This window comes from Burkholderia sp. BCC1644, assembly GCF_902833225.1.
In the GTDB taxonomy this organism is placed as follows: Bacteria; Pseudomonadota; Gammaproteobacteria; order Burkholderiales; family Burkholderiaceae; genus Burkholderia.
Window position 1 is genome coordinate 1 of record NZ_CADFEI010000033.1, and the last position, 57,671, is coordinate 57,671.

Below are 57,671 nucleotides of genomic sequence, written 5' to 3' on the forward strand. Positions count from 1 at the left end.
ACTCGCGCAGGAAGGGATGACGATGATGGTCGTCACGCACGAGATGGGCTTCGCGAAGAAGGTCGCGCATCGCGTGATCTTCATGGACAAGGGCGCGATCGTCGAGGACGACCGCAAGGACGATTCCTTCTCGAATCCGAAATCGGACCGCGCGAAGGACTTCCTCGCGAAGATCCTGCACTGAGCGATACCGTGGCGCGCCGTCACGCGCCCGTTCCACCCCGACTCTCCCGATGAAACGACTTCCTTCCCTCAACGCGCTGCAGGTGTTCGACATCGTCGCCCGCCACGGCAGCTTCACGCGCGCCGCCGAACAGCTGTGCCTGACGCAGGGTGCCGTGAGCCGGCAGATCCTCGCGCTCGAGGGCTTCTACCAGTTCCCGCTGTTCAAGCGCACGCCGAAAGGCCTGACGCTGACGGTGGAAGGCGAACTGCTGCTGCCGACGGTACGCGAAAGTTTCGCGCGCATCGAAGAGGTGTCGATGCGCCTGTCGCGCAGGCGCACCGAGCTCGCGCTGAAAGTGCCGACCTGCATGATGCAATGGATGCTGCCGCGCATCATGCGGTTCCAGGTCGAGCACCCCGAACTCCAGGTACAGATCACGACGACCTGGGGCCATCACGTCGATTTCCGCATGGAGCCGTTCGATGCCGCGGTGATCTACGCGTCCGGCGCGGGCCCCGACATGCGTGCGATCCCGCTGTTCGACGAGCAGCTTACGCCCGTATGCGCGCCGGGCCTGCTCGAGCAGCAGCCACTGGCCAATCTCGACGACCTGACCGGTCATACGCTGCTGCATCCGACCCGCGATCATCGCGACTGGAAGCGGTGGCTCGACCACGCTGGCGCGCCTCACGTCGATTCCACGCGCGGGTTGAGCTTCGAAACGCTGGACCTCGCGACGCAAGCGTCGATCGACGGTTACGGCATCGCGATCGGCGACCGGACGCTGGTGCACGAAAACGTGGCGGCGCACCGGCTCGTGATGCCGTTCGACATCTCGCTGCCAACGGGGATGGGTTATTACTTCGTGTACCCGGGCGGGAGCGAGCAGCAACAGAAGATCCAGCTGTTCGGCGACTGGATCGCGGACGAACGCAAGGGCGCCACGCGCGTCGCACCGGCCTGAGCGGATGCCGCATCTCGCGCATGCGGCACGCCCCACGATATGAACGACCGGCTATCACACGGTCGCTCATGACTTGTCCGTGTCGGCGGATCACCTTGAAAACCCGACAAGTCACATTGCCCGACACATCGCGCCCCAGCGGGGCAAAAACTGCACCCGGCGGCAAAACGTCCCCTGAAACAGCTCGGTAAAGTGGCAAGCGGCCATTTGCAATGCGTCACGGCCGCGCCTAAAAAATCCGGTTCAGGAGACAAGCATGCAACGCTTCACGAGATCAGCCATTCACCGGTCGGCATGGGCCGCGTCGGGCACCGCGCTCAGCCTGGGGCTGTTTGCCTGCGGCGGCGTCGACTCATCTTCCACGCCTGTCACGCAGCAGGACTTCGGCTACACGACTTTGAACCTGATCACCCAAGACGGCCTGAAGTTCAAGGACATGGACAAGAGTGGCCAGCTCGAACCCTACGAAGACTGGCGGCTGAGTGCCGAGGTGCGTGCGCGGGACCTGGTCGGCCGCCTCACGCTGGCCGAGAAAGCAGGCCTGATGATGCACGGTACCGCACCGGTGCTGAACGACACGACCGGTTCAGGCACCGGCTCCGCTTACGATCTGGCGGCGCTCAAGACGCTCATCAATCAACGGAACGTCAGCACCTATATCACGCGCATGAGTGCCGACGCGCACACCATGGCCGGCCAGTACAACCAGATTCAGACGCTGGCGGAACAGTCCCGGCTCGGCATCCCGGTGTCGATCAGCTCCGATCCGCGCAACCATTTCCAGTACACGCTCGGCGCAAGCGCCGGAGGCAGCGGTTTCTCGCAGTGGCCGGAAACGCTCGGTTTCGCCGCGATCGGCGACGCGGCACTCACGCGAACATTCGGCGATATCGCGCGGCAGGAGTATCGCGCGGTCGGCATTACCGAAGCGCTTTCGCCTCAAGCCGACCTGGCGACCGAGCCGCGCTGGCCGCGCATCAACGGCACCTTCGGCGAAGACGCCGATCTCGCACGCACGCAGGTTCAGGCCTATATCGAAGGCTTCCAGGGCGGCAGCAACGGCATTCAGGCCAATAGCGTCATCGCTGTCGTCAAGCACTGGGCCGGATATGGCGCGCAGAAACTCGGGTTCGACAGCCACAACTACTACGGTCGCTATGCGACCTACCCGGGCAACAATTTTGCCTATCACCTGAAGCCGTTCGAAGGCGCCTTCGCCGCCAACGTCGGCTCGGTCATGCCGACCTATTCCGAACCGGACATGACGGTAACGGTCGACGGCATCACGCTGGAGCCCGTCGGCGGGGCTTACGACAAGGCGTTGCTGACCGACCTGCTGCGCGGGAAATACGGCTTCAAGGGCGTGATCGTGTCCGACTGGCTGATCGCCGACGACTGCGACGCGAATTGCATCAACGGCGTGTCGTCAGGATCACCGTCGTTTGCCGGACTGGGCATGCCCTGGGGGATGGAAGGCGCCACCCGCGTGCAGCGTTTCGTGCGAGCGGTGAATGCCGGCATCGACCAGTTCGGCGGAGACGACGATCCAAGCGACCTCATCGACGCCGTCAATCGCGGGCAATTGCCGGAAGACCGTCTGTCGGAATCGGCCTATCGCGTCCTGCTGCAGAAATTCCAGCAGGGCCTGTTCGACCATCCGTATGTCGATGCGGACGCAGCCGGCAAGATCGTCGGAAATGCCGATTTCCAGGCCCAGGCGCTCGATGCGCAGCGTCGCTCGATGGTTCTGCTGCAGAACAACGACAAGCTGCTGCCGATGACCCCGTCGGGCAAGAAAGTCTGGCTGTACGGCATCGATCCGGCGGTCGCACGGCAATACGGTTATCAGGTCGTCGATACGCCGCAAGCCGCGGACGTGGCGATTCTCCGCGTGAGCACGCCCTATCAAACGCTGCACCCGAACTACATGTTCGGCTCGATGCAGCATGAAGGCAGTCTCGCGTTCGTCGACGGTGGTGCGGACTACGAGGCAATCAAGCAGGCCGCGCTTGCCCCGAAGTCGATCGTCTCGGTGTACCTGGATCGCCCCGCGATCCTGACCAACGTTCAGGACAAGGCTACCGCGATCCTCGCCAATTTCGGCGTGACCGATGCCGCGCTGTTCGACGTGCTGACGGGGAAAGGCCAACCGCAAGGCAAGCTGCCGTTCGAGCTGCCGTCGTCGATGGCGGAAGTCGCGGCGCAGCGGGAAGACGTGCCGCACGATACCGCGCATCCGTTGTATCCGTTCGGATTCGGTCTCACGTATTGATGCGTTGTCGATGCCGGCTCGCTGGTCGGGGCCGGCATCGACATACTCGTCTGTTGGCCGGTAATTCGGCGCTTCGTGGACTTAACCAAAAATAAAGTAGTCACCGTGCGTGGCGTGGCGAAGACCGTGTCAACTCCCCGCCATCACGACTCCCGCTTTTCGTCGAGCCGAGCGCGTGCCGCGGCAATCGATTGGTGCAGCTTCGCCTGCAGCGTCTCACGCGGTGGCAGCACGGTTAGGTACTCTGCCACGTGGATCCCGCTTTTTCCGAGTTCGAGCAATTCGATTTGCTCTTGCTTTTTCCCTGCACACAGGATGATGCCGATCGGCGGCGCTTCATCCGGTTCCTGCTCGTGCTTTGCGAGCCAGCGCAAGTACAACTCCATCTGACTCTTGTACTCGGCCTTGAAGGAACCGAGCTTCAGTTCGATTGCGACAAGGCGTTTGAGCTTGCGGTTGTAGAACAGCAGATCAAGATAGAAGTCGTCGTCGTCGATCGGCAGCCGCTTCTGGCGCGCGACGAATGTAAAGCCGGCGCCGAGCTCCAAGAGAAACTGTTCCATCTCGCGCAGAATCGCATCTTCGAGATCGCGCTCGAGGTAGTGATCGTTGAGGCCAAGAAAGTCGAGGATGTACGGATCTTTCAGCACGAGATCGGGCGTCATCTGCTGCGCGTCACGCAGGTGCGCCACTTCGCGCCGGATCACTTCGTCGGGTTGGCGCGACAGCGCACTGCGCTCGAACAACATCGACTGCATCCGCTCCTGCAACTGCCGCGACGACCAGCGCTCCAGGCGACAGAGTTCAATGTAGAAGTCGCGCTTGAGCGGGTCGTCGACGTACATCAACATCTTCAGATGGGTCCAGCTCAATTCTCTCCGCAGTGCGGAGAGAATTGTCTCGTCCGGAAACACCTCGGCCGCGCGGATGCAGTGGCGCAATTGCTGCTCGCTCCAACCCCGGCCGTACTCGCCTCGCAGTTGTCGTGCGAGCGCGGGGAGGATTTGTTGTCCGTAGCCCGCGCGCTCCCCGCCCAGCACATCATCTCGAATGCGACGACCCACCTGCCAATAAAGCAGGGTCAGTTCCGCGTTGACGGCCGCCGCCGCCCGGGCCCGCGCCGAATCGATCATGCGGCGGATGTCGGTCAATAGGGATGCGGTGACTAATTCGCTCATGTGGTAATGAATGGAGGGAGTCGGCGGGCCGGTGCGTGCCAATAGGGGCCACATTACCGGAATCTCGGCAGCGGCGGAACCCTGCCGGACGCTCTCGCCAATTCTCTCCGCACCGCGGAGAGAATTCAGCCATCGGTCCGCCGAGGCCCTCGCCTTTCACCACGTCAAATGTAGGCGCCCGCAATGAAGCTACAGTATCGACTGAGACGAAGCCGCCTCAACAGTCACCCCACCCCGATCGAAGAATCTCCAGGGCCGCGTCTGCCGCAATACCCACTGAACCTGCCGACGGCACGTCGTTGCCAGCATCAGAAATACCAGGGCGCCGAAACGGTGACTGCACCGTTTTTTACTCGCTCAATGCCCCTCGGAAAAGGTGCCTCGCAAGCGGAGGCTTCGCTAATATCCCGAAATGAAGGGGTGACATAGCCCTTTATATGAACGCCTCCCGTTTGCGAAGGGTTTTCGTGTGCTCTGACTGCGACAGGATGGGTTGCAGCTTTATATCCGGGCTTGTTGCAGCCTGATACGCTGCGGCCCACCATGAAATCCGCTGACCCGCACCTCATTTACTTAGCGAGCTAGAAGCTCGACGGGCTATTCAGGTTTGGCGGGTCCCGGTCCGACCTGTCTTGTCATTACTTACGATTGCCAGCGCAACCTTTCGACGTATCACCCTGTAAAAGTTGACCTTCCTGCTACGCAACGCCGTTCGGTCAAACCGGTTTCACGCTCACGTAGCCCTTTTCGTACGGCCTGTCATGCGCCAGAATCGCCCAGATCGTGCGGGCTGTCCTGTTCGCCTGTGCCACGACCGCCACATTCAGCGGTCGCCGCTTCCTAATCCCTTCAGCCCACGGCCCCGGTTCCTTCGTGAGGCACAGCACAGCCCGGGCACCATGAACCAGCAGCTTGCGCAGATACGTGTCGCCGCGCTTGCTGATTCCCAGCAACTGGACTTTGCCGCCCGAGCCCGTTTGCTTGGGCACCAGTCCGATCCAGGCTGCGAATTCGCGCCCGGACCGAAACGTCTTCGCATCGCCCATCATCGCGACGGCCGCTGTCGCCGTCAGGAGACCTACGCCAGGTATCGCCGCAATCGCCTTGCATGCCTTGCCGCTATCCCTTTGCAAAGTACGCGGCGGCTTTTTTTAGAATGTCGCGCTCCTCGGTCACCCGCTTGAGTTCGGCCTTCAGCCGCCGAACCTCGGCGCTCTGATCCAGCTCCGCCTGCCGCACGACGTCGGGCCTGCCGAACTTCAGTTTCCATGCGTAAAGGCTGTGGGTCGTGATGCCCAAACGCTGGGCCACCTCTGCCACCGAATGACCCCGTTCGGTTACCTGTTTGACTGCCTCGATCTTGAACTCATCCGTGTACCGCTTGCCGCTCATCCTGACCTCCTCGGTTGCCATAAATTATGGCTCGAAGATGTCTACGAAAGGCTGGCCGGTCCAGTGGTTGCGCACGCCTGATGCCAACTACCGCCCCGTACCTGCTCCGAGAACTACTTCCTCGATCGTCGAACCTCGATTTTCCGTCGTCACCCACCGTATGGGAGCTATCGCGGTTCGCCGGCTCGGGCATGCAACTGTTTCCCTATGTCATGGCAGTCGCGGTATCCCTCGGCGCGACCCGCATCATTGGTGTCGTCACCCAGGCCATCGCACGACTGTATCGCCGCTTTGGCCTCTCTCTTCAGTATGCGGGACCTCATCCGGAGACCGCCAGCTCTCAGTTCGTCGTCTGTGCCATTGATCTCACGCCCGCCGCGTTCGCCAAACTTGGATCCGATCTCAATAGTCTCCGATCTTCAATCACGTGGTATCGGCCGCTCACGCCGAATGTTCCCGGCTCGCTGGGGACGGCACCACGCGCTGCGCGTTGCGCGGCAGACGTGTAATAGATCCCGTCCCGACGGGAATCGTCGCGCTCCGCCGGAATTCGCGAGTTCGACATCCAAAACCACAGCTAGGATGTGGATCGCCGCCGGTGATGCCGGTTATCCGCATCCTTCACCCAATCCGGCCGGATGGCGGACGCGTAGGCCTGACCGGTGCGCGAACCCTCGCCGCTTGCCTGTGCGCGCAGTCCGAGACGTTCATCAATCGCATGAGCGACAGTCGAAGATTTTGGCAGACGACCGCCATCGCAGTCCGTCCAGAACATATGCATCGCGTCGAACAAAACTGAGAGGATCGTGGTCAGGTAAGGCAGGCAAACGACTACACCGCCTCCCATCGAATTGCCATCAACAGGACCGTAGTGATCGCTCGGTACGTCGGCCTGCAGATCTATCCGCAACGCGTCAAGTTCACGCTGCAATCGCTCTTCAACGCAGTAGTGCGCGGTCGCCGAGTTCGCCAGGACCTTGCTGAGCTCGCACAGCTTCTCGTCTTTCAGTTGAACGCATCTTGTGAGACGCCGAATCTGCGTTTCGGCCCTTCGCAAACGAATCTGTAAGGTCGCGCAATCGCAGGCCGGTGCCGAGCATGCGCTTGTATCACTCGATCGCCAAACATTATCGCGTTGCTCCATAACAGGCCTCGCCTCGAACGTGGCGATGTGTACTCCACACGCCGCGAGAAATCGGACCGATGATGCACCGACCTGGTCGGACTCATCGCGCTGGCGCAAATCGGTTCATCTTTTTTCGTTCCTCCTCGCAACAGAGTCAACTGTAAAGATTTGGGGGTACCGATCAGCGCGTCTGCGAAGTTGAACGAGGTCACGCACGTACGAAAAAATAACGTGGCTTGTCTGACGTTTTACGCTTTGACACGGTCTGACGAACACAAAAATAGCTCTCCTCATTGTGCCTACGACGTAATTCAATAGAGAGGGCCGCCGCCCCTGCTGGATCGGAGCGCTTGACCGTACATCGGTGGGCGACGTACGGTCGCACGACTATTTGCTGATGATCGTCAGGAATTTGCATACCCAACCGCAATAATCCAATGTACGGCTTCGATGTCCCACCAAATTCGCGGCCTCGGAGACGATAAATGATCGACTCCTGGTCAAAACGATGAGAAAATCGCGTAATCGTTCCAATTTCGCCTCCGACAATGACATGTCGCAGACCCGATGCGCCGCGCCGAATTGGACTCTTCGAAGCGACGATTTCAATACTGTTTCTTTTAACCACGTGGAGTGAAGAATGGCCACCTATCAAGAGTTGAAAGCCAAGGCTGAAGCACTGCTCGTGCAAGCGGAAGAAGCTCGGCAGGCCGAACTAGAGACTGTGCTTGAAGAAGTTCGCGCGCGGGTTCAGGAGTACGGACTCACGCCGGACCAGATCTTCGGCCGTAAGCGCGTACGTAGCGCGAATGGCAGCCAACCCGCAACGCCGAAGTATCAGGATCCGAAAACGGGCAAAACGTGGAGCGGACGTGGCCGCGAACCGTCATGGATCAAGGGTAAGAAACGTGACCGCTTCTTGATCGCCGAATGATCACCGCAGCGTAGCGATCGGGCGCCCGACGGGCGCACTCTGGGCCTGTAGCTTCATGCTGCAGGCCCCGTGAATGTGTATCAAGCCGTGCCGACCCAAGTGATTCAGATCCGCCTTGGCGGGCCCGACGTTGAAGACACCCCACGGTCCTTCAGAATCCATGCAGTTCGTTTCAGCGGCGACTCTATTTCACACTTGGCAGCGGTACCACCAGATGTCGATGAATTTGGCCCGCATTGCATCAGGATCAGGCGACATACTGACGACACAGCCTCGCACTCGCGATACTGGGCGAGTGCGAACCCGCCCGACCCGCAGCACCGTTCCCCGAACAGAAGCAGCGTCGATTTAGGCAGCGAACGTTTGCGGCATGACCGGTGCCATTGACGCTTCAAGCATGTGTCCGCTTGAACAATACGCCCCCCAGTCCTCCATCATGAGCCGCCGTCTTTCGAGTTGATCGCGACGCCGATAAGCCGCGATCGTCTGCGAAGTAATGATGTGCGCCAACGCTTCCTCTGCCAAAGAATCCGGATAGTCGGTGCATTCGGCGACCCAGTCACGAAATGTCGACCGGAAACCGTGCACGGTGATGCCGGAGTACGACATGCGTTTCAGCAGTGACAGCATCGCCATGTTCGACAGTGGGCGCCCTTCCGTGCAACCGGGAAACAGATATCCATACTTCGCCTTCGGTAGCGCACTGCGTACGATCTCGACGGCACGCTTGCAAAGTGGCACGCGCAGCGGCCGACCGCTCTTCGTGCGATCTCCCGGGATACTCCAGACACGATTATCGAGATCAAATTCCTCAACCCGCGCAAACCGCGCCTCATTCGTGCGAGTCGCCGTGAGAATAAGCAGGCGCAGCACCCGTGCCGCGCGTCGGGGACGAAGCTCCAGTTCCCGGATAAACGTCGGAAGGTCTTCCCAAGGCAACGCCGGATGATGCTTTACCTGCGAGCGTTTCTTTGACCGTGGTAACACCAGTTGGAGATGGTCTACGTAACGAGCAGGGTTACCACCGGCGCGGTGGCCCATCACGGTCTCCGCGTCCAGGATCGCCTTGATGCGCCCCCGCACACGGCGCGCCGTCCCTGCCTTTTTGGTCCAAATCGGCTGCAGAATGCGGACAATCATCGCTGTGTCGATGTCGCGCACACGCACATCGCCGATGATGGGATAGGCGTAGGTCTTCAGCGTAGTGTCCCATTGCTGACTGTGCTTCCGGTTTCGCCACTCCGATTCGTGCGCTCGAATGAACGCGTCAGCTGCCTCACGGAACGTCACGTTGGCATCGACGGAGATGTCGAGCAATCGACGACGCTGCTCTTCGCGCCGTGCCAGGATGGGATCGACCTGATCCCGGACCATCTCGCGGTACCTAGTGGCCAGCTTTCGCGCTTCACCAAGCGAGACTCGCGAAAGCGGTCCGAGGCCCATTTCGCGCACTCGCCTGTCGAGCGTGAAGCGAAACACCCATGAGCGTGCGCCACTGCCGGCGATCTGCATGAAGAGGCCACCGCCGTCGGCATAATGTCCTGGATCCACCGCCTTCGCGACCCGCAGCGCGCTAAGCCGATGCAACTGTCGTCCCGCCATGCCGCCCTCCTTTCCTACCCACAAAACCCATGTTGCTACCCATGTTTCGTGAGGAAATTGTGGAGGACGCGGCTGGACGTCGCAAGCACATCGTTACCCACAAAACTCCGCAAAATCATGGGCTTGCGGACTTTCAGAGGAAGTTCAAGGAACGCCGCGGAAGCCCGGCATGGCGGAAGGCAACCGACTACAACTACCGCTCGCACCGCCCCGCCAGGTAAGACTCCCTCAATCACAGATGGCACCCTACCCACGATCCTACCCATACTTGGCTCGACGCCAATCTAGTATCGTCCGCAATGCGTTGCTGGCAGAGGGGCGCCGAGCAAATTCCCGACAAGATCTCACCAAAGTCCCGTCATGGACTCTGTTACGTATGCGGTCCCCCTACCGTCGCCACGGTCTTGCGAATACGTCCTGCGTGTCGGGGGTGCGGCGGCAAACGCAAGATCGGAGGCAACAGCGGCTTCCACTACCCCGCAAACAACACCTATTGAGCATGTGTTTGCCAAACGAGAATGATAACTATTTCGAATAAAATCGCAATCTTGTGATGACTTTACTACCAGAGCCTGTATCTCGCAGTCTGCAAAGCTTCGCGCTAGAGGGATCACGCCCATCAGCTAGAGAAACGCGATCGCCGGTCGCAATCGAATCGTCGGGCTGTACCGACCATTTTGATCACGTCATGTCGGAAGCGGAAAAATCCGCGCGTAGGTTGGTACGCCTGCCCTAATCGCCATACTGCTCGACGTAACGCAACGACATGAACAAAAGCTGCACTGCCGTTGAGGCAGCGGTGATCGAATGGAATCCGAATACAGCACTGTCGTCCAACCGCAGCAAGGCATCGGCATCCCGCGCGAGCGGTGACAGGCGACTGTCGGTCATCAGGACCAGCTGAGCACCATTGAGCTTCGCGAGTTTGGCAATACGGCACGTCTCGTCGCTGTAAGGGGGTAATTCAAGCGCCACGAAAACGTCGCCCGCCCTCACCAAGCGCACTTGGCCGACATCCATCTCACCGACCGTCAAGAAGAGGGAGACCGTCTTCTCTGTCTGGTGCAAGGCCTGCGCCAAATGAGATGCAACCGGAAACGCCTGACGCGCTCCCATTACCCAGATCGTAGCGGCATCGCGCAGCATGACCAGCGCGCGCGTCCAGTCTTCGGATGCCAGCAATTCGCGCAGACGTGCGACCGCTGCCACGCTGGACGCCAACACCGATTCAGTCATTCCTTCTAGTCCATTGGTCGGGGCCTCATCATGTACGTCCTTAGCGTCCCACCGCATCGGCCGCGGCAACCCGATCCGATGACGAAACCGCCGCCTCAGGTCCGCGTAGCCGGACAGACCGAAGTACTGAGCAAAGCGCACAACTGCCGACGGATGCACACCGCATTGCTCGGCGACGCTACGAATATCCAGTATGCCGACCTGATCGGCATGGGTATCGATGAAGTGGGCAATCGCTTTAAGCCGTGGACTCAGCGCGTCGTACTCGGAGCGAATTTGCGACAATAGCTGGTCGGCACCGTCGAGCCGCGACTCGTCCGGATTACCCGCCAGTCCGGTGCGGGACATGCAATCGGGACGCATAGTCTCAGGCGCGGGCCGGTTCGAGTGGTTCATGGCTCAGGCAATCTTGGAACTGCAGCCACATTGGCTCCGGTCGCTCCATCCGGGTTTCAAGTGGATAGGTCACGTTGTTAGCCGCCGACTCGAGCATGCCATGCATTATCTCAAGGATATGCAGGGCCATCTCGGCGCTAGCACGGGGCGCACGCCCCTCGGCAATCGACATGGCCATGTCGACAAGTCCGATGCCACGGCTGTTTTCGCGATGGCTCGTCTCGATGAATGGCCGCTCGATCGGTACCTTTTTCCATGGGCGCCGTGCAGCTTCGCCGCGAGGCAGCTCGACCCACCGGTAGTCGTCGCGCGTGCGCAGCAGCAGATCACCGCCGAACAGATTCGGCCCGTCACAGGGATCGATGTCGTTCAGGCACAAGGTGCCGGCCGTACCATACAGTTCCATCCTCGGCAACTCGGAATCCCATACGTCATAGCTTACGATCAGGGTGACGAGTGCACCCGACACGAACACTAGGTTGGCGGCCACGTGAGTCGGCTCGTCGACCGGAATGCGCATGCCGCAAAGCGGCCCGCTTTCGACGACACGCTCCGAACATGCCCGGCCTGCGACCGCCGAGCATTGCCGCACCGGCCCCAACAGGGACACCAGCGCGCTCAGATAATATGGTCCGATATCGTGTAAGGGCCCGCCTCCGCGCCGATACAAGAAAGCGGGATTCGGGTGGAACCACTCCGGGCCTCGGCTCACCGCAAATGCCGTCGCGCCGTGCACAATCCCGATCACACCTTCGTCGATCAATTGACGGCAGGTCTGCAGGCGCCCTCCCAATACCGTGTCGGGTGCGCAACCGAGCGTCAGACCGCGCCGGCGCGCATCCTCGCACAGCGCCTTTCCTTCGGCAAACGTCGTGGCGAGCGGCTTCTCACTATAGACGTGCTTGCCGGCGCGCAGCGCAGCCAGCGTCAGTTCCGCATGCACGTCAGGCGTGGTCAGGTTCAGGACGATATCGATCCCGACATCGTCAATCAGCGAGGCAGCATCCGGATACGCTTTCGGGACGCCGTGTGCCGCCGCCTTCGCACGCGCCTTCTCGAGATCGCGACCGGCCACTGCGGCAAGCTCGACGATCGGGTATTTCGCAAGATTGTGCAGATAGACGTCGCTTATGTCGCCCACGCCCAGTACACCGACTTTAAGCGGTTTCATCGTGCCTCTCATACGGAAGGCCGCCAACGCGCGGCGGCGGCGGGATATTGCTTGGATCTCCTGCGCGCGCCGCGTCGCATGCCGTTTCGGCCGACGTGTACGGCCCGCACAAGAGGGTTCCTGCACCGGACAGTGCGTCAGAACTGCGTGGCAATTCCCGCGAACACGCCGAACTGGCTGCGTCCATAGCCTGGATTCAGGTTCGATGCGCTGCCGTTGACCGGATCGTTCACGTTGTTGGCCCCGTAGGTCCCGCCGTTCAGCCCGAGATTCGACGTCGCGCTGTTGCGCAGATAGCCGAGCTCCGTATAAAGCCGCGTCTGCTTCGACAGCGAGTAGATGCCGGACAGCGTATACAGCGTGCCGTTGCCATTACCGTGATTGGCGTTGGCGTGATACACGGCACCCATGACGGCTGTCGCCGGCGTCACGGCCCATTGCGCGCCGAACCACTCCTGGTCGACCGCGGTCGGCAAGGAAACGCCGGCGGGCTGTGCCGACGGCGTGCCCGTTCCGTAATACCCGGCATTCGATGCGTCCGGCGCGCTCAGGTGGACGTAGCCCGCATACAGCGTCACTGGTCCGATTCCGTACGACGCCCCGGCGAAGATCGAGCGCGAGGCCAGATAGACGTTGCTGAACTTGCCGTTGCCATCGCGAATCTCATCATAGATCAGCTGCGCTTCGACGTTCGACGCCTTGTACTGCAACTTCAGGCCATCCGCCCGGCCTTGCGAGCTACCCAAGCCAGTGGCCGTGCCCAGTTGCCCCGGCGCCGTGCCCGGCGTACCCGCATTCCATTTGGTCGAATTGGTGAGGTTGTACTGGCCTTTCACCGTGAAACCACCGAAATCGGGCGACGTATATTCGATGCCGTTCGAGGCCTGCGGGAACATGCGGCCGCGTACCAGCGTGCCGAACGAATATTTCTTGGTCTGCTGCGGATCGAGCTCACCGGTATCCTGCAACAGCTCGCTCGCCCCGAAATTGCCGAGACGAATCGCACCATACGCGTCGTGTCGCAAACCCACGGTCGCCTGCCCCTCGAAGAACGAACCGTTCGCCACCGAGCCGTTCAGCGTGTTCAGGCGCGCTTCCAGGCGGAACGTGGCCTGCAGGCCGCCGCCCAGGTTCTCGTTACCGAGCATGCCGAAGCGCGATTCACCCCAGCCGCCGGATTCGGCCGACAGCCGGTTGCCGCCGGGCAGACCCGTTTCGTATTGCAGGCCGTTATCCACGATTCCATACAACGTAACACTGCTCTGCGCATGCGCGAATGCCGTGGCGCCGCACAGCGCCGTACCGGCCATGAATCTGAGTAATTTCGTCTCCATCGAAAATCTCCTTTGCATACCTAATCTATTGATGTTTTTTTAGTTCCTCATACGCCGACGCATATCGGGCTATACACCGGCTCGCCTGCCCTACTTCAGGTAATTTCCTACGTTGCTGCGGGTCACGGATTCGAACGGGACGATCACTTCGGCGGGAGCCGGCTTGCCGCTCTTGAGCGTTTCGACAACCTGGTATGCGGCCTGCGCCTGTCCCTTCGCGTTCTGGAAGATGGTCTGGGACATCTCGCCGGCCTTGATCGCCCGCATCGCGTCCGCGGTCCCGTCAACGCCAGAGATCGCGACACCCTTGAGCCGCCCTGCCGTCTTCAGCGCTTCCAGCGCGCCAAGCGCCATCTGGTCGTTCGCGGCGACGATCGCATCGAATCTCGGATATCGCTGAACCCAGTCCTCGGTGACCTTCATGCCCTGTGCGCGATCGTAGTCGGCCGGCAGGTTCGACAGGATCTTGACGTCGGGACGCTTGGCCAGCGTCTGCACGAAGCCGGCCAGGCGTTCCTTGGAGTGGTAAAGGCCCGGCGTACCCTGCAGGTAGAGGATCTGCGCATTCTTCGGCAAAACCGAGTCGAAGTACTCGCCCTGCAGGCGGCCGGCATCGTAGTTCTTCGAACCGACGAACGTATACTTGCCGCTAGCGGACTGGATGCCGAGCGCGATCACCGGGATGCCGGCCTTGTTGGCCCGCTCGACACCGGGAACGATGCCGCGATAGTCGACCGGCACGATCATGATCACGTTGACCTTCTGCGCGATGAAGTTGTCGATCTGGTCGAGCTGGCGGCTCACGTCGCCGTTTGCGTCCGTATAGACCACGCTCAGGCCCGGGTCCGCCTTGACCGCGTCGGCAAAGGCAGTCTTCCGGCTCATCGTGAACACGTCGGTGTCTGCCAGATTCGTATAGCCGATCACAAACTTCTTGTCGGCCGCACTGGCCGATGTCGCCAGCGCGGCCAGCCCGAATACCGCTACCGCCGCTTGTTTCCAAACCTTCATATGCTCCTCCGTTGTTGTCTGACCTGCTGCGGGTTGAACATCGACTTGCTTTAAGTGCTGCTCTTACTGCTTCACTGCACGCCGGAGACCCGGCTCGTCCGGTTCCGATCTCAGGCCGGACGCCGTACGCGCTTGCCGCGACCGTTCTTGGTCTTGACGTCCAGAATCACTGCGACCGCGATGATCAGCCCCTTGGCGATCTGCTGCCAGTAGGAGCTGACGTTCAGAAGGTTGAGGATGTTGTTGATCACGCCGATGATCAACGATCCGATCATCGAGCCCATGATCGTGCCGGTCCCGCCCATCAGGCTGGTCCCGCCTACCACCACGGCCGTGATCGCATCGAACTCGTAGCCGACACCGCCAGCCGGCTGGCCCGAGTTGATCCGCGACATCAGCACGATGCCGGCGATCGCGGTCAGCACACCGCTGTAGACGAAGGCCATCGTCGTCACGCGTCGCGTATTGATGCCGGAGGCCAGCGCGGCGCGCGTGTTGCCGCCGGTTGCATAGACATAGCGGCCGAAGCGCGTGCGATTCAGCAGCACCCACGACACCGCGAGCACGGCGATCAGGATCAGTACCGAGATCGGCACCGGCCCGACCGAACCCTGGCCTATCACGGCGAAGTCGCCCAGGTCACTGATGGGTGCGCCGCCGGTATAGAGCAGGATGCCGCCACGCGCCACTGTCGTCATCGCGAGCGTGGTGATGAACGAGGGAATGCCGAAGGTCGTGACGATGAAGCCGTTGACGAACCCGACCACCACGCCCATCGCCAGCCCGGCCGCCACTGCCAGTGGGATGCTGCCGGTAAGCGACATTACGCTCGCCGCAATCGTGCCGGTCAGGGCCACGACCGCGCCCAGCGACACGTCGATCTGCCCAAGAATGATGATGAAGGTTACGCCGCACGCGAGCAGGCTGACGACCACCACCTGCCGCAACACGTTGGTCAGGTTCGGAACGGTCAGGAACGCATCGCTGACCAGCGAAGCGAGCACCACGATGCCGATGAAGATCAGCATCGTGCCGTATTTGCGGTAAATCTCGGCCGGGCTCGCGCCCTTCAGCCAGGCCATGATGCCAGCGCGCGGCTGCATCGAATTTTCCTGCATGCTGTTCAACATCATTGACCTCCGGTTGCCAGTTTCATGATTCGTTCCTGCGAGGCCTCACCCCGGCTCAGTTCGCCGGCCACCCTGCCCTCGCGCATCACGATCACGCGGTCGCTCATGCCGAGAATCTCCGGCAGTTCGGACGAGATCATGACGATGGCCAGCCCCTGCTGCGCGAATTGCGACATCAGGCGGTGAATTTCGGATTTCGCGCCGACGTCGATGCCGCGCGTCGGTTCATCGAGGATGAGTACCTTCAGGTCGCGCAGCAGCCATTTCGCAATCGCGATCTTCTGCTGGTTGCCGCCGCTGAGATTGCCGGTGACGGTCTGCAGGTCGGCGGTCTTGATCTTCAGCATCTCGCGCATGCGCGTCGCTTCGTTACGCTCGCGGCGCGTGTCGAGCAGGCCGCGCCGCGAGAAACCCTTCAGGTTCGCGAGCGAGATGTTTTCCATCACCGATCGACACAACACGAGCCCTTCGCCCTTGCGGTCCTCGGACACCATCGCAATGCCACAGCGGATCGCGGCATCGCTGCCCCTCATCCGCAACGGCACGCCTTCGAGCACGATCTCGCCCTCGTCGAGCGCATCGAGCCCGAAAATCGCGCGTACCACTTCCGTGCGCCCCGCGCCGATCAGTCCGGCCAGCCCGACGATCTCGCCACGTCGCACGCTGAAGCCGATATCCGAGAACACGCCGTGGCGCGTGGCGTTACGGACCTCGAGCACGGTCTCGCCGATCGTCGCGTCGAGTTTCGGGAAAATGCTCGAGATCGGCCGACCGACCATCGCCGCGATGAGCCGGCTCTCGTCGTATTCGTCGGCCGGGCCCGACTCGACATAGCGGCCGTCGCGGATGATCGTGATGTCGTCCGCGATCTGGAATATCTCGTCCATCTTGTGGCTGATGTAGATGATCGCGACCCCGCGCGCCTTCAGGTCGCGGATCTGCTCGAACAGCATGCCGACCTCGGTATCGCTGATTGCCGACGTCGGCTCGTCCATGATGACGACCGATGCGCCACGCGAGATCGCCTTGGCGATTTCGATCAGCTGCATGCCGGCCACGCTGAGCTCGCGCATCTTCTGACGGGGCGCATAGTCGAGCCCGAGCCGGTCGAGCAACGCCTGAGTATCGCGTTCCATGCTCCTGAAATCGATCATCTGCCGCGACAGCGCACCGAACGCCGCATAGGTCGGCTCACGCCCGAGAAAGATGTTCTCGGCGATCGACATGTCGAGCACCGGGCTCAATTCCTGGTGGATCATCGCGACGCCGGTTTCGAGCGCGGCCTTGGTGCCGGTGGGACGATACGGCGCACCTTTGAAGCGGACTTCGCCCGAATCGACGCGATGCTCGCCGGACAGGATCTTCATCAGCGTCGATTTGCCGGCGCCGTTTTCGCCGACCAGCACGTGAGTAGTGCCCGCGCGCACCCTGAGGCTGACCCGGTCGAGTGCGAGCACGCCCGGGAATGCCTTAGAAACGTCCTGCATCTCCAGCACGTATTGCGATTCTTCGCTATCCATGTGCTTGCTCCTCGTGGGCCGGCCTGGGCCGACCCGATGGCACGCCGGCGATACGCCCGTGCAGCGCCGCGGCAGGGGCGATCCCGCCGCGGCGCGCCGGTGGCGCCGTGCATGCCTGTCTCCGTTGTGTTTCTTGATCTCGCCGCGTGAGTCGGCCCGGCTAGGCCGGATCGCGTCGACCTAGCGGCTGATGGTCTGCTTCAATGCGTCGATCGAGGTGGCAATGCCAGCCTCGACCGACATCGTCAGGTCCTCCATCTCGAGCGACACCCAGTCGTTGTAGCCGGTCATGCGCACCACCGAGAAGAACTCCTTCCACCACTGGAGATCCTTGCCGCAACCGACGGCCACATAATTCCAGGCACGCCGGCCGACATCCTCCACCGGCTTGGTTTCGAGCAGACCGTTGACGTCCACCAGCCCGCGTTCGAGACGCGCGTCCTTGCCGTGGACGTGATGGATTGCGTCGCCGAGCGCGCGTGCCGCCGCTATCGGGTCGGCACCCATCCACATCAGGTGGCTCGGATCGAGATTGAGACCAATCATCGGGCCAACGGCGTCGCGCAACCGGAACAGCGTTTCCGGATTCCACACCAGCATTGCGCTGAAGTTTTCGAGCGCGAACCTTTCGACACCCGACTCGCGCGCCTGCGCGACCAGCGATTTCCAGTACGGAATCGCAACGTCGTTCCATTGATAGTCGAGACAACCCTTGAGCGTCGCCGGCCAGCTCACGGTATAGGTGATCCAGTTCGGTACGCGATCCTCGGGGCTGGCCGGCGGCAGGCCGCTCATCGCGACGATCTTGCGAATACCGAGTTCACCGGCAAGACGGATTGCCTTCTCCATGTCTGCCTTGTGCTTGGCGCCGAGCTCGCCCGGATCGAGCGGATTGCCCGACACGTTCAGCGCGGCGATCTCCATGCCCCGGCTTTCCAGCGCGGCAAGCAGCGCGCGGCGCTTGCTCGCGTCGGCGAGCAGTTCGTCAGTGCGGAGATGGGGCGCGGACGACCATCCGCCCGAGGTCATTTCCACGCCGAAGACGCTCATTTCACACAGCTTGTCGAGCATCGCTTCGAATGGCAGGTGGCCGAGGCTGTCCGTGCAGAACGAAAGTTTCATGGTGTTTTCCGACTGTATTGATGATGTGCTCAGGCGCGCCCGAACTTGCCGGCACGCGCGGTGTGAGAGGAACCCGCTCGACGTCAGGCCTCGCGGTAGAGGGCCGGCTTGTCGTTCAGCACCACGGCGACTTTCTCACCACTGCGCTGGGCCGCCACGCCTGCCTCGCAGCAGGCCGCTGTCGCATAGCCGTCCCACGCGGACGGGCCATCGATCGTGCCGTTGTGCGCCGCGTCGACCCAGGTCTGCACTTCGAGATCGAACGCCGCCTCGAAACGCTCGACGAAGGTCGGGGTGACCGAACCGCCCCACTGCCCGGCACTGCGCACATACGGGCCGCCGTCGTTGCCGATGTTGACGATGCCGTCCTCGAACACCGCTTGCGTCGCGACCTGATAGCCGAATCGCGCGTTGACGAAGATCTCGACGTCGGCCAGCACGCCGCTCGCCGTTTCGATCAGAACCTGCTGCGGATCGTGTTGACCCGGATGCGCGTGTCGCGTAGGCCGGCCCAGGCGAACCTGCACTGAAGCGATTTCCTCGCCGGTCAGGAAACGGATGCCGTCGAACTCGTGCACCACGGAATCGTTCACCAGCATCTGGCTCGTAAAGCTCGCCGGCGTGGCAGCGTTGCGATGCGAGAAATGCAGCATCAGCGTTTCGCCGAGCCGACGCGTGGCGATCAGCTCGCGCAACTGCCGGTACTCGGCATCGAAACGACGCATGAAGCCAACCTGAATCAACTTCCGACCGAGCTTCACTTCGGCTTCGACGACCCGCCAGGACGATTGCGCATCGGGCGTCAGCGGCTTCTCGCACAGGATCGGAAGCCCCTCGGACAGCACCTGAAGCAGCGTGGCTTCATGCAGGAAGCCGGGTGTGGCAATGACGACCGCATCGGCCAGGCGATCGGCCAGGACCTGCTCGATCCCCGGCACCGCCACGGCACCTGGCGCCTTGTCGGCGACAGTGCGGGCGCGGGCGGCATCGATATCGACCACGGCCGAGACTTCGGCACCGACTATGCGGCGCGCAATGCGCTCGACATGATCGGATCCCATCAGGCCGGCCCCGACTACAGCGATACGAAGCTTCTTGCTCATATATCGAATTCCTAAGTATTTTCAATTGACCTGTCGGTCGAATTGACTGCATGCGCTGCCAGACCGGCAGAGGTTCAAACGAACGAGGCGAGTATGGGAGAGATGTTCAGGGCCAGCGGCGCGCTTGCCTGGCAAGCGGACGGGTGGGTTGCATGTCTCCGGTGGCTCGATCGGCTCTCTCACGGCCGTTTCGGACCGTAAGCCTCAAGACCTCATTCGATAGTTCGGTATCGAAGTTTAGAGACGCGCAATGCCGCCGCAACAACATTCGTGACCATAAATGGTCAGAACGAGCGGCATCGAATCGGCAACCACGCGATGACCATAAATGGTCAATCTTTCTGTTGATGGGCACGCGCCTGACCTCTTAATTTATGGACGAACGCGACGCAGTCCATGCAACGAACCGAGCCAGTCCGCCCTTGCCTGCGTCGCGAAAACAATGCTGGAGACACGTCCCCGCCCGCTACGCATTTGCGCTCGCAGGCGAGGCGATGAGGCGAGCAAATCGCGCCGACATCGCTTCGCGTCGCCTCCTTGCATTCATCCCTTTCCACCGCACGGATCATTCATGGGTCATATCAGGCTAACGATGGCGCAGGCACTCGTACGCTTTCTCGACAATCAGTATGTCGAGATCGACGGCGAGCGCATCAAGTTCGTCAAGGGCATCTTCACGATCTTCGGACACGGCAACGTATTGGGCCTTGGCCAGGCGCTCGAACAGGATCCCGGCCGGCTCGTCGTGCATCAGGGCCGCAACGAACAGGGCATGGCGCACGCGGCGATCGGCTTCGCCAAGCAACGGCGCCGCCGGCAGATCTATGCATGTACTTCTTCGGTCGGCCCGGGCGCGGCCAACATGGTGACGGCTGCCGCGACCGCCAGCGCCAACCGCATTCCGCTGTTGTTACTGCCGGGCGATGTGCATGCTGGACGCCAACCTGACCCGGTGCTTCAGCAGATCGAGCAGACGCACGACCTGTCGATCAGCACCAACGATGCGTTCCATCCGGTCAGCAAATATTGGGATCGCATCGCACGCCCCGAGCAACTGATGAGCGCGTGTCTCAACGCGATGCGCGTGCTGACCGATCCTGCCGAAACCGGCGCGGTGGTTCTGGCGCTGCCGCAGGACGTGCAGGCCCAGGCCTACGACTACCCGGAAACCTTCCTCGCCGAGCGCGTGCACTACGTCGACCGCCGCCCCGCCGCGCCGGCATCGATCGCGCGCGCCGCCGCCCTTATCGCGCCGTCCACGCGCCCGCTGCTGATCTGCGGCGGCGGCGTACGCTACGCCGGCGCGGCCGCCGAGCTGCGCCGCTTCGCCGAGCGCTTCGACATCCCGGTCGCGCATACGCAGGCCGGCAAGGGCGCGCTGCCCTGGGACCATCCGCTCAATCTCGGTGGCATCGGCGAAACGGGCTCGCTGGCCGCCAACGAGATCGCGCGCCGCGCGGATCTCGTGATCGGCATCGGCACGCGCTACACCGATTTCACGACCGCGTCGAAATGGTTGTTCCAGGATCCCGAGGTGCGGTTCGTCAACATCAACGTCAACGGCTTCGACGCGGGCAAGCTCGACGGTCTGTCGATTCAGGCCGATGCGAAGGCCGGCCTGAGCGCGCTCGGGACCTCGCTGGACGAGGCAGGCTACCCGACCGGCCGCCGGCATGGTTATCGCGAGGAGATCGCGCAGGCGGTCGCACGCCTGCGCACCGAAGAGGAACGCCTGTTTGCCGTGACCTATGGCACCGACCACTTCGTGCCGGAAATCGACGACCACCTCGACCGCGCGGTACTCGATGAATTCGTACGCATGACCGGCTCGTCGCTGACCCAATCACGCGTGCTCGGCGTGCTCGATCGCAAGCTGACCGAACACGACGTGGTGGTCGCCGCCGCGGGCAGCCTTCCCGGCGACCTGCAGCGCATCTGGCGCGCGAAAGGCGAGGACAGCTACCACGTCGAGTACGGCTATTCCTGCATGGGCTACGAAGTCAACGCCGCACTCGGCGTCAAGCTCGCACAGCCCGACAAGGACGTGTTTGCATTCGTCGGCGACGGCTCCTACATGATGCTGCACTCGGAACTCGTCACCTCGATACAGGAAGGCCGCAAGATCAACGTCCTGCTGTTCGACAACATGACCTTCGGCTGTATCAACAACCTGCAGATGGAACACGGAATGGGCAGTTTCGGCACCGAATTCCGGCACCGCAACGCCGACACGGGCCGGCTCGACGGCGCCTTCGTGCCCGTCGATTTCGCCGCCAATGCGGCGGCCTACGGCTGCAAGACCTACACGGCACGCAGCATCGAGGAACTGGAGGCCGCGCTCGATGACGCCCGCACGCAGCGCGTTTCCACCCTTATCGACATCAAGGTCTTGCCGAAGACGATGGTGCACAAGTACGCCTCCTGGTGGCACGTAGGCGTGCCGGAAGTCTCGACCAGCGAGCGTATCGAACGCGCCGCCGAACGCATGAAGGCCGCACTCGCCACCGCCCGCCGCTACTGACCCAACCGAATCGACCCGACGCGGAGCGCGCGCCCTGCCGCCCGCATTCCGTCTCACTCACCAGGAACCGACATGCGTATCGCACTTGACCCCTACATGTACCGCCATCTGCCGCTGCCCAAGATGGTCGAGAAAGTCGCCGAGCTCGGCTACAGCCACATCGAGCTTTCGCCCCGCGAAGACTTCCTGCCGTTCTACAAATACCCGCGGGTCGACAAGGCACGCATTCGCGAATTCAAGGCTGCGCTGCTCGATACCGGCGTGCAGTTGTCGTCGCTGCTGCCGCTGTATCACTGGGCCAGTCCGGACGAATCGCTGCGCGAGGCGGCGGTGCGCAACTGGAAGCGCGCGATCCAGGTAGCGGTCGAGATGGAGTGTCCGTTGATGAACACCGAATTCAGCGGCCAGTCCAATCATGCGCTCGCCAGCGAGAACCAGTTCATGCGCTCGATGGAGGAGCTGATGCCCGTGTTCGAACGCGAGCACATCAGCCTCGACATCCAGGCGCATCCCTACGATTTCTGCGAGCGCAACAACGAATCGGTCGACATCATCCGCGGCCTCGACAAACCCTGGCTCAACTATCTGTACGCGGTCCCGCACACCTACTTCTACGACGACGGCGTGGGCGACATCGCCGCGATGCTCGAGTATGCGAAGCCTAAGCTCACGCACCTGATCATCGCCGACACCTACAACCACCGCGCATCGTCGAACCTGCGCTACATCGTCAATCCCCCCGGCGTAACAGCCACCGTGCACCAGCATCTCGACATCGGCCAAGGTGAAATCGACTGGGACACGTTCTTTTCGAAGGTTCGCGAGATCGGCTTCGACGGCATCGCGACCGTAGCCGTGTTCGCGTGGGAAGACCGGGCCGACGAATCGAGCCGGATGATGCTGGAGACCGTCAAGCGCGGCCTCGGCCTCGCCTGACATCCGGCACCGCCCAACCGCTCATCCGCTCAGACTCAAGACGACAGGAAACCATCGTGCATACACCGACGCTCATGTCCGAACGCCAGTTCGACCTGATCTGCCTGGGACGGCTCGCCGTCGATCTCTACGGCCAACAGGTCGGCGCCCGCCTCGAGGACGTCACCAGCTTCGCCCGCTACCTCGGCGGTTCGTCCGCCAACATCGCCTTCGGCACGGCCCGGCTCGGGCTGAAATCGGCGATGCTTTCGCGGGTCGGCAACGACCACATGGGCCGCTTTCTCCTCGACGCGCTCAAGCAGGAAGGCTGCGACGTCAGCCAAGTCCGCCTCGACCCCGAACGCCTGACCGCGCTGGTCCTGCTCGGTCTCAAGGATCGCGACACGTTTCCGCTGGTGTTCTATCGCGAGAATTGCGCCGACATGGCGATCGACGAGCAGGACATCGACGAGTCGTTCATCGCGTCGAGCCGGGCGCTGCTGATCACTGGTACGCATTTCTCGACCGAGCGCGTACATCGCGCCAGCATGAAGGCGCTCGAATACGCACGACGTCACGACGTGCGAACGGTGCTCGACATCGACTACCGGCCCGTGCTGTGGGGCCTCACCGGCAAGGCGGACGGCGAAACGCGCTTCATCGCGGACGGCAGCGTCAGCCACCACCTGGGCGGCATCCTGCCGATGTTCGACCTGATCGTCGGCACAGAAGAGGAGTTCCGCATCGCCGGCGGCCATGACGACCTGATGGCTGCACTGCGTGTCGTTCGCGAGGCGACGCCCGCCACCCTTGTGGTCAAGCGCGGTCCGCTCGGATGCACGATACTCGACGGCGCGATTCCGGCGAGCATCGACGACGGCCGCCTGCACGTCGGCGTGCAGGTCGAGGTGCTAAACGTGCTCGGCGCCGGCGACGCCTTCATCTCCGGCTTTCTCAAAGGCTGGCTGACCGGCGCGGACGAAACCACCTGCTGCGCGTACGCCAACGCTTGCGGCGCGCTGGTGGTCTCGCGCCATGCGTGCGCGCCGGCCATGCCGACGCCGGCCGAGCTTGACTATTTCCTCACGAATTCGGCCCGCATGAGCCGCCCCGACCGTGATCCCGCGCTGAACCGCCTGCATCGTGTCAGCCCAAACCGCAAGTCGTGGGACGAGGTGCTCGGCTTTGCGTTCGACCACCGCGACCAGCTCGCGGAACTGGCGCGGCAAGCCGGTGCTGATGAAAAGCGGATCGGCACGCTCAAGCAGCTCTTCGTCGAAGCCGTCGCCGAGACCGAGGCCCAAATCGGCGGCCAAGGCAAGATGGCCGTGCTGATCGACGATCGCTTCGGACAGGATGCACTCAATACCGCCACCGGCCGCAACTGGTGGATCGGCCGACCCGTCGAACTGCCGGGCTCGAACCCGCTGCGCTTCGAACACGGACGGTCGACAGGATCAGCGCTCATTTCCTGGCCGCGCGAGCATATCGTGAAGTGCCTCGTTCAATATCATCCCGACGATGCTCTCGAGCATCGACTCGAACAGGAAGCGCAACTGCAGGCGCTCCAGCAGGCGGTATCAGTCAGCGGCCACGAACTGCTGCTTGAAGTGATCCCGCCCAAGGATCGCCCCGCATCGCCGGACGCCGTGGTGCGCGCGCTGGAACGCCTCTACGACCTGGGCATCCAGCCCGACTGGTGGAAGCTCGAATCGATGCCGACCGAGACCTGGCGCCGCATCGACGCACTGATCGAGGCGCGTGACCCGTATTGCCGCGGCGTCGTACTGCTCGGCCTGAACGCTCCGCTTGAAACGCTTGCGCAAGGCTTAATCGATGCTGCCGCCAGCCGAACCTGCCGCGGTTTCACGGTCGGCCGCTCGATCTTTTACGAATCGAGCCGTGCGTGGTTTGACGGCGAGATCGACGACGGCGAACTGATCCGCCGCGTGCGCGCGTCGTTCGAGACCCTGATTCGCATCTGGCGCCAGGCTCGCCCGCAACAGGAGGCAGCATGAGCAAACTGCTGATCAAGGGACGCGCAAGCGGACGCGATATCGTCACCGTCACGCCGGCCAGCGCCGGCTGGCGCCACGTCGGCTTCGCCGCCAAGCGGCTCGCCGCCGGCGAGCGACTCGCGATCGACACCGTCAACGACGAACTCTGCATCGTGGTGCTGACCGGCACCGTGACGATCACGACCGGCGATCGGGTCTGGCGCGACGTCGGCGGACGACGCAGTGTGTTCGAGGACCGCTCGCCCCATGCGGCCTACGTGCCGCCGGGCCGCAGCGTGTCGATCGATGCCGTCGACGCAGCCGAAATCGCGCTCTGCACGGCGCCAGCGACCGGCCGATACGAAGCCCGCCTGATCGAGCCCGCGTCGATCGCGCGATCGGTGCGCGGCAGCGGCACCAATACTCGCTACGTCTGCGATATCCTTCCGCAAACGGAACCAGCGGAAGGGCTGCTGGTGGTCGAGGTGGTGACGCCGGCCGGGCACGCGTCCAGCTATCCACCGCATAAGCACGACGTCGACGCAATCCCGGTCGAAAGCGTGCTGGAAGAGACCTACTACCATCGGCTCGACCCCGAGCAGGGGTTCGCGTTCCAGCGCGTCTATACCGATTCGCGCGACATCGACGAAGCCTATGCGGTCGAGAACCACGACGTGGTGATGGTGCCGCGAGGCTATCATCCGGTGGTCGCGCCGCACGGCTATCGCAGCTACTACCTCAACGTGATGGCGGGACCGAAGCGCGTCTGGCACTTCCGCAACGATCCGGCGCATGAATGGATGCTGGCGAAATAGTCGCCCAGGAAGTAGCGCCGGCCCCGCAAGGGGCCGGCTGGAATGCTTCACGGACAACGGCCGGCAGTGACAGGCAAAGCGATTCGGCCGCGCGCAGATCCATGCCCACTTGCCGCCGCCATTCAATCGTCGGGGGAAAGATAGGGGCTGCGTCGAACGTTCGCTGCGCAGAAAACGCCGAACTCGACTGGCCCGATCGGTGGCGTGGTCTCAAGCACCCCGCAACCGTACAGCAGGTGCTGCAACGCGGAAATCACCTGCGCGTCGGGATTCTGGTCGATCACGATATCCATCGTGCCTTCGTCGATATAGGCGCGGTGCTCGTCCAGCATCTCGTGACCGATCCACACCACCTTGCCGGCCACGTCGAATTCCCTGAGCGCCGCGGCGATGCCCGCCGAACCATAACCGCTGTTGTAGATGCCGACCAAATCGCCCTGCTTCAGCGCCGGCAACACCGCGCGATAACACGCATCGGCGTTGTCGAGCGTCTCGATCTCGACGCCCTGATACTCGAGCTCGGTTTCGGCCCCCTCGAGCGCCGCGCGAAAACCGGCGATCCGGTCGCGGTGCGCGCCAAAACTGCGGCTTCCGCAAAGCTTGAGCACACGCCCGGCCCGCTTGGCGAGCCGCCCGATGAAGTAGCCTGCGGTGCGGCCAGCGCCCACGTTGTCGATCCCGGCGAAGTGGGCACGCGAAATCTCGCTGATATCGGTCATCAAGGTGACGACCGTTTCGCCTCGATCGATCGCCTCACTCAGCGCCGCGCGCACCGGCGCCGTGTCACGCGTCGTGATGATCATCCCGGCGCGGCGGTACCGGCAGTTGCTGATCGCGTCGACCACCGCCCGGTCCGACTCGGGAAGAATCAGCCGATGCAGGACGATGCGCTTGTCGAGGATCTGGGCCGAACGTTGCAGCGCCGCATTCAGGCGGCGGAAAAACGGCGTGTCGCCGTGCGAAAGCAGCACGTCGATATGAATCAGGCCATGCCGGCTGTCCGGCAGCACGCGGCGCACGCCCAGCCGGCGCGCCGCCGCGATTACGCGCTCGCGCGCCGACTCCGAAACACTGCCCCGTTCGTTGAGGACGCGATTGACCGTGGCCTCGCTGACGCCCGCCTCGGCCGCTATTTCGACAAACCGTGCATCGCGCTTACGCCTCGTGCCAGCCGGGGGCACGACAGGATCCTCGCTCATCGTGCCTGCTCCGCGCCGCCGTACAGGCTGCGGAAATGCGCCTCGATCTCCTCGAGGCTGCGCCCCCTCGTTTCGGGCAGGTTGCGCCAGATGAACGCAATCGACACCATGCCGATGACAAAGAATACGAAGAACGTGCTTGAAATGCCGACATAGGCGACCAGCGACGGGAAGCTCAGCCCGAGCACGAAATTGACCATCCACAGCACGCAACCGGCTACGCCCACTGCGAAGCCGCGAATATGCAGCGGAAACAGTTCGGCCAGCAACACCCAGCATACCGGTGCGATCAGCGCCTGCATGAAGCCGAGGAAACACGCCATGGCGACCAGAATCAGGCACGCACGCAGGAACGATACCGGCAGGAACTGGGAGAACAGGCCGATCATCAGCAAGGATAGCGTCGTACCGCTCAGTCCGAGCAGGAACATCGGTCGGCGACCGATCTTGCCGAGCACCTGGATGCCGACCAAGGTCGCCACGACCGAGATCACCCCGTTCGCCACATTGCCGATCAGTGCCGTCTCCCGTCCAAAGCCGGAATTCGTCAGGATCTGCGTACCGTAGAACATGATCGAATTTACTCCGGTCGCCTGCATGACGATGGCAATCCCGATCCCGACCCAGAAGACATGGCGGACCCAGGGCGCCGACAAGCCCGGCCCGGTGCGAAGGGCCGGATGGGCGTGGCGGTGCTCGGCGTTGCGAATCGAATCGAACTCCTGCTGAGCTGACTGGAAGTCGCGCACCTGCTGCAATACTTTCCAAGCCGCGTGCAGTTTGCCCTTCGAGGCTAGCCAGCGCGGGCTTTCCGGCATCACCAGCATGCCGAACCACAGCCCGACCGCCGGCAACGTCGCGACGGCCAGCATCCAGCGCCAGATGCCATGGTCGCTACCCCACAGGCTGCCCATCGTCGCATTGACGATGAATGCGATCATTTGGCCGGAGACGATCATCAGCTCGTTTTGCGTGATGATCTGCCCACGACGATGCACGGGCGCCAGTTCGGCCAGGTAGGTCGGTACGCAGATCGATGCCCCCCCCACCGCGATGCCCAGCACGAATCGCGCGGCAATCAGCATCGAAACGGTCGGGGCGAAGGTACATGACAACGCGCCCCCAAGGAACAGGACCGCCAGGATCATGATGCTCATCCGGCGCCCGTAGCGGTCCGCTACCAGGCCCGAAGCCACCGAGCCGATCACGGCGCCGAGCAGCAGAGAACTGGTCACGAGCCCCTCGGTCAGCGGCGTGAGCCCGAGATCCTGGGTCATGTACGCCAGCGCGCCATTGATGACCCCAGTGTCATAGCCGAACAGCAGGCCACCGAGAGTCGCGATCATTGCGATGAACCGCATCGACCGGCGCGCCTGAAGGGGCTGAGCCGCCGCGGACTGAGTGGGTTCGCCGGACGTGAGCGGCTCACAGACTTCCTGCATCAGTGTCTCCATCATTTATATGATTCATCGACTCGGCTTGCCTGCGATCACTGCCTGCGCCGCAGGTCGAGGGGGCCGTAATACACCGCAAGAATGCGACAACATCCGCGTCGATCCGATCGTTCGCGCGGATCACTGCCGGGCATCGCGCCGGAAGCTAATTGTGTGCTCGATCGATACTCGGGCGGCAGGCTCGATGTCGCGAATTGACGCGCGCACAATCTCTATCCTATGCGTTGCCGGGTAAAATCATCCAATGTTTGGCCATGCGATGCAAATGCTGCACGATCACTGCTTGACTGGCTCAAAAGTAGACAAAGCGGGATGAGTGTGCAACGCGAACGTTGACCATTTTTGGTCAAGTCTCCGGCGACCGATCTATCTGTTAGCTGGACCATGCCGCAACGTGTAGCATACGGTTTGCTTCGCGCTGCCCCCCCAATTCCACCAATCAGAACCCAAACACGCGCGGGACCACCGTCGCGTAAGTGAAAATAGGGGATTGATCGAGGATGTCGCTCCGCTTGGAAAGCCCATCTAAAGTCCAAGCAATCTCTTATAATTGAATTGAATTGAATTGAATTGCAATGCAATGCAATGCATCGCAATGCACCAAACATTATTGTCTACGCAATTTTAATACTCATCCCGTATATTCCGATTATTTCTTATAACCTCTTCGCAACCACAAGTTGCCACTGCGACACACGGCTTGCAAGTTGGCCAATGAACTGCCGCGAGATTCGATTCTGCCTGGCGCTCCACAATGCTTTTATCTGGGTACTATCGTCGCTAGAATTGAGCGCAGCCTGCGAGATTCTTGACGGAATACGATGGACCGAAAAGCCGCCTTGTCAAAGCGGCGGCAAGCTTGATCTGGCTACGACCCTGCACATTAAAGCACTGTGCGTCTCGGATGTGCTCTACCACTCCCGAGCATTATCAAACTGTTTTCCAGTACTATGGCCAAATCAGTTCCAACATCGCGACGACCACGCTGCCCTAAGTCGCTGGGTAACGCTTCGCGAATATCGGGCATCCGGCGGCCTTTTCCTCAAAGTTTCTAACGCTCCAGTCGCGCTTAAACGAACCCGTGTATCTCGAGTGACTATGCTCGATGCGGGGAAATAATACGGCTACTTCATCGGGAAACGCCGTTCATTGCGCGACGCTGCGTCCGAGTGTTGACGCCTTCTTGAAGAGTAGGAAACTCATTGTCAATAGCGCACTGCCCATGCCGACAGCAAGCGGGAAACGCCAGTCGACTTGAGGCATGACTTGCGGTAGGAGCCCTACGGCAAGTGCGGGGATTGCATGGAGGCGGGTCATACGTAGCATTACAATGCCGAATAGTGTAGCCAGCAACGTCGAGATGACGCCCGGACCAAAAGTCGCCAGCGCTGCGACGCCGACTACCGCTGCGAGCGTACACACCGCCGGCAACAATGCGGGCCGCTGCGCCCAGGGACAGACGTTCGCATGCGCGAACATTTCGAAGGCGATGACGACGAGCGGCGGGAAGAGCAACATCTTCATTCCGGTCGCTTTTGAAAGAAGGTATGTTGTGCTGAGGAATAGTGCGAAGAACGGTGCCCACACAAATTGGTCGGGTAATGCTTCAAGTTCGTTTTTGAGCTGATCGTCGACGCTCGGCGCCAAATGTGATGCTGCGGTGTCGAAGACGATCCGATAGACTGCAGCCAGCACGGCGAGCATCCCAGTGCCGATCAGGATCGAGATCGGATACCACCAGCTTCTCTCGCCGAGCGACAGCGCGAGAATGCAGGACGAGATTGCAGGTGCAACGGGCGAGCGCATAACCCTCAGGATTGCGATCGCTCCCACGATGCAAATCGCAATCGATGCCGCAGAATACGGCAAATGACGGCTGACAAACACACCCAGCATGGCAGTCACCGCCGGAGTGAGCGTAAGCATCAAGGGGGCGCGGGCCCAAGTGCCATGCGGCCGAACGAATACGTCATAGGACAGCGCGGCAAGCTCGGGAAAAAGGAGAGAAGCCATACCGGCCGCCGAGGCAACTTCGGCGACTCCGCCCATGAAACAGAGCGTGATGAGCACGGCTGAGATTGCGAGGCGTGATTCGGAATTTCTCATAAGCAGGACCTATATGCAGTGGACAGCGGACGCAGCGTCGAAACACACTAAACCTTCCCACCGTGGGAAGGTCAACCGAATTGGTCAAGTTTCGCGGCGGCGCGACCCGCATTGGTCACCTGTGAGCGTGGAGCCCATTCAGTCTTGACGTTGTGAGTTTCCGGTTTCGCCAACGATCGGAAGGCATGCAGTGCATGTGTATCATTGCCAGCGTGCAGTGGAGTTGTCCCATTAACTCAGGACACGCGGACGCCGTTAGATTGATGGCACCGCAGCCCGCCTGAACTCGCGAGGCGAGCGGTATTTCCCATTCACCACCTGAGTACGCGCCGGCGAACAGATAGTTTCGGCGCATATGCCAACGTTGGCATAATCGCAAAAATTGGCTGTTCGCAGGATAGCCGCGTGTGGGTCAGCGCGCGGCCACCATCATGAGTTTGAACAGTTCCACGCAACTGAACGGACTCGATCCAGGGGCCCATCGGAAGGACGTCTTGACAAGCTTGCCGCCACACAAGGTCAGCGACATCGACGCGTAACTGCCACATCGCTGCGCGCCTCTCCCGACCACCGCTTAAACTCGCTCGGCCAGACGAGTTGGCTGCCCGCCTCCGTTCGACATACGCGTGAACACTGCCAACTCGCTTCTTGTCAGTGTCCTCTTGGGAAGCACAGCGTAGTCATGGGTGGCATCGTGTCGTCCTTCAAATATGACGATAGCGTACTCGCAATGACATCGTGCCACCGCCGCGGTCTGTTGGATCCGCCAATTCGACCCGGAGCACACAAATAGCAATGCGAGCGCCGAATATAGAAGTTCGCGTGCCCGATGATCAATTAAGGTCTTGCCGAATGCCAGGCGTTGTTGAGAAGGCCGTCTCCTGTCATATCACCGGGCCTGGCGTCCTTTGCCCAGTAGTACAGCGGACGTCCCATATAAGCCCATTGCTTGCCACCATCGTCGCGGACGATCACACTCCAGGGACCAAATGGCGCATCACTAGTGGACACGATCAGCGGCGGCCAGTTCTTGGAACACAGGCCATTGCACATGCTCTTGCCCGAACCAGCCGAGTCTTTGTCGAAGACGTAGAGCGTCATACGGTTCGGGCCGACCAGAACGCCGTTCATGCTAGTGGCAGGTTCAGAAGTAACTGACGCTGTCGTACAAGCTGCCAGCAGTACGATGGAAAGAAGTACGAGGGAAGCGGTGCGGGTCATGTTGTCTCTCCTTAGGCGGTCGGATGCAGAATAGCTCTGAGGTTGATTCCATTGCTTGCGGATCAATGCACATTTTCGCGCACCATCAGCTTGCTCGTCACCGACTTGACTCCCGGCACCTTTTCCGCCGCCATCATTGCCTGATTCTCCTGCTGTTGATCATCAATGAAACCGGCGAGTGTAACCTGACCCGTCGCAGCAATACCAAACACAACGATTTCAGTACCCGCCAGTCCCTTTGTCTTAAAGATCGCCTGACGCACTTTCTTTGAGAACTGCCGGTTCGCTGCGCGCTCGATCTTCTTCGACGCGTGCGACCATGACGCAGCCGTTGCCGACATGCCGCTGACCTTCGTGGCCGGTTCGGCTGTCTGACTTTGCGCGTGCGCGCCCAGTGAAAATACCGCAGCCACGACGTACATCATCATTCTGTAACTCGTCTTCATGGATTCCCTCTCATTGGCAATGAATGCTCGAATGTTGCTGGATATGTCAGCGCGACGTCCACCGTCCCCTATTAGCTGGATTGCGATTTCAGTTACACTAACTTCTTCTCAGCGGTCGCCGTTCCCGGCGACCATCAATAGAAACTTCTTACTTCCGACAACGATGCGTGTACCTGCATTCAACAATCGTCGGCAACTCAACCGGCTCGCCACGATCAATCGACAAAGCTAGTCTTACATACTGCGCTTCCGACCACGCAAGCGGCGTAGCGGAAGTGCTGCCAGTCCCAGGCACAAATCCAGGCTGGCCAGACGGAGCATTGAAATCCCATACCTGTTCAGGAATCATCAGGCCGTCATTCGCCGCAGCCCCCATCGCAGCAAGTTGCAAGCGCGCACCATTGGCGTCATTTGCGAGGAGATCATATTCGCCACGCTCACCGGCGAATATGGGCCAGATCCGACCGATTGTCATCTGACTCCCCGCAGCAAAGGCCATACCGTTAAATTCGCTTCCATCCCGTTGTTCTCCATAACCATCAAAGTTATAGCGATGCCAGAACTTGCCGTTCGGCGTCTCCACACCGAGCTGGCCATCAACGACCGTCAGCGTATTCCTGATAATCGGATCGTCTGCGCGCTTCACACCAAGCCGTACCAGCTCGAGAAAGCTCGGATCGACAACTGCCCGTTGGTCGACATTACTAGGCCCACTGTTTCTGACGTCATATGCCGTGCTGGCGTCAGGCTTTCCGTCCTTGGTCAAGCGCAAGTAGTACGGTCGAACGGAATACGGGCCGGAATGTGTGACCGTCCACGACTCGACACTCCGCTGCCATGTGTCGGCCAGCGTCGCATAGGTGTTCGTCGATGCTGCGTCGCCATTTTTTCGCGCGATATCGGAAGCACAAGTAAGCGCCGCGATCTCGGCTGCGATCGTTGCCGGCGAATACCCGCTCTGCTCCTCCCAGCGTTCCTGTTGGGTGGTAGGCCCATATGCGACAATGAAGTCGGCAGCCTTCTTTACGTGATTGAGATATGTCGCGTTGTCGAATCGGCCAAGTTGCCAAGCAAGGATGATCGGGAACGCGACCTGGTCAACTTGCAGGCCGGTCCAGCGCGGCGTTCCATCAACCTGAGAATTTTGTGGAAATGAACCGTCTGCCTTTTGTTGCGAATTGAACAGCCACGTCATCGCACGCTCGGCTGCCCCCCGGTCGCCAGCAGCGAGCAACGAAGTAGCCATCTGGTAGAGATCGCGAGCCCAGACTAGGTGATATGCGCCCGACTGATCTCGATGACCGAATACCCACGGCATAGAGGGCGAAGCGACGAAGGCGCCTCTGTAGGTCTTATCCTCGTGTGCAGCCAAGGCCATCAACGCTGAATTGTATACCTCGGGTTTATCTCGTACGCTTTCGGGAGTCGGTCTGAGCGATCGGAGGTAAGCGTCCCAGCCCTCAGCATAGGCCGCCGCGATCGGCGTAAAACCAACTGTGAGCGACTTCTGCGCATTCATTTCAGCCTGTGACGAAGTTTCGCCGAAACCGATCGCCAGTGTGATGTGCCTGTGCTTCACACCGTCGAGTACGGTCTGTCCGGTTTGTACGACGTTGCCCTGCGCGGCCGATGCGTAGGTCCAATCCATACGTAGATGGCCGCTCACATCCTGCCAGCCGTCACTCGTTCCTAGGTAACCATTCGAAGTACGCGTGAATCGCGGGCTCGCCGAGAAAGCGGTCGCAACATTGCCGTTGTTTGCCACGAGCACGCCATCGAACGTTCCGCCGGCTGTGTTGGCCAGACTGTTACCCGGCCCCGGATTGAGCAACGCATACACTTGATAGGGGCGGCCGTCTAGTGACTCAAAATCTACGTCTACAAGCAATGTCGATCGGGACGGGTCCGTGGTGAACGTTTTCGTGAGGCGATACCGTCCGCTACTTGACAGCCCGATCTGGCGATAAGTGAGGCTATGCTGATTGACCAGTTCCGTCCGGTGCTGCGCACCAGTACTTTCGCGCTCCGCGAAGGTCCGACCGTCCGACACGACGAACTGCAGGTCGCGAATGCTGGGAGTATCGAGGCGGGGGTAGTAGACTTCGTTGAGGCCGTCGCTTCCGATAGTGAACCAGACCTTGCTCTCAGTCGTAGTTGAGGTACCAAACCCGTGCTTGTTGGCGGGAGTCCATGCACCGACTACACCCGGTGCGCCAGGCGCAGCACTTTGAGCATGAGCTGCGTTCAATCCGAACAGCGCCCCGATTAAAGCGGCCGTAAAAATATGAACTCGCATAACCACTCCATGTTTCCAAGTTAAATGATTCGTGCAATACAACTCCCACAAAATCACCAAACAAACATTAGTAGTCCAAATTAAATACGTGCAACCAAATTTTGTTTTCCATAAATAAATGACTGATTGACCACCTCAAAAGATATTCAACACGCTGTCCCCTATGGTCAGCCATCTGGCGGCGACGTGTTTCCTAGAATAGCCGCCGCGCACAGCACCGCGATCATGACAACAGCTTCCACAGTTAAGATCCTGTTGAAGTTCCTCTGAGCGCATCGGAACGATTCACTACCACTGGCAGCAGCCTTCAGGCGTGGTAGATATTTCGTTCTATTGAGGAATCCCAGTAACACTGAAAACGCGACCAAAGCGAGCTTGAATATCAGTACGCGACCATACCAAGAATCTCGCGATGGCAAACAGGACAAGCTTGAATTGCTTGCAGTGCAGTACGCCCCCGTCAGAACGACCACACCTAGCGCAATTGTCGCCAACTGTGACAGCCGCACGCAGAACATGCGACGGACGGCCACTGCTGACAATGAATTTCCCACTCCGTGCACAATGCGGGTCGCGAACGTCACACTGCCAGCCCACAACGCTGTTGCGAAAAGATGCGTCGCGTAAACCGCCTCACCTCGCGTGAAGTCACCAGCGTCAGCCGCATGGCTTGCGGCTGACTTGCCGGACGAGTAGATAATTGCCCCAGCAAGCGCGCCTAGCCACGCCAATCCCGTTGTTCGTGTGCCAGCGAGGATTGCAAGGATTACGCCGGAAAAGCATACGGCCCACGCGATACCATAATGAGATTGCGCCATCACAATAGCTATTTCCGGGCCCGCCTCACTAATTGGTTTGCCGCGCATCGCCGCGGACTGAAACCACAAGTTCAGAACGAGCGCCACTGCAAGGCTGCATAACGCCCCCATGCGCCATCGAGCCGGCTCCGTCTGCAACAACCGTCCCCATTGCCCAAGTAGCGCTTCGCAAGCAAGTGCTCCCAAAACAACCGCGAACAGCAGGTCTTGCACTACTGCGAAACCAATCTGTACGATGAGGTGCATAGCATTTACTTGACAGTGAACGTATATTGGCCTTGCCTATGGTGCCCATCAGCGGCTACTGCCACCCACATCACTGTGTACCTGCCCATTGCCAGAGGCTTCAGTTGTGCGGAGATGCGCTTCGGATTCGCAGAATCAACAACCGCTTGTCCGCTATTCATAGAAACCCCGTGGGCGTCCATCACCGTGACTGAACTAAAGGCCGGCTCAAGGCGCTCATCAAAATCAATAGTCACATCCTTGGTTCCCACGCTCACTGCTGCAGATCCAGACGGAAACTGATGGACTGGGTGGGTGTGCGCGTGGGCCAGGTGCGCACAAACAAGTGCGACTACCCCAACGAGGATGCGAACGACTAGAACGTTCATAATGGAATTCTTCACGATCATAAATGGTCTACGGTAAGTTCGGAATTCAGCAAGCTGTCTCGGACCGCAACGCAATCGCGCCGGCGGCCAGTCTATGGTTGCATTTGTCAACTGGATTTCGTACTCGGGGAATAGAGACTTATCCAGTTTCGTTGGCGTGACATCGTTGAGAAATAGGTGCGCGTTCTGATCAATCGAGCCAATCAGCACCCTCATCAGGCCTTGCCGCTGACAACATACGCAGCATGTAACTCGTTTAGCCTGAATACCCCGTGATCGCGCCTTCATCCTCCGACGTGGGCACCCAAACACCCAAATAGCCGTGGATTTGCGGCGTCGACGATCCAACGACGTGTACGGTCAGCACCCCACGTGAATCGGACTGAATGCGTTCGGGCCACTGGCCGAACAAGTTCGAGAAGATCTGGTTCGCGTGCAGCATGCCCATGTTGATCTGGATCGTCGTACTTGTGGCCGGATTGTCGCCTACCACTGTTGCAACGCCCGTATGTCGGTCAGTACCGATACGTACGCTCGCCACTAGATCCTGCCCCGCCACGTTGGGAGATGTGTTGGTCTGGTAGTAGGTAACAATCTGCGCACCCGATACGTACTTTTGCCGAATCATTAGCAAGCGAACGATTGCATCGTAGTATGGCGTCTTCACCGACGTGTACCCCTTGTCGCTCTCATACATGTCGCCATAGAAAACCGTCGGTACAGTATCTTTGTTGGTCAGCATCACAGCGTATGCAGCAGGAACGTTATAAGGTGCGTACTGCTTAGCGCTCAGCCTGCGATCGTTGTCGTAGATCCTCATCTGCGCAACTTGTTGTGCTGCGTCGACCGTTAAACCATTAATCTCAGTCGGTGGTACAGGAATACTTGAGATAACGGTATGTTCCAGATCGTGATTCGTGACGAACGACCAGTTGGGAATCGCTTCACCGACACCCAAGCGCGCCTGACCGACAATCGACTTTGTGAACACGTCGCTAAGCGGCTCACTTGGATTTGCTTGCCCCAACGTGTTGTACATCGCATCGTACAGCGTTGTATCGTATGCTAGTTGCCCATTTCGATTGCTGTTCTCCAAGGCAATCTGAGGATTCCCGAAACGGAGGTTCTGGTACGACTCGATTACGCTGAGATGTTTGTCCATCTCCTGGCTGTACCGCGCCGACATCATCTCCGCCGACTGTCTCATGATTTCGGTACTGTAGTGATCCGCAGCATCGAACCGGAATCCGTCGAAGTGGTACTTGTCGAGCAAGAAGCGTTGCCAGTTAAGCGTTTCCGCCTGTACGACGCTGTTGCTGTTGTCGATATCCGTACCGAGGAGAAACTCGAAGCGCATCACGTTCTTGCCAACATCTCCATTGTCGGACTTGTTGAAGCGAAACGCCCAGATACCTCCCTCCGAAGTCGCCGAGTATCCTGGCTGCAACGCAAGGTAAGCCTTTGTCGCAGCGGATACTGCACCGGTGTCGCCATTGACGATACTCTGGCGCACCGCATCATCGGTGCCTCCAGGAAAGCCATGCGTTCGCATGTACTCGAGATAGCGTTGGGTCGTCGAATTCCGGTGGGGATCGACGTAGTATAGTAGATACGATCGATAAGCCGGAATCGCCGTGGTCGTACCTTTCACTGCATAGCCGCCGTCTACAGATAGATACGAGTCGATCGTATTGAGTTCGCCGAGCTTCGCAGCGTCAGTGCTGGCCAGCCAGGTTGGCAGATGATTGCGTGCGTCGCCCGGGCCGTAGTACCGATAGGGCGCTCCGGCACCGTCGATCATGATTCGATCGAGGCCAATCCCCTGCGGCGAGGTACCGTTTTCATACATCGCGCTCCACTGCTTGATTAACCCATACTTCCTCTGCCCAAGGCCGCCCCCTTTTGTATATCCGGGATAGAAAATGTTAGCTACCGTAGGACTGCTCGGAATCCCGAATCGGTCCACGGCACTGGCACTAACCACCTCGCGTTCCGACAGGAATATCTGGTTCGGAACGATGTCCACGATCGCATTAATATGTTGCCGATGCATGCTCTCGATGGCCTCATGCAATTCAGAGCTCGTACCATACTTCGTCGCGATTGCATTGTTACGCCCCTGTGGAAACTCTCCAAGATCATAGCGGTCAATCACAGCGTATCCTTCGCCGAATCGTCCGTCGTCGAGTGCGTGGTATGGTGGAGCAAACCATACATCGGTAATACCAAGCCTGCGGAGCTCCGGCGCTTGATGTGCGAGCGTTCGATACGCCGTCCCATCGTACGGCTGATAGAACGCGAAATCTTGGTAGATGACGTGCCTGTCAAGGGCCGGGCTCGACACGAAGATCGGACCATTGCTCGCGCCAAGAGCAAGGGCGGTGAACGATACCAACAATCCAGCAACCAACGGCGCCGTCATATTTGTAGTATGACTCATCTTCAACTCCGAAAACTAGAACATCGTCTTGTGACGATCGTTAACTCGAACCAACATAGAGGAACGGCATTCCGTCGAGACCGCCGAGACTTTTGTTGTGTACCTCACGCAGCAGGCTTTTTACCTACCCGCTCAAACGGTCGGCAACGTGCCTCCCAGAATGGTCACGACGCAAATCACTGCCATTTCAGTCAATTAATCTCCCACTCCGCTCAACACTCGGGCAGTAATCTGTATGTTAGACGCTTCTAACAACGTCGCCGAATAATCAGAGTGGTGAACTTGCACTATATTTAATATATACAATAGAGGAAAGTTCACCGCTCACTCAATAAAATTTCTACAAGTCACCATTCACGTGAAATCGACGGATGTCAATTTCTGGCAACTCCGTTTGAGGCATGCTCCTTTTCAGGGCTGCCCCACGCTTAATTCAACATCTTTTGTCAACGCAGACGCATCTCGAGACCCCCCTCCCACATTGAGCTTGTAGATGCCTGGGTTGACCTGCCATGCGTGATCGTCGACATTCCACGTGGCAAAACGTGCGACTGGAATCGCCAAGGTAATTTCCTTCGTCTGCCCCGGCGCTAGGAATACTTTCGCCCATCCAACCAGTCGCTGCGGTGGTTCCCCCAACCCCGAAGGCAACTGCGCGTAGACCTGCGCCACTTCCGCACCCGCACGTGCACCTGTGTTCTTCAATGTGAATTTCACAGTGACATTATTCGATAAATCGGCTCGAATTTTGAGTTTTGAATAAGAAAAATTCGTGTATGAAAGTCCGAATCCGAACGGGAAAAGTGGCTTGATATCATTGGCGTCATACCATCGGTATCCCATCAACAGGTCTTCGCGATATTTTACGTCCAACTCGGTACGACTAACCGCCTTTTGGGGGAGATCCGAGTCTTGCTGCGGGAACGTTATCGGCAATTTTCCCGACGGGTTTACATCGCCAAATATCACATCTGCGATCGCTTGCCCGCCCTGTACGCCAGGGAACCAGGCTTCCAAGACACCATGTACGTTGGGGAGCCATGGCATCAACACCGGACTTCCGTTTTGCAGAACCACAATCACTCGTTTGGCCTTCGCAGCGACAGCGGTGATAAGAGCGTTCTGATCATACTCAGCGCTGATCGGAGTCGACTTGCTGTCGGGCAATGCAAGACTTCTGAGATCCCGCGCCTCAGCTTCCCACTGTGTTGCAAATACGATCGCCACATCAGCACGCGCAGCCGCGTTGGCGGCAGACATCGCATCAATTCCGTCGTAGTAGGTAACTTTCGCGTTTGGTACCTTCGCCTTGATTGCGTCAAGGGGCGGCGACTTATACCAGATCGCACATCCCCCCATAGGCGTGTTTACGTAATACTGGCAATTCGCGACCGCGTTGCCATTCGACGCTGGAACATTGGCAGAACCGCCGCCGGAGAGAACACCCGAATCAGCACGTCCGCCAATGACAACGATAGATGATAGTTCGCGAGAATTCAGTGGAAGTACCGGCTGCCGAGCACTGGAAGGTACCGCATTTTTCAACAGCACAAGTGATTGCCGTGCAAACGATAGCGCGTCGGCGTTTCCGGCAGCGGTGTCTACTTTGCCGTTCGGCTTCGGGGGATCGTCCATCACGCCAGTACCGATTAGCACAGCCAACTTTCGTCGAACCATGTCGTCTAGACGGGATGTCGGTACCGTTCCGGAAGAAACCGCCTCCTTCAGTTTTGAACTGAAACGCGATACGAAGATAGGAACCTTCTTCTCTACGTCTACACCCACCTCCCCAGGCTGCTCCTCGTCAAGTCCGGCATTGGCAGCAGCAACGGTGCTATGTGTCGCCCCCCAATCTGATTGAACGACGCCTTTGAAACCCCACTCGTTCTTTAGAACCGTATTGAGCAAGTACGGATTCTCGCAAGCATAAATTCCATTTACGAGATTGTATGAACACATTACGTTTCCTGGGTGTCCCTCCTTCACCGCAATTTCGAACGCAAGCAATTCTGTCTCGCGCATCGTACGTTCGTCACCAATGGAGTTGCTCTTCATCCGGTTCGTTTCCTGGCCGTTCAACGCGAAATGCTTGATCGTTGCGATAACCTTCTGAGACTGAACCCCTCTCGTCATCGCCGCGCCCATCGTTCCCGCGAGGACGGGATCTTCCCCCATGTATTCGAACGTTCTGCCGCTACGCGGTTCGCGTGCAAGATTGATACCGCCATTGAGCGCTTCTGCATACCCGAGTGCCCGAAGTTCCTTCGCGACCCTGGCACCGTAGGCTGCCGCAACTGCTTCGTCCCACGTCGCAGCTAATGCTATGGGTGCTGGCAGCGCAGTTGCCCCTGATCCTTTCACACTAACGCCAGCGGCCGCGTCAGCACTTGCGATCGACGGAATGCCAAGCCGCGGGATACCGGGAATATAACCGGCACCTTTCGCCCATACCGGGAATGGTCCGCCCATACCCAGATTCGGTATCCCAATACCATGAACAAGTTGAATCTTTTCGTCGAGTGTCATTTTTGAGACAAGAGCCGACGCTCTTGCATCACCCGCGGCACCGAACGGAGACGAGTCGACCCGGCTTCCTAAGGCACTTGACGCAAGGAATGCCGTGAGCGGACAAATCCCTGCGAGCGCCAGATATCGAACTGCTTTTTTCAAGTTACTTCCCCATAGCCAAACACACCCAGACTGTCGAAAACGTCGGTCAACTTCAATTCTGATTTCTATCCAATCCGAAGCCAGCGTTGACCCAATTCGACATCCTTGTTCAGTCACCGAACTTTGATCAGAATCGATGCTGAATACCCAGCGCCACGACTAGTTGCCGACGAGTGCTAGATTGCCCAGTGTTGAGAATCTGGGCCTTCGCGTTCCTACCTTGTTGACCGATCGCAATGAGATAAATCAACGTACGCTTAGACAGCAGATACTGTGCTCCGACATTTAACTGATCCCAGCCAGGATCGGGAGTCGCTGAAGTCACACCTGAATATGCGCCATTCGTACGGATATATGCCACCTGCGCGATCCAAGCCGGCGTTACTTGCCATGCGACATTAGCCTCATAGTTGTCGAGCGAAAGCCCGGTCCCGTCGAGATAGCGATACTGAACTTTCGAATACAGACCATTGAGCGTGACTGGTCCGATCTGATATGAAGCGCCGGCGAGCCAAATCCGCTCACGCTCAACATTCGCGCCGCTAGTTACGCTTTTTGTGAACATACTCACATAATCGTCGGCTGTCCCACCTCCGGAAGTTCCCACAGCACCTCCTGGCTGGGAGTCCGGATGATTGAGTTGAATGAAGCCTAATGCTGAGGAAAAGGGCCCATGGCTGTACGTAGCGCCAAATGCAATTGCCCGATTGTTCGCGAATCCCGACGAAGGTCCGGATCCCCCCCCCTGATTACTGAATCCGTACGTAGTGCCGAGAGTCAATCCGTACCACGTCGGACTCACATATTTGGCAGCATTGCTCGTTTTGAACGACCCATTTGTATTATCTGAGTCGCCGATATGGGCCCACGTCCCATTAGTCGCGAATCCAGAAACGAAGTCGATTGTGGTGTCATACTGTCGCCCTAGCGTCAAAGTACCGAATCGATCGTTACTCAGACCAACGTAGGCAACATTAAACCCACGTCCCGGATCGCGACCGTTCTGAACGCTGAACGGATGTATCAGACGAAATACCGTCCGATTTCCGCCCCCTATATCTTCAACACCTGACAAGATCCAGCGGCTTGGTGTAAGCGCCCCATTCATCGTTGACCAACTCGCATGGCCACCATTGTTATTCGTATAAAGAAATCCAGTGTCAATAGTACCGGACAGCGTAACACTCCCCTGAGCGCTCGCACCAATCGGGATTGCTCCGGCGACACAAGCCAGCATCACGCCAGATGCGAAGTTTCGTGACTTCATTTTACCTCCAACCCTGTTCACAGTGTAATAATCGGCGCCGAGTGATGCGCCACATAAATTTTTTGTTATTTAAATAAATCTCTAAAATAAATTGCAAAGCAAAATCTACCGCGAACCCTCGCGTTACCCAGAGAAATCCAAATCAATAAATATTCATATAGTAGTTTTATTTTTTATCTGACCACAGGTATTTCATTTGCGTGACCGATGAACTGGTCACGCACAGCCGTCCCACTCTTCACATGAGATCAACGCTTGATATTTATAGTTACCTGATCGAATCCTCCAACTGTTTTGAGTATGTCGTTGCTGCCTTCGTATCGCCAGCCTTCTCAGCACTCTGTATCGCTCCGACAAGAGAGCGGTGACGATTCGGATCGACTTCAAGAACTCTCTTGAAGTTCATTAACGCTTCATCAGCATGCCCGGTTTGAAGCAGCATCGTTGCGAGCATCTCGCGAGCTGTCACAATCGGGCCAGCAGTGACGGCACTTTTCTCTGTTGCATCTTCCCGCTCGGCCGCGTCTCTCAACACCATGATTCCATCATCGTGTTTTCCATCAGCAAAGACCGCGAGACCACGTACAATTTGTGCCTCAATATCAATCTGTTCCGCCCAGTAACTCATCTTCATCGCCAATGCCACATCACGAAGCGAGATAAGTCGCGCTGATTCAAAATGCGCCTTTTCCGGATCCCCGCTCATCGCCGCGCCAACTCCTCGGGCAAAGGCGTTAACCGCTTCTGATTGCGGGTATTTCTTCCAGGGATATGAATCAGCCGGCGGAGAAAGCTCCAGGTTTGCAGCATCCTTCCACGAATCAGTCTCGATCGCGATGCGGGCAGGCATTGCAGCGTATGGGTAGGACGCCCCCAGGTCGTCGAGCACCTTTCTAGCTCGAGCCTGATCCATTATCTGACGAGCAGCATTGACATCACCTAACTGAAGATATGCATAAACCATAAAATCTGAGAAGTGGAATGCCTGAAGCGTCCCCTCTCTCGCGGCCGCGTAGGCTGCGCGATTCGACGCGATCGATTCCTTCCAAAGACCAAGTCTCGAGAAAATGTGCGATGGCATATGAAGTGCATGTGGTGCACTCGGTGCGATTTTTGCGTAAAGTCTGGCAACATCCAATCCACGCTTTGCAAGAAATGGATAGTCATAGCTATGAATTAGAAAATGGGCGGTTCCTGGGTGATTCGGTTGTTTTTGAAATATTGGCTCGAGAATCGATACCGCCTTTAGTTGCCTAACATATTTTTTATCCGCCGGATCTGAATTCGCAGACAAAATAAGTGCATACAAAACAGAAGCTTCCGAATCATTCGGATATTTCTCTGCCAACCTTCCAAACGCAGACTCTAACGCCACCGCCCTCGTTCGGTGATCAATTTTATCTGCATCTTTGAAATATACCGAAAGCGCATCAACATAGTCACGCTCACGCTGAGAGCCAAGCCCCGTCTTTCGCGCGGCATCAAGAGCTGCAGATCCGTCGCCAACAGCAGATGCCGGAAGACTACTCGGCCAAGCAAAAGGATTGTTAAGCGACGACAATGCTTTCAACCAATATGCCATTCCACATTTTTGGTCATCCTGCAGAACGCGGTTCGTCGCCGAGTTGATCTTACTCCAATCGAACGAGTAGTAATAAGCCATCGCAACATTGAAGTCACTCTGTGCTTCAGAGTTGCACGCTACAGCGAAATTTACCTTCCCGAGATTTTCTCCACCACTGTGCTCATGCTGAGCATGCGCGGACGGTGCTGTTCCGAATATCAGCATTGCGAGCGCGATAAACAGATATTTTCGATTAACTTTCATTGAGGCCTTCACCGATCCATATTTATGACAACTTTCGCAACCACGTGTACTGCAGATGTTCAGTCCGCTGCACGAGTAGGCGTAACAACTTCAGAAGTATGTTCCGGCTGATCGCCACACTCACGAACCGAGGCTTCCGGAAACACGCGCTGCGTATACACGACGCGACGTCCTGGCGTACGGTCCAGAAGCAACCGCGTTACGTCCGGACGCGCATAGTGGCCGGCCGGATCTGCGGCCGCCTTTGCCAAAGAAATCACGCCAAGGTCGATCTCGGCATAAACAATGCCCTCTTCCTTTTCAGGCAGTCGGTCATGCAGCAGTGTGCCGTCCGGACCGAAGATTGACGCAGATCCTCCACCTTGTTCAAGCAAGCTACGCTTGACCGGATCTTCACCGCACAGCATGTCGATCATTTCTTCGCTTACAAGCGAAGTCGGGGCAATAACAAAGCATTGACCTTCAACCGCATAGACTTGTGACGCCGCCATGTTCACATCGGCCTGCAGCGCATTGGCTATTCCTCGATATGCCGAGAAACTCGGCCATGCGGCGATGTGCAATTGCTCGTCTTGCGCATACATCGCATATTTCGACAACGGCTGGAGATGCTCCCAGCAGCACAAGGCCCCGACGCGGCCCAAAGATGTTTGCCAGACAGCCAAGTCCGTGCCATCCCCCTCACCAAATACTGTGCGCTCAACGTGTGTCGGCTTGAGTTTCCGGCGTTGCGCAACGGTCTGTCCCTCAGCGTCGATAATCCACTGACCTAGATAGAGGCTGCCGCCCTGCTTCTCGCTGTGCCCCATTACGACGGTGATTGAGTGCTTTTTTGCGGCCTGCACAATCCGGTCCGCTTGCGGCGAGCCGTAGACCAGAGAATTGTCGTGGTAACGCTGAACGAACTGCATACCCCACGCCGGGGAATCCAGCCAGATGAACCACGGGTATCCGGGCAGCCAAGCTTCTCCGAAGGCAACCAGCTTTGCACCATTGGAAGCAGCCTCGGCAATCAGCATGATCGCCTTCTCGATGGACCCTTCGAGATCAAGAAACACGGGCGCCGCCTGGATGGCTGCAACACGAAATTTTGGATGCGTGACGTTCATTTGAAACCTCAGTAGCATGTTGTGAGGTCTCATAGTAAGAAGACGATTTTGTTACGGCTTGACCCTGCGTCTCGCCTCTCTTGACTGAATCAGTCACCCTCGACGGAAGACCATCCAGGTTTGCTTGGCGTACTCAATTTGTGATAGGTACAGATATGTTTAGCGTACATTCCACGACACAGGTCGATCCCAGCCGTCGCCTAGCGTATTGGTCTGACATTGTCTGCGACGCTTACGTGCAACTTGAGTGCGAGATAGCGGATAGGCAAAGCACTATTGAGGGCAGCATTGCCGTTGCTCAGTTGGCCACCCTTTGTCTGACGAAAGTGACGTCGAGTGCGCAGAGGGTCCATCGAACACCTTCCAAGATTGCACAATCAGGTGAGGACTATTTCCTGATAAGCATTCAGACGCGAGGGAATGGAGTTGTAGTGCAGGATGGACGCGAGGCGTCTCTCATGCCGGGTGATTTCACAATGTATGACAGCACTCGCCCGTATACGTTGGCTTTCGATGGCGACTTCCAACAGTACGTGCTTATGCTCCCGGGGCGCTTGCTGCGGACAGAATTTCCGTGTGCGGAACAATTAACTGCCAACACCGTGAGCGGCGATCGCGGTGCTGGGCACCTGATGCTAAATATGATTCATACGTTAGCCGGCAGCATCGATACGCTCGCTCCCGAATCTGCGGGTGCGATCGCCGACAGCGTCAGACAAATTCTTATCGCAGGACTGTCGACCCTTCCTGCGGCCAAACAGGCACCCATGTCGCAGCTCCGTCTATTTAACCTGGAGCGCATCAGGTCCTGCGTACGCGACAGGCTTCGGGAGCCTGGCCTCACAATTTCGTCAATCGCAGCTGAACTGAAAGTGTCGCCTAGTACTCTGCATCGTACGTGGGGCACCGAGACATGCTCATTGGGAGACTGGATCTGGACACAACGTCTTGACGCCGCCTATCGGGATATCCGCGACCCGGGCCTTGTCGGGCGCAGCATCAGCGAGATTGCTTTTTCGTGGGGCTTCAACGATGCCGCGCATTTCAGTAGAGCTTTCCGAGCAAGATTTGGATGCACTCCTCGAGAGTTGCGACCACGTTCCATGACGGGCTAAAGCGCATTCTCCACACGGGTACATGCGAAGTCGCTCGAATTATCGACAGTGTTTGAATCTGCCCTCAATTCTCGAGAATTGCTCACGCTGCAAAAAGGCGCTGGCCGGCTCCATCCGTAAGCGTGCCATGTGCGCTCGAAACTGGCGTGTATGCGTTGCGACAACATCGCGCGAGCTGCTGCTCCGATCCGCCCGGTTGAGTATGGACTGGCTGGTCCGGGCTTACTGGCGCTGATTTCGAAGTTTGTGGATCACCAGCCGCTTTATCGCCAGTCGGTGATCAATGCTCCCGATAGTGTTGTTCTCGATCGCTCGCTACGGGGACAATCGGTGGGCCATGGCGCAGACCTACGACGACCGCTGGTCGACGCCCGAGCCGGCACGTCATTGCGGCCACGAAGCCGCATGCCGTCGATACAACAGTACCAGTGCTCACTCCGGGTAACGGCAGGACCAAGATTGAATGGCAGCGGCGCTATGTGCGCGACGGCCGGAACCCAAGAGCTTACATCTCATAGAAGCAACCACTCACCTTGTAATAGTCAAGGTTACTTTCGTACATACAGCACGCCATGCGTCACATCCCGTCCCGTCGACTTTTGCTCAAAAGTATGGCGTGCCATAGCCATCTCATCTTGGTGCTCCAACGCCCACTGGTATAGCGCCCGCAACGGCCCCATCAAGCTGCGGCCGAGATCCGTCAGATCATAATCGACACGCGGCGGAATGGTTGGGTACATAGTCCGGCTAACTAACCCATCTCGCTCCAGACCCTTGAGGGTCAGCGTCAGCATGCGTTGCGAAATACCGCCCACCTGCCGCTGCAACTCGTTGTATCGCAGCGGACCTTCGCACAACGTGCCTACTACCATAACTGTCCATTTGTCGCCAATGCGGGCAAGGACATCAACGACTGAGGCACATCCCGCGTGTTCGTGGCCACGAACATCCGTGTTCGTATCGCTCATAAAAGTACCTCCTTGCGCAATTCCTACTGGACTCTAACATGTCGGGACGATCAATCTTTCTTTACATACAGGATTCACTATGAACCTTCTGCATGTCGATTCCAGCATCACCGGTCAGAATTCGGTCACTCGCAAATTGACCGCTGCCATTACCCACCGCCTGCGAGAAGCAAATCCGAGCGCAGTCGTGACGTATCGCGATTTGGCTGCGGAGCCAGTTAGACACCTGTCCAGTGCCCCTGCCGGCGACAGCGAAATGCTTGATGAATTCCTATCCGCCGAGGTCGTCGTAATTGGGGCTCCGATGCACAACCTCGGGGTACCCAGTCAATTGAAAGCTTGGCTGGACTGGCTAACCGTTGCCGGCAAGACCTTCCGCTACAGTGAGGCCGGTCCGCTGGGCCTGTGCGGCGGGAAACGCATCATTGTCGCCTCTTCACGTGGGGGCGTTTATAGTGCGCCTTCTCCAATGGCATCGATGGACCATCAGGAGAGTCACCTGCAAAGCTTCTTCAGTTTCCTTGGGATCACGCATTTGGAGATCATCCGCGCAGAAGGTACCGCAATTGGTGAAGCGGATCGCCAACTTGCACTGGAGAATGCGCTCGCGGCCGTATCAGCCCTAGAGACCGCATGAGTTCAAACGAGTTTTAGATCTGCCACCAGCATCGCCCTCGCCAACGTCGTTATCCTCATTGTTCGCCAAGCTGTCACAGGGCGGTGCTATTGAGCCAATGCGGGGTCGGCATAAAGGAGCCACCTGAGGGGCGGCATATAAGCTCCAGTAGCATTGAGGCGAGGACGCGGTTCGAACTTTCCGAGTCGGTACGCTCCGTTCTTTTTGAACGGAGCATCTATGACCAACAGGAAGTTCGAATTGTTTGAGTACCGCCAAGTCCTTGTCCGCATGCGGCAAGGCGACTCCGATCTCGACGTAGCACGCGCGGTTTGATGGGACGCAAGAAGCTGACGTCCGTGCGCCGCGAGGCGGACGCACGTAGTTGGCTGGATTCAGCGCAGCCGTTGCCGGACGACGCCACGATCGCAGGTGTCAGTACCTCGATGACCGCGAACTTCGTTCTGGACGCACTTGAGCAGGCGCTTTACGTCCGTCGGCCCGGCGACGATGGATCTCTTATCCGTCACTCTGATCTCGGGGCCCATTACGTCAGCATTCGCTATAGCGAGCGATTGGCCGAGGCTGGCTTCAAACCGTCGGTAGGCAACCGGGGCGACAGTTACGACAACGCGCTGGCGGAAACGATCAACGGTCTGTACAAAGCTGAACTGAATCACCGCCGCACCGCCTGGAAAACGTGTGAGTCCGTCGAATTGGCTACGCTGGAACGGGTGGTCTAGTTCAATAACCATCGGCTGATGAAACCACTCGGCTATATTCCGCCCGCCGAGGCTAAGGCAAACTTCTATCGACAACGAAAACAGATTACCGGTGAACCGCTATTAACTTAAGCCAACCAGCCTCCATGATTCCCGGTACGGTTCATACTCCTGACCAGCTTAGAAAACAAGGGTATCGATCAACGTTCTTTCCACGGTCATGGCGATAGCCTTCTGAAACACAGATGACTGTGAATTGGCGACGACCCCGGTATTCGCACCTGCTCGTGCACCAGCCGATCGACGACGAGTTCGTCGCGCACGCACGCGTCGCATTCCGGTAATCTGCTCGCTTCCGCCAGCGGGATGAGCAAGATCGGCGATCGTAGGCAGTTCAAGCGCGGCCGCACCACCGCGACGACGCCCAGCGCAGCGACCGCGGCTGCAAAGCGCGAGATCGGCGGCGCCCCGAAGAAGGCGCCAGAAATAGCACGGCCAGCACTCCGGTGCCATCCGTCAGGCCGAGAACAACGCCAGTTACGGCACCGCAAATCACACGCCGGAACAGGTCGTCACGCGTCAGTAACTCTTGTACGGCAGGAACTTGCCAGACAGCACAACGTTGACGCGATCACCCCTCGGATCGGCCTCGCGCTGGATGTCCATCGAGAAATCGATGGCGCTCATGATGCCGTCGCCGAATTCCTCGTGGATCAATTCCTTGATCGTCGTGCCATAGACGCTCACCACTTCATACCAACGGTAGATCAGCGGATCGGTCGGCACCGGCGTCGGCAGCGATCCCTTGTACGGCACGATCTGCAGCCACGCGACGGCTTCGTCGGAAAGGTCAAAAATCTTGCCGATGGTTTCCGCCTGGGCCTTGTCGAGCGTCATCTGACCGAGACATGCAGCGGTTGCCCATTCTTTCGAAAGACCGACGCGGCGTGCCACATCTACCCATTTGATGCCCTTTCGAACTTTGGCTGACACGATCATCTCTGTCACTTGCGAGCGGCTAGTAATCACGAAACTCTCCTGGAAAAAGGTGTAACAACATAAGTGCAAATACCCGACTACGCTAAACGCGCGGCGCGACTTTGCTCGAGATTGACGACGGCGGTCGGATTCGCGTCCAGCCTGACGACGCGCGTCGACTTGTGATGACTCTTGCCGCCTTCTATTTCCTGCTGAATTAGTGCCGATCGCCGTACAAGGAAATCGATCAAATAATTTCGTATTACGTAGAATTGTGGCTCGTTGACAAGCGTTTCGCGTGTCCGGCTTCTCGGTAGCGGATTGACAACAATCTCCGCCAAGCGTGCACGGGGACCATTACTCATCAAAAAAATTCTGTCGGCCAGCAATATGGCTTCATCGACATCGTGCGTGATCATAAAAACGGTCTGATTGGTCGCCGCACAAATCCTCAGCAGCTCGTCCTGAATGACACCTCGCGTGAGCGCATCGAGTGCGCCAAACGGTTCGTCCATCATCAACATTCTCGGCTCGACCGAAAACGCACGTGCGATACCGACTCGCTGCTTCATGCCACCCGACAACTCGGACGGCTTCTTGTCTACCGCGTGCGACAGCCCGACCATGTCGAGAAATCGCAGCGTGTGCTCGGTGATTGCTGCTCTGCTCCAGTCCGGATGACGCGAACGTACGGCGAACTCCACATTTTGCTTCGCGGTCAGCCACGGCAACAGTGCATGCCCTTGAAATACCACACCACGATCGAGACTCGGGCCCGCGATTTCTCGCCCCGCCATCACCGCCACCCCGGACGATGCTTCCTCGAGTCCGGCAAGCACATTAAGGATCGTACTCTTGCCGCACCCAGAATGCCCGATAACGCAGATGAACTCACCCTGGTCCATGCGAAACGTCACGTCTTCGAAGACGGGGGGTATGTCCTCACGATACTGCTTCGAGAGTTCGTCGACTTCGACGAAAGCTTGCCGCGAACTGGCACGACCATCATTACTCGGCATAGGTCACCTTCCTTTGCAGACGCGCAAACATCAGATCGAGAACCATGCCTACGACACCGATGACCAGCACGGCGAAGATCACGTTCGGCAGTGAGAAGTTGTTCCACTGGTTCCAGACGAAATACCCGATCCCGGTCCCACCGACCAGCATCTCTGCTGCGACGATCACGAGCCATGCAATACCCATCGATATCCGCATTCCCGTGACGATCGTAGGCGCAGCAGCCGGCAGAACGATCTGGAATGCTTTGCGCATCGGCTGGACCTCGAGTGTCCGCGCGACATTCAGCCAGTCCTTGCGCACGTTCGCGACGCCGAACGCGGTGTTGATCAGCATCGGCCAGATCGAGCAGATGCTGATCACGAAGATGGCGGAAAGCGACGCATCCTTGATCGTATAGAGCGCAATAGGCATCCATGCCAGTGGAGAGATCGGCTTGAGCAACTGGATGAACGGGTCGAACGCGCGGTACAGAACCGGTGACATACCGATGGCAAATCCAAACGGAACAGCGACGACGACCGCGAGCAGATAGCCTCCCGCAACCCTCATCAACGACCATGCCAGCTGTATACCGATGCCCTTGTCGTTGGGGCCATGATCGTAGAACGGATGGGCGAGATTACTCATTCCGACTGCGAGAAACTGCGCCGGCGTCGGAAAGCCGTCGTGCCGCGTCGCGCCGGCGTCATCTCCTGGCACCGGTTGGCCCATCAACTTCGCATATTCGATCTGCTCGGGTGTCACATGCAGTTGCGGCGTCTGTCCTTGCTGCGTCGTGGCAATCTGCCAGACCAAAGCGGCCAGACACAGCACGAACAGCGAAATCAGCGCAGCGCGCATGCGAAGTGTCGCTTTCATGGGGGATTTCACTTCACGCTCTCCTGATCGAAAAACTGGAGACATAGCCCTTGGGATCAGCCGGATTGAACTCGCGTCCCATGATCGTGTACGTCTGGAAACCGCTCGCAGGATCCATCGTGCTCGAGAACGGGTCGGAAAGTTCCTTCATGCGTGCCCGCGCGTCTGTAAGCAGGAAAACCTTTCGCGCGAGCGAGGCATAATCGACATCGCTCTTGATGTACCCCCAACGACGCATCTGCGTGAGCATCCAGGTTGCCATCGAGTACCATGGTATCGGGTTGAAGTCCGCCCGGTCCGGTTCGTTACGTACGTTGCCGAGACCGTCCGCGTAGTGCCCACTCAAAGCTTGTAGAACAACCGTTTCTGGCTGGTTCAGATAGTTCGGCGTCGAAATCGCTCTGGCGATCGCGGGCCGGTTTTCGGCCTTGTGTGCGCTCGCCGACGCTTTGAAAAGCGCACGGAACAGCGCCGCAAAAGTATTCGGATTCTGCGTGATGAATTCCTGTGACACGCCGAACGCGCAACACGGGTGGCCATTCCAGATGTCCTTCGACAAGATGTGGATGAAGCCGATTTGGTCGTACACCGCACGTTGATTGAATGGATCTGGCCCCAGGAACCCGTCGATATTGCCCGCGCGCAGGTTAGCGATCATTTCGGCCGGCGGTGTCACTCGCAGTTGCACGTCGCGATCGGGATCGATACCGTACTCCGCGAGGTAGTAGCGCAATAGGAAATTGTGCATCGAGTACTCGAACGGGATTGCGAACTTGAAACCCTTCCAGTTGCGCGGGTCACGATTGTCCTTGTGCCGCAGCGCAAGCGTAATCGCCTGACCATTGATGTTCTCGATTGCCGCCACACGCATCGGCTGCGGCGACGACCCCAGCCCGACGGAAATAGCCAGAGGCATCGGCGCGAGAAAATGCGACGCGTCGAGCTGACGGTTGAGCATCTGATCGCGCACAAGCGCCCATCCGGCGGTCTTACTGAGTGTGACGTTGAGCCCCTGTTCCTTATAGAATCCCAGTGGATCCGCCATGATGAGCGGCGTCGCGCAGTTGATCGGGATGAAGCCGATTTTCAGATCCTTCTTTTCTATCGCGCCGGGCCGCTCGCCAGCCATCGCCTGAAGGGCAGCCAGCGGCAACACGCTCGCGATCGCCGCGCGCGCTACGCTGCTTCCGACGGCCTTCAAAAACCTGCGGCGAATCAGGTCGTTGGGAAAGAGAGCGCGCACGACTGCAGCCTCGACGAAGTCCTGCGATAGTGCATCCGCATCCTCGCGACGGACAGCCAGCCGCGCGTTCGCCGCCGACTCGTGTTCGGATTGGTTCAGGTGCTTACCGCACGAGCAACCATCGAGCGATCGATCGGCGCTGTAGGGTTGGTACAGGTTGTCATTCATGCTCACGGGACCCTATGTATCGGACAGTTGAAAGGCGATTCACAGAAAGACGGGCGCTTTGCATATCACACAACCTGTTGCGGCGTCGCACGCCCCGCTACGAGGCGTGCGACTCGCTCCGCGCCAAGCCACTGCTCGGCGACGATACTGTCGTCGCAAGTCGTCGCTTCGCGCCATATGCCATTCGCGCGAGGCAAACCGTGAACCACAATTGGGAACGCGCGCGTCTTCAAACGAATGACAGGTGTTCCGTGCTGGTAACCTTGGTGCGTCAGTCCCAAGACATGATGCGCGAGCGCATTCGCCTGCCGTGCGATGGGTTCGATGAAACGGCACGGCACTCCATCGATGCTGATGCAATCGCCTACGGCATAGATGTCCGCATGACTCGTCTGCATGGTCCGTGCGTCAACGACAATTCCGTTGTCGAATGCGAGTCCTGCGTCGCGCGCGAGCCGCGATTCCGTCTCAAGTCCGGTCGCCGCCACCACCTCGTCGACGAACAGGGCGTCGCCGTCACGTGTCACGACGCGCTTGCAGCCATCGGCGGCAATCTCGATTTGAGCGATACGGGTCGAACCGAGGAAACGGCAACCCAGCAAGTCCAGCTCAGCGCGCAAGCGCTTCGCGACGAAGTCCGGTACGAGTCCACGCAGCGGCTCCGCGTTGATGTCGATTAGCGTGACCGCATGACCGGCCTTCGTGAAGTCCTCGGCAAGCTCGACGCCGACCATGCCCGCACCGACTACGGCTACGCGACGCGCCCCGTTGCTCAATCGCGCATGCAAACCTTGCCAGCCGACAAAGTCATTCACGCGCCAGCACAGCTCTGCCGGAAGCGACGCGGGAAGCGCGGGCCGCGATCCTTGTGCGAGCACCAATTTCGTGTATCGAAAACTGCCGCGCGTCGTGCGTAACTGACGCGTACGCGACGAAATGCCAACGACGAATGTGTCTGCGATCACGCGAACGCCGAGCCGGCGGGCCGCATCGGCGGCCGGATCGCGGATCATGTCGCCCGGCGCCAAACCGCGGCTCAACGCGACCGAAATTTCCGGCTTGTGGTAGCGGTCCCCCTTGCAAGCGGTCACGAGGGTGATAGGGACTTCGCGATCGAGTGCGCGCACGGCCTCGGCCGTGCTCCATCCCGCGATGCCCGCGCCGACGATCACAACGCCGGCGATCTTGGCGTTCGTCACTGCACCAGCCTCGTGCGCCCGCGGCAGTTCCTGTTCGAGAATTGCGTCGCACGGCTCGAAATCGGCTTTGGTCACACCGCAAAGAGGGCATTCCCAATCGTCCGGAATGTCTTCGAATCGCGTGCCGGGCACGAGACCGCTGTCCTCGTCGCCCAATTCTTCGTCATAAATGAGACCGCAGGCGCGACACAGAAATCGTCGCCACGGCGGCACATCGAGGGCATTCATACAGGCATCTCCTCACGGGACAAACGGTCCATCTCCCAGCGCAGGTGCTTGATCGCCGGGGTCACAATCGCAACAAAGTGCGCTTCGCGCACACGGCGCTGGGGAGCAGCGCTGGAGAGATACCCTCGAGCCCCCTGATGCAGCAGTGCAGACTGCGATGCGCGTAGTGCGAGTTCGGCACCCTGCGCGCGCGCATCTAGCACGCTCATAAAATAGTCCTTGCTTCCGTCGTAAGGCGTTTGCGCAAGCATTGCGACTTGCTCCGCCAGTTCCGCGTATTCGGCCTCGAGGTCATTCGGGCGGTCATGTAGAAAGCGGTTCACGTGACCGAGGACCGGTTCGACCTCGCGCATCGAATCGATGCTTCCCTGCGACACGCCCAACGCCATGCCCACTTGCAGCAAAACGAACACCGCGCGGATGCGGGCGATGAAAGGACGTGCAGGATCTGCGATCAGCATGTCGTCGCCGACGAATAGTTCGTCGACCCGCACGCCCCACGTGCTGGTTCCTTCCATCCCAGAGAACTCTGGGCACTGACGCAAGTGCACCTGATCTGTGCAACGGACCAAAAACATGATTTCGTGCGACAGCGAACCGTCATCGCGATACACGCCGGCCATCGCGCCGAAGTGGTGTCCCGGTGCGATATGGCTGACCCAAGGCAGTGCGCCGCTCACGCGATACCCACCGGGCACAGCCACCGCACGCAACGACATCTTCTCGATACCGGCCAGTGCCTTCATCGGATTCGACAGTGCAGTGCCGCCAAAACTGCGGCCCATCATGTGCTCTCTAAGTAACTCACCGGTGAGCGCCGGATTGCCCGACTGCTCCATATACAGTCCGCAGACGTCATGACACCACGTCATGAAGCCTGTCGATCCGCATCGGCGGCTGATCGCGCGCATCGCGTCGATCGACAGCGCGATCCGATCGCCGCCGCACGTCAAATGCGCACCAAAGGCACCCACCGCTCCCAGCGACGCCATGATGTGTAATGGGTAAAACCCGTCATGGTCGATACGATGGGCAACTTCGGCCAATTGCTTGTCAGCAATAGCAGTGACATCCGCGATGATCCTGTCCGTAGGCCAGGATGAGTCGAGCAGGCTGCCCGAATAATCACTAACGTTCATGGTGCGTCTTCCAGAGGGCGGTGGGCATGCAATGCTCGATCAGTCCGCCAGCGAAATGCTGAACTGAACGGGATTGCGCATCGTGTTGGCGACCGGCGAAAAGAAGTTCGCGTGCTCGACAATCTCCTTCAATTCTTCGCGACTCGCGTCGCCCTCGATCTGCACCCTGACGCGGATCTCCTGAAATCCCATCTGCGCTGGTACACGATCCGCGCCGCCCGCCCCCCATGCCGCCGTGTTGCCGATATCACCCTCGAGCGAAATCTCGAGACGTGACAAGCGGACCTGGCGGAACGTCGCGACTGCAGTGATGCCGACGCCGAGGCAACCTCCGAGCGCGGACAGCGCAATCTCTCCGGGCGCCGGAACGGTGTTTTCGCCGAACAGATGAAGCGGCTCATCGACAACGACGGGGTTGTGGTCGCCCACATAGCTCCACGAGCGAAATTGCCCCTTCATCACAGTGCGCACCTTGTTGGTGCCGCGACGCTCCGGGTTGTCGCGTCCTGATGCCGCGAAATTTAGAAGCCCGTCGCGATCGATCGGACGAAGGAAAGTTTCGATGGTTTCAGTCGTGGCAGTAGTCAAGATAATCTCCTGTTCGGTGCGGCACCAACGGTGTCCACGTTTCATCTCAAACGACCATCAAGCGGTCACAGACACTAATACAAGAGTTATGCCAGGCGATTTTTTTTCGATCTACGTGCTTGTTTTAATGAATAAAATAAATTTTTAAGCACTGCCGTGGCAACAATTAGAAGAGTGACAATCACGTCGACATTGTTAACAATGTCGATAATGTCAATTGTCAGATCTGGCTTCGCCCGCGGCCACCAACGCACAGCGGCTGATATAACTCCTGCTGTCAATCAGGATCGGCTTTTCGGTCTTCAAATGCATGTTGTCCGATTTTCCTGAGGGCGACGCAGCAGTATGTCTCGACGGTGAATCACGCTGATATCCACGGGCTGGTTATCGCATTACAGAGGTCCGCCCTATGAGCCTGCCGCAATCTAGGACCGCAAGTCGAATCAGACTCGTTGCGTAGCCGCGTCGCGGGCTACTCGCGTGCCAGGCTACGCCGCCTTCAGGAAACTCCTTCTCGAGTGGTTGGGGTGATTCAAGCGTTGTTCAAGTGTCGCGCTACGCCATGCACACCTCGGACCGGACTGCGAGTGACATCACGTGTCGGCTGATGTCCCAGATGACGCCACTGAGTTCGCGCGCGGCCGCAATCACCGCGATATTCTTTTGCTTGCCGCGTGCGACGAGCTTCCGATAGCGCCGACACAGGTGCATCTGCGCATACCGCGCGGTCGACGACGGACTTGGGGATGCCTTCGCGGCTAGGCTGGTTCCGGGACTCACGCGGGCCGGGCACTGGTAGCTTCAGGTGGCTTCGACGAGCAGCTTTCTCTCATCGCTGTTGCCATTCTTGGGGATGCTGCCGTGACGACGCTTCTCGCGTGACGAGTGTTCGCCCGGCGTCACCTCAGCCAGGTCATCAACTTGCGTGGGTGCACGAAGCGTGACAGCTAGCCCAGCTCGGCGCGCACGCCCACTGCTTGGTGCACTGCACGCCGCGCATCGTCTGCAGACACAACATCGCCGGATACAGGCGCCAGTGGACAACCGCCTCGCGCAAGGCTGCCTCCAGCCGGTACATTGCGCGAGGCGGTCCTCAATCGTGCGCCAATGCCCCTCCAACGCCAGTTTCTGCCATACGCTGTCGCACGCAGTCTTGCTCAGCCAAAGCACCGGTGCGCCGGCCCCTAGTCGGCTCGACGCGATATAGCGCACACCACGCTAGGGTAGAAAGGCTTTCAGCCGCTGCCGTGTCGGCTTCCGATCGTCCTTGGCGCTAACCGAGGTACGGACCACATCGTGAAACGCTTCGTCTTCGACGCTGGGCACGTAGACCACTGAAAGGTCGCGGCAGGTAGCAATCGCACCAGCATGATCCCGTCGCGACGATCAGCCTTCCTCCATTCTCCCGGCTTCGCAGGAATCAAGGACGGCGCGCACACCATGCAGACGCAAC

General features: G+C 59.0%; 42 protein-coding genes and 8 pseudogenes (1 of these 50 running past the window's edge). 15 read left to right on the plus strand and 35 right to left on the minus strand.

What is annotated here, in order from left to right:
* The 3 genes and pseudogenes from HWX87_RS36520 to HWX87_RS36530 all read left to right on the plus strand — a co-directional run.
* Positions 1–184, plus strand: a pseudogene (locus tag HWX87_RS36520) (amino acid ABC transporter ATP-binding protein); the annotation flags it as partial.
* Between the two features lie 49 nt (positions 185–233).
* Positions 234–1,130: a LysR substrate-binding domain-containing protein gene (locus tag HWX87_RS36525; RefSeq protein WP_176051669.1), complete on the plus strand. Its 897-nt coding sequence runs from the start codon at positions 234–236 to the stop codon at positions 1,128–1,130.
* 256 nt (positions 1,131–1,386) lie between these two features.
* Positions 1,387–3,402, plus strand: a complete 2,016-nt coding sequence (locus tag HWX87_RS36530) for a glycoside hydrolase family 3 N-terminal domain-containing protein (protein ID WP_176051670.1) — start codon at positions 1,387–1,389, stop codon at positions 3,400–3,402.
* A 143-nt stretch (positions 3,403–3,545) separates the two neighbouring features.
* On the opposite strand, the gene HWX87_RS36535 is transcribed toward HWX87_RS36530, so the two are convergent.
* The 3 genes and pseudogenes from HWX87_RS36535 to HWX87_RS36545 form a co-directional block, all read right to left on the minus strand.
* The gene (locus HWX87_RS36535) at positions 3,546–4,580 is read right to left on the minus strand and encodes a PDDEXK nuclease domain-containing protein (protein ID WP_176051671.1); all 1,035 of its coding nucleotides are present in this window, start codon (positions 4,578–4,580) and stop codon (positions 3,546–3,548) included.
* 716 nt (positions 4,581–5,296) lie between these two features.
* A pseudogene (locus tag HWX87_RS36540) lies at positions 5,297–5,695 on the minus strand (transposase); the annotation flags it as partial.
* A pseudogene (locus HWX87_RS36545) lies at positions 5,686–5,972 on the minus strand (transposase); the annotation flags it as partial. The pseudogenes HWX87_RS36545 and HWX87_RS36540, both read right to left, overlap by 10 nt.
* 191 nt (positions 5,973–6,163) lie before the next feature.
* Here HWX87_RS36545 and HWX87_RS36550 point away from each other — a divergent pair.
* Positions 6,164–6,481 carry a hypothetical protein gene (locus HWX87_RS36550; RefSeq protein ID WP_176051672.1) on the plus strand — a complete coding sequence of 106 codons (318 nt, stop codon included), beginning with the start codon at positions 6,164–6,166 and terminating at the stop codon, positions 6,479–6,481.
* Positions 6,482–6,549: 68 nt separating this feature from the next.
* Here the strand turns inward: HWX87_RS36550 and HWX87_RS36555 are convergent, their stop codons facing one another.
* Complete coding sequence (locus HWX87_RS36555; RefSeq protein WP_176051673.1) at positions 6,550–7,116, minus strand: hypothetical protein; 567 nt, start codon at positions 7,114–7,116, stop codon at positions 6,550–6,552.
* A 622-nt stretch (positions 7,117–7,738) separates the two neighbouring features.
* Between HWX87_RS36555 and HWX87_RS36560 the strand changes: the two genes are divergently transcribed.
* The gene (locus tag HWX87_RS36560; RefSeq protein WP_059708362.1) at positions 7,739–8,032 is read left to right on the plus strand and encodes an H-NS histone family protein; all 294 of its coding nucleotides are present in this window, start codon (positions 7,739–7,741) and stop codon (positions 8,030–8,032) included.
* Positions 8,033–8,380: 348 nt separating this feature from the next.
* Here HWX87_RS36560 and HWX87_RS36565 read toward each other — a convergent pair whose 3' ends face one another.
* From HWX87_RS36565 to HWX87_RS36605, 9 genes are all read right to left on the minus strand, one after another.
* Positions 8,381–9,634 carry a site-specific integrase gene (locus HWX87_RS36565; protein ID WP_176051674.1) on the minus strand — a complete coding sequence of 418 codons (1,254 nt, stop codon included), beginning with the start codon at positions 9,632–9,634 and terminating at the stop codon, positions 8,381–8,383.
* Between the two features lie 732 nt (positions 9,635–10,366).
* Entirely contained in the window at positions 10,367–11,266 is a 900-nt protein-coding gene (locus HWX87_RS36570) for a MurR/RpiR family transcriptional regulator (RefSeq protein ID WP_244137832.1), read from the minus strand.
* Positions 11,238–12,437: a Gfo/Idh/MocA family oxidoreductase gene (locus HWX87_RS36575; protein WP_175911439.1), complete on the minus strand. Its 1,200-nt coding sequence runs from the start codon at positions 12,435–12,437 to the stop codon at positions 11,238–11,240. Before HWX87_RS36575 ends, HWX87_RS36570 begins: the two co-directional genes overlap by 29 nt.
* A 137-nt stretch (positions 12,438–12,574) precedes the next feature.
* Positions 12,575–13,771, minus strand: coding sequence for a porin (locus HWX87_RS36580; protein ID WP_176051676.1), 1,197 nt, complete (start codon positions 13,769–13,771; stop codon positions 12,575–12,577).
* A gap of 90 nt (positions 13,772–13,861) precedes the next feature.
* A complete protein-coding gene (locus HWX87_RS36585) occupies positions 13,862–14,782 on the minus strand; it encodes a sugar ABC transporter substrate-binding protein (RefSeq protein WP_176051677.1) in 921 nt (306 codons plus the stop codon).
* Between the two features lie 110 nt (positions 14,783–14,892).
* Positions 14,893–15,912, minus strand: coding sequence for an ABC transporter permease (locus HWX87_RS36590; protein WP_244115728.1), 1,020 nt, complete (start codon positions 15,910–15,912; stop codon positions 14,893–14,895).
* Entirely contained in the window at positions 15,912–17,432 is a 1,521-nt protein-coding gene (locus tag HWX87_RS36595; protein WP_043179525.1) for a sugar ABC transporter ATP-binding protein, read from the minus strand. Before HWX87_RS36595 ends, HWX87_RS36590 begins: the two co-directional genes overlap by 1 nt.
* A 180-nt stretch (positions 17,433–17,612) precedes the next feature.
* Complete coding sequence (locus tag HWX87_RS36600; protein WP_244137833.1) at positions 17,613–18,503, minus strand: sugar phosphate isomerase/epimerase; 891 nt, start codon at positions 18,501–18,503, stop codon at positions 17,613–17,615.
* Positions 18,504–18,637: 134 nt separating this feature from the next.
* Positions 18,638–19,657, minus strand: a complete 1,020-nt coding sequence (locus tag HWX87_RS36605) for a Gfo/Idh/MocA family oxidoreductase (RefSeq protein ID WP_175825360.1) — start codon at positions 19,655–19,657, stop codon at positions 18,638–18,640.
* 571 nt (positions 19,658–20,228) lie between these two features.
* Between HWX87_RS36605 and iolD the strand changes: the two genes are divergently transcribed.
* From iolD to iolB, 4 genes are all read left to right on the plus strand, one after another.
* Positions 20,229–22,178 (plus strand): 3D-(3,5/4)-trihydroxycyclohexane-1,2-dione acylhydrolase (decyclizing), encoded by a 1,950-nt coding sequence (iolD, locus tag HWX87_RS36610; protein WP_176051685.1) that lies wholly within the window; start codon positions 20,229–20,231, stop codon positions 22,176–22,178.
* 72 nt (positions 22,179–22,250) lie between these two features.
* The gene (locus tag HWX87_RS36615) at positions 22,251–23,114 is read left to right on the plus strand and encodes a sugar phosphate isomerase/epimerase family protein (RefSeq protein WP_043179535.1); all 864 of its coding nucleotides are present in this window, start codon (positions 22,251–22,253) and stop codon (positions 23,112–23,114) included.
* Between the two features lie 74 nt (positions 23,115–23,188).
* Positions 23,189–25,111, plus strand: a complete 1,923-nt coding sequence (gene iolC / locus HWX87_RS36620; RefSeq protein WP_176051686.1) for a 5-dehydro-2-deoxygluconokinase — start codon at positions 23,189–23,191, stop codon at positions 25,109–25,111.
* Entirely contained in the window at positions 25,108–25,905 is a 798-nt protein-coding gene (gene iolB / locus HWX87_RS36625) for a 5-deoxy-glucuronate isomerase (protein ID WP_043179537.1), read from the plus strand. Before iolC ends, iolB begins: the two co-directional genes overlap by 4 nt.
* 122 nt (positions 25,906–26,027) lie before the next feature.
* Here the strand turns inward: iolB and HWX87_RS36630 are convergent, their stop codons facing one another.
* The 3 genes from HWX87_RS36630 to HWX87_RS36640 all read right to left on the minus strand — a co-directional run bounded on the left by HWX87_RS36630 (position 26,028) and on the right by HWX87_RS36640 (position 30,664).
* Positions 26,028–27,104: a LacI family DNA-binding transcriptional regulator gene (locus HWX87_RS36630; protein ID WP_043179539.1), complete on the minus strand. Its 1,077-nt coding sequence runs from the start codon at positions 27,102–27,104 to the stop codon at positions 26,028–26,030.
* Positions 27,101–28,561, minus strand: coding sequence for a sugar porter family MFS transporter (locus HWX87_RS36635; protein ID WP_244137835.1), 1,461 nt, complete (start codon positions 28,559–28,561; stop codon positions 27,101–27,103). Before HWX87_RS36635 ends, HWX87_RS36630 begins: the two co-directional genes overlap by 4 nt.
* A gap of 1,143 nt (positions 28,562–29,704) precedes the next feature.
* On the minus strand, positions 29,705–30,664 hold the full coding sequence (locus HWX87_RS36640) for an HPP family protein (RefSeq protein WP_175911441.1): 960 nt from the start codon (positions 30,662–30,664) through the stop codon (positions 29,705–29,707).
* A 374-nt stretch (positions 30,665–31,038) separates the two neighbouring features.
* On the opposite strand from HWX87_RS36640, the pseudogene HWX87_RS36645 reads away from it, so the two are divergent.
* Positions 31,039–31,203: pseudogene (locus HWX87_RS36645) on the plus strand (IS66 family transposase); the annotation flags it as partial.
* Between the two features lie 298 nt (positions 31,204–31,501).
* Here the strand turns inward: HWX87_RS36645 and HWX87_RS36650 are convergent.
* The 10 genes from HWX87_RS36650 to HWX87_RS36695 form a co-directional block, all read right to left on the minus strand.
* Complete coding sequence (locus HWX87_RS36650; RefSeq protein ID WP_175911442.1) at positions 31,502–31,885, minus strand: hypothetical protein; 384 nt, start codon at positions 31,883–31,885, stop codon at positions 31,502–31,504.
* 62 nt (positions 31,886–31,947) lie between these two features.
* A complete protein-coding gene (locus HWX87_RS36655; protein WP_244137836.1) occupies positions 31,948–32,331 on the minus strand; it encodes a BON domain-containing protein in 384 nt (127 codons plus the stop codon).
* Positions 32,332–32,479: 148 nt separating this feature from the next.
* Complete coding sequence (locus HWX87_RS36660; RefSeq protein ID WP_176051679.1) at positions 32,480–34,627, minus strand: glycoside hydrolase family 15 protein; 2,148 nt, start codon at positions 34,625–34,627, stop codon at positions 32,480–32,482.
* A 167-nt stretch (positions 34,628–34,794) separates the two neighbouring features.
* Positions 34,795–35,691: a CopD family protein gene (locus HWX87_RS36665; RefSeq protein WP_175911444.1), complete on the minus strand. Its 897-nt coding sequence runs from the start codon at positions 35,689–35,691 to the stop codon at positions 34,795–34,797.
* 5 nt (positions 35,692–35,696) lie between these two features.
* On the minus strand, positions 35,697–36,275 hold the full coding sequence (locus HWX87_RS38195; protein WP_244137837.1) for a copper resistance protein CopC: 579 nt from the start codon (positions 36,273–36,275) through the stop codon (positions 35,697–35,699).
* 40 nt (positions 36,276–36,315) lie between these two features.
* Positions 36,316–38,499 (minus strand): glycoside hydrolase family 70 protein, encoded by a 2,184-nt coding sequence (locus HWX87_RS36675; protein ID WP_175911446.1) that lies wholly within the window; start codon positions 38,497–38,499, stop codon positions 36,316–36,318.
* A gap of 411 nt (positions 38,500–38,910) precedes the next feature.
* Positions 38,911–41,169 carry a glycoside hydrolase family 3 C-terminal domain-containing protein gene (locus HWX87_RS36680; protein ID WP_175911447.1) on the minus strand — a complete coding sequence of 753 codons (2,259 nt, stop codon included), beginning with the start codon at positions 41,167–41,169 and terminating at the stop codon, positions 38,911–38,913.
* Between the two features lie 127 nt (positions 41,170–41,296).
* The gene (locus tag HWX87_RS36685) at positions 41,297–42,436 is read right to left on the minus strand and encodes a porin (RefSeq protein ID WP_175911448.1); all 1,140 of its coding nucleotides are present in this window, start codon (positions 42,434–42,436) and stop codon (positions 41,297–41,299) included.
* 268 nt (positions 42,437–42,704) lie between these two features.
* A complete protein-coding gene (locus HWX87_RS36690) occupies positions 42,705–44,264 on the minus strand; it encodes a hypothetical protein (RefSeq protein ID WP_175911449.1) in 1,560 nt (519 codons plus the stop codon).
* 59 nt (positions 44,265–44,323) lie between these two features.
* Positions 44,324–45,373: a carbon-nitrogen hydrolase family protein gene (locus HWX87_RS36695; RefSeq protein ID WP_175865894.1), complete on the minus strand. Its 1,050-nt coding sequence runs from the start codon at positions 45,371–45,373 to the stop codon at positions 44,324–44,326.
* A gap of 155 nt (positions 45,374–45,528) precedes the next feature.
* On the opposite strand from HWX87_RS36695, the gene HWX87_RS36700 reads away from it, so the two are divergent.
* Positions 45,529–46,488, plus strand: a complete 960-nt coding sequence (locus tag HWX87_RS36700; RefSeq protein ID WP_176051680.1) for a helix-turn-helix domain-containing protein — start codon at positions 45,529–45,531, stop codon at positions 46,486–46,488.
* 126 nt (positions 46,489–46,614) lie between these two features.
* Positions 46,615–46,946, plus strand: a pseudogene (locus HWX87_RS38200) (transposase); the annotation flags it as partial.
* Between the two features lie 90 nt (positions 46,947–47,036).
* Here HWX87_RS38200 and HWX87_RS36705 read toward each other — a convergent pair.
* Positions 47,037–47,456 (minus strand): helix-turn-helix domain-containing protein, encoded by a 420-nt coding sequence (locus HWX87_RS36705; RefSeq protein ID WP_043179548.1) that lies wholly within the window; start codon positions 47,454–47,456, stop codon positions 47,037–47,039.
* Between the two features lie 79 nt (positions 47,457–47,535).
* On the opposite strand from HWX87_RS36705, the gene HWX87_RS36710 reads away from it, so the two are divergent.
* From HWX87_RS36710 to HWX87_RS36720, 3 genes and pseudogenes are all read left to right on the plus strand, one after another.
* Complete coding sequence (locus tag HWX87_RS36710) at positions 47,536–48,093, plus strand: NAD(P)H-dependent oxidoreductase (RefSeq protein ID WP_043179549.1); 558 nt, start codon at positions 47,536–47,538, stop codon at positions 48,091–48,093.
* A 219-nt stretch (positions 48,094–48,312) separates the two neighbouring features.
* Positions 48,313–48,509, plus strand: a pseudogene (locus tag HWX87_RS36715) (IS21 family transposase); the annotation flags it as partial.
* Positions 48,507–48,926: pseudogene (locus HWX87_RS36720) on the plus strand (IS3 family transposase); the annotation flags it as partial. The pseudogenes HWX87_RS36715 and HWX87_RS36720, both read left to right, overlap by 3 nt.
* A gap of 447 nt (positions 48,927–49,373) precedes the next feature.
* Here the strand turns inward: HWX87_RS36720 and cynS are convergent.
* The 8 genes and pseudogenes from cynS to HWX87_RS36760 form a co-directional block, all read right to left on the minus strand.
* Entirely contained in the window at positions 49,374–49,823 is a 450-nt protein-coding gene (gene cynS, locus HWX87_RS36725) for a cyanase (protein WP_176051681.1), read from the minus strand.
* A gap of 47 nt (positions 49,824–49,870) precedes the next feature.
* On the minus strand, positions 49,871–50,791 hold the full coding sequence (locus tag HWX87_RS36730; RefSeq protein ID WP_176051682.1) for an ABC transporter ATP-binding protein: 921 nt from the start codon (positions 50,789–50,791) through the stop codon (positions 49,871–49,873).
* Positions 50,781–51,653 carry a nitrate ABC transporter permease gene (ntrB, locus tag HWX87_RS36735; RefSeq protein ID WP_176051683.1) on the minus strand — a complete coding sequence of 291 codons (873 nt, stop codon included), beginning with the start codon at positions 51,651–51,653 and terminating at the stop codon, positions 50,781–50,783. Before ntrB ends, HWX87_RS36730 begins: the two co-directional genes overlap by 11 nt.
* Positions 51,654–51,666: 13 nt before the next feature.
* Positions 51,667–53,064, minus strand: a complete 1,398-nt coding sequence (locus HWX87_RS36740) for a CmpA/NrtA family ABC transporter substrate-binding protein (protein ID WP_176051684.1) — start codon at positions 53,062–53,064, stop codon at positions 51,667–51,669.
* A gap of 65 nt (positions 53,065–53,129) precedes the next feature.
* On the minus strand, positions 53,130–54,491 hold the full coding sequence (locus HWX87_RS36745; protein WP_244137838.1) for an FAD-dependent oxidoreductase: 1,362 nt from the start codon (positions 54,489–54,491) through the stop codon (positions 53,130–53,132).
* Positions 54,488–55,630, minus strand: a complete 1,143-nt coding sequence (locus HWX87_RS36750) for an acyl-CoA dehydrogenase family protein (RefSeq protein WP_043179557.1) — start codon at positions 55,628–55,630, stop codon at positions 54,488–54,490. Before HWX87_RS36750 ends, HWX87_RS36745 begins: the two co-directional genes overlap by 4 nt.
* A gap of 39 nt (positions 55,631–55,669) precedes the next feature.
* Positions 55,670–56,263: an OsmC family protein gene (locus HWX87_RS36755; RefSeq protein ID WP_051889732.1), complete on the minus strand. Its 594-nt coding sequence runs from the start codon at positions 56,261–56,263 to the stop codon at positions 55,670–55,672.
* A gap of 510 nt (positions 56,264–56,773) precedes the next feature.
* A pseudogene (locus HWX87_RS36760) lies at positions 56,774–57,671 on the minus strand (IS110 family transposase) (it continues 230 nt past the right edge of the window).

Excerpts from the sequence above, each read along its gene's own strand:
- HWX87_RS36525 (WP_176051669.1), top strand. The coding sequence starts at position 234 with ATGAAACGACTTCCTTCCCTCAACGCGCTGCAGGTGTTCGACATCGTC.
- HWX87_RS36530 (WP_176051670.1), top strand. The coding sequence starts at position 1,387 with ATGCAACGCTTCACGAGATCAGCCATTCACCGGTCGGCATGGGCCGCG.
- HWX87_RS36535 (WP_176051671.1), bottom strand. The coding sequence starts at position 4,580 with ATGAGCGAATTAGTCACCGCATCCCTATTGACCGACATCCGCCGCATG.
- HWX87_RS36550 (WP_176051672.1), top strand. The coding sequence starts at position 6,164 with ATGCAACTGTTTCCCTATGTCATGGCAGTCGCGGTATCCCTCGGCGCG.
- HWX87_RS36555 (WP_176051673.1), bottom strand. The coding sequence starts at position 7,116 with ATGGAGCAACGCGATAATGTTTGGCGATCGAGTGATACAAGCGCATGC.
- HWX87_RS36560 (WP_059708362.1), top strand. The coding sequence starts at position 7,739 with ATGGCCACCTATCAAGAGTTGAAAGCCAAGGCTGAAGCACTGCTCGTG.
- HWX87_RS36565 (WP_176051674.1), bottom strand. The coding sequence starts at position 9,634 with ATGGCGGGACGACAGTTGCATCGGCTTAGCGCGCTGCGGGTCGCGAAG.
- HWX87_RS36570 (WP_244137832.1), bottom strand. The coding sequence starts at position 11,266 with ATGAACCACTCGAACCGGCCCGCGCCTGAGACTATGCGTCCCGATTGC.
- HWX87_RS36575 (WP_175911439.1), bottom strand. The coding sequence starts at position 12,437 with ATGAAACCGCTTAAAGTCGGTGTACTGGGCGTGGGCGACATAAGCGAC.
- HWX87_RS36580 (WP_176051676.1), bottom strand. The coding sequence starts at position 13,771 with ATGGAGACGAAATTACTCAGATTCATGGCCGGTACGGCGCTGTGCGGC.
- HWX87_RS36585 (WP_176051677.1), bottom strand. The coding sequence starts at position 14,782 with ATGAAGGTTTGGAAACAAGCGGCGGTAGCGGTATTCGGGCTGGCCGCG.
- HWX87_RS36590 (WP_244115728.1), bottom strand. The coding sequence starts at position 15,912 with ATGTTGAACAGCATGCAGGAAAATTCGATGCAGCCGCGCGCTGGCATC.
- HWX87_RS36595 (WP_043179525.1), bottom strand. The coding sequence starts at position 17,432 with ATGGATAGCGAAGAATCGCAATACGTGCTGGAGATGCAGGACGTTTCT.
- HWX87_RS36600 (WP_244137833.1), bottom strand. The coding sequence starts at position 18,503 with ATGCTCGACAAGCTGTGTGAAATGAGCGTCTTCGGCGTGGAAATGACC.
- HWX87_RS36605 (WP_175825360.1), bottom strand. The coding sequence starts at position 19,657 with ATGAGCAAGAAGCTTCGTATCGCTGTAGTCGGGGCCGGCCTGATGGGA.
- iolD (WP_176051685.1), top strand. The coding sequence starts at position 20,229 with ATGGGTCATATCAGGCTAACGATGGCGCAGGCACTCGTACGCTTTCTC.
- HWX87_RS36615 (WP_043179535.1), top strand. The coding sequence starts at position 22,251 with ATGCGTATCGCACTTGACCCCTACATGTACCGCCATCTGCCGCTGCCC.
- iolC (WP_176051686.1), top strand. The coding sequence starts at position 23,189 with ATGTCCGAACGCCAGTTCGACCTGATCTGCCTGGGACGGCTCGCCGTC.
- iolB (WP_043179537.1), top strand. The coding sequence starts at position 25,108 with ATGAGCAAACTGCTGATCAAGGGACGCGCAAGCGGACGCGATATCGTC.
- HWX87_RS36630 (WP_043179539.1), bottom strand. The coding sequence starts at position 27,104 with ATGAGCGAGGATCCTGTCGTGCCCCCGGCTGGCACGAGGCGTAAGCGC.
- HWX87_RS36635 (WP_244137835.1), bottom strand. The coding sequence starts at position 28,561 with ATGATGGAGACACTGATGCAGGAAGTCTGTGAGCCGCTCACGTCCGGC.
- HWX87_RS36640 (WP_175911441.1), bottom strand. The coding sequence starts at position 30,664 with ATGAGAAATTCCGAATCACGCCTCGCAATCTCAGCCGTGCTCATCACG.
- HWX87_RS36650 (WP_175911442.1), bottom strand. The coding sequence starts at position 31,885 with ATGACCCGCACCGCTTCCCTCGTACTTCTTTCCATCGTACTGCTGGCA.
- HWX87_RS36655 (WP_244137836.1), bottom strand. The coding sequence starts at position 32,331 with ATGAAGACGAGTTACAGAATGATGATGTACGTCGTGGCTGCGGTATTT.
- HWX87_RS36660 (WP_176051679.1), bottom strand. The coding sequence starts at position 34,627 with ATGCGAGTTCATATTTTTACGGCCGCTTTAATCGGGGCGCTGTTCGGA.
- HWX87_RS36665 (WP_175911444.1), bottom strand. The coding sequence starts at position 35,691 with ATGCACCTCATCGTACAGATTGGTTTCGCAGTAGTGCAAGACCTGCTG.
- HWX87_RS38195 (WP_244137837.1), bottom strand. The coding sequence starts at position 36,275 with ATGAGGGTGCTGATTGGCTCGATTGATCAGAACGCGCACCTATTTCTC.
- HWX87_RS36675 (WP_175911446.1), bottom strand. The coding sequence starts at position 38,499 with ATGAGTCATACTACAAATATGACGGCGCCGTTGGTTGCTGGATTGTTG.
- HWX87_RS36685 (WP_175911448.1), bottom strand. The coding sequence starts at position 42,436 with ATGAAGTCACGAAACTTCGCATCTGGCGTGATGCTGGCTTGTGTCGCC.
- HWX87_RS36690 (WP_175911449.1), bottom strand. The coding sequence starts at position 44,264 with ATGAAAGTTAATCGAAAATATCTGTTTATCGCGCTCGCAATGCTGATA.
- HWX87_RS36695 (WP_175865894.1), bottom strand. The coding sequence starts at position 45,373 with ATGAACGTCACGCATCCAAAATTTCGTGTTGCAGCCATCCAGGCGGCG.
- HWX87_RS36700 (WP_176051680.1), top strand. The coding sequence starts at position 45,529 with ATGTTTAGCGTACATTCCACGACACAGGTCGATCCCAGCCGTCGCCTA.
- HWX87_RS36705 (WP_043179548.1), bottom strand. The coding sequence starts at position 47,456 with ATGAGCGATACGAACACGGATGTTCGTGGCCACGAACACGCGGGATGT.
- HWX87_RS36710 (WP_043179549.1), top strand. The coding sequence starts at position 47,536 with ATGAACCTTCTGCATGTCGATTCCAGCATCACCGGTCAGAATTCGGTC.
- HWX87_RS36730 (WP_176051682.1), bottom strand. The coding sequence starts at position 50,791 with ATGCCGAGTAATGATGGTCGTGCCAGTTCGCGGCAAGCTTTCGTCGAA.
- ntrB (WP_176051683.1), bottom strand. The coding sequence starts at position 51,653 with ATGAAAGCGACACTTCGCATGCGCGCTGCGCTGATTTCGCTGTTCGTG.
- HWX87_RS36740 (WP_176051684.1), bottom strand. The coding sequence starts at position 53,064 with ATGAATGACAACCTGTACCAACCCTACAGCGCCGATCGATCGCTCGAT.
- HWX87_RS36745 (WP_244137838.1), bottom strand. The coding sequence starts at position 54,491 with ATGAATGCCCTCGATGTGCCGCCGTGGCGACGATTTCTGTGTCGCGCC.
- HWX87_RS36750 (WP_043179557.1), bottom strand. The coding sequence starts at position 55,630 with ATGAACGTTAGTGATTATTCGGGCAGCCTGCTCGACTCATCCTGGCCT.
- HWX87_RS36755 (WP_051889732.1), bottom strand. The coding sequence starts at position 56,263 with ATGAAACGTGGACACCGTTGGTGCCGCACCGAACAGGAGATTATCTTG.